The organism is Massilia sp. LXY-5 (genome assembly GCF_059801075.1).
The window spans coordinates 1-57,212 of the sequence record NZ_JBNNEH010000006.1; the positions used below are offsets into that span (position 1 = coordinate 1).

The 57,212-nt window shown below is 64.5% G+C and carries 49 protein-coding genes, 2 rRNA genes and 1 pseudogene (1 of these 52 running past the window's edge); 32 read left to right on the forward strand and 20 right to left on the reverse strand.

The features are described 5' to 3' along the window. From ACI48I_RS18475 to rrf, 3 genes are all read right to left on the reverse strand, one after another. A 16S ribosomal RNA gene (locus ACI48I_RS18475) occupies positions 1-96 on the reverse strand; the annotation flags it as partial. 434 nt (positions 97-530) lie between these two features. After that, on the reverse strand, positions 531-2,963 hold the full coding sequence (locus ACI48I_RS18480) for a penicillin acylase family protein (RefSeq protein WP_498575048.1): 2,433 nt from the start codon (positions 2,961-2,963) through the stop codon (positions 531-533). A 200-nt stretch (positions 2,964-3,163) separates the two neighbouring features. Further along, positions 3,164-3,276 (reverse strand): 5S ribosomal RNA (gene rrf, locus ACI48I_RS18485). A gap of 145 nt (positions 3,277-3,421) precedes the next feature. Here rrf and ACI48I_RS18490 point away from each other — a divergent pair. From ACI48I_RS18490 to ACI48I_RS18540, 11 genes are all read left to right on the forward strand, one after another. After that, entirely contained in the window at positions 3,422-4,918 is a 1,497-nt protein-coding gene (locus tag ACI48I_RS18490) for a B12-binding domain-containing radical SAM protein (RefSeq protein WP_498575049.1), read from the forward strand. 56 nt (positions 4,919-4,974) lie between these two features. Then, positions 4,975-6,108 carry an MlaE family ABC transporter permease gene (locus tag ACI48I_RS18495; protein ID WP_193687583.1) on the forward strand — a complete coding sequence of 378 codons (1,134 nt, stop codon included), beginning with the start codon at positions 4,975-4,977 and terminating at the stop codon, positions 6,106-6,108. Beyond that, positions 6,108-6,968: an ABC transporter ATP-binding protein gene (locus ACI48I_RS18500; RefSeq protein ID WP_193687584.1), complete on the forward strand. Its 861-nt coding sequence runs from the start codon at positions 6,108-6,110 to the stop codon at positions 6,966-6,968. Before ACI48I_RS18495 ends, ACI48I_RS18500 begins: the two co-directional genes overlap by 1 nt. Position 6,969: 1 nt before the next feature. Next, positions 6,970-7,917, forward strand: coding sequence for an MlaD family protein (locus ACI48I_RS18505; RefSeq protein WP_193687585.1), 948 nt, complete (start codon positions 6,970-6,972; stop codon positions 7,915-7,917). A gap of 8 nt (positions 7,918-7,925) precedes the next feature. Beyond that, a complete protein-coding gene (locus ACI48I_RS18510) occupies positions 7,926-8,540 on the forward strand; it encodes an ABC-type transport auxiliary lipoprotein family protein (RefSeq protein WP_498575050.1) in 615 nt (204 codons plus the stop codon). Further along, positions 8,537-9,697: a VanZ family protein gene (locus ACI48I_RS18515; protein WP_193687587.1), complete on the forward strand. Its 1,161-nt coding sequence runs from the start codon at positions 8,537-8,539 to the stop codon at positions 9,695-9,697. Before ACI48I_RS18510 ends, ACI48I_RS18515 begins: the two co-directional genes overlap by 4 nt. Before the next feature lie 47 nt (positions 9,698-9,744). Further along, positions 9,745-10,071 (forward strand): (2Fe-2S) ferredoxin domain-containing protein, encoded by a 327-nt coding sequence (locus tag ACI48I_RS18520; protein WP_193687588.1) that lies wholly within the window; start codon positions 9,745-9,747, stop codon positions 10,069-10,071. Positions 10,072-10,090: 19 nt separating this feature from the next. After that, positions 10,091-10,726 (forward strand): alpha/beta hydrolase, encoded by a 636-nt coding sequence (locus tag ACI48I_RS18525; protein ID WP_193687589.1) that lies wholly within the window; start codon positions 10,091-10,093, stop codon positions 10,724-10,726. A gap of 110 nt (positions 10,727-10,836) precedes the next feature. Then, positions 10,837-11,982 carry a D-alanyl-D-alanine carboxypeptidase family protein gene (locus ACI48I_RS18530; RefSeq protein ID WP_193687590.1) on the forward strand — a complete coding sequence of 382 codons (1,146 nt, stop codon included), beginning with the start codon at positions 10,837-10,839 and terminating at the stop codon, positions 11,980-11,982. Between the two features lie 109 nt (positions 11,983-12,091). Then, entirely contained in the window at positions 12,092-13,006 is a 915-nt protein-coding gene (locus ACI48I_RS18535; protein WP_498575051.1) for an aldo/keto reductase, read from the forward strand. A 2-nt stretch (positions 13,007-13,008) separates the two neighbouring features. Further along, complete coding sequence (locus ACI48I_RS18540) at positions 13,009-13,317, forward strand: metal-sensitive transcriptional regulator (RefSeq protein WP_193687592.1); 309 nt, start codon at positions 13,009-13,011, stop codon at positions 13,315-13,317. On the opposite strand, the gene pssA is transcribed toward ACI48I_RS18540, so the two are convergent. After that, positions 13,318-14,106 (reverse strand): CDP-diacylglycerol--serine O-phosphatidyltransferase, encoded by a 789-nt coding sequence (gene pssA, locus ACI48I_RS18545; RefSeq protein WP_193687593.1) that lies wholly within the window; start codon positions 14,104-14,106, stop codon positions 13,318-13,320. Positions 14,107-14,242: 136 nt separating this feature from the next. On the opposite strand from pssA, the gene ACI48I_RS18550 reads away from it, so the two are divergent. Next, the gene (locus ACI48I_RS18550; RefSeq protein ID WP_498575052.1) at positions 14,243-15,247 is read left to right on the forward strand and encodes a CAP domain-containing protein; all 1,005 of its coding nucleotides are present in this window, start codon (positions 14,243-14,245) and stop codon (positions 15,245-15,247) included. A 25-nt stretch (positions 15,248-15,272) separates the two neighbouring features. Further along, positions 15,273-15,878 carry an Hpt domain-containing protein gene (locus ACI48I_RS18555; protein WP_193687595.1) on the forward strand — a complete coding sequence of 202 codons (606 nt, stop codon included), beginning with the start codon at positions 15,273-15,275 and terminating at the stop codon, positions 15,876-15,878. A gap of 49 nt (positions 15,879-15,927) precedes the next feature. Here the strand turns inward: ACI48I_RS18555 and ACI48I_RS18560 are convergent, their stop codons facing one another. The 7 genes from ACI48I_RS18560 to rpmH form a co-directional block, all read right to left on the reverse strand. After that, complete coding sequence (locus ACI48I_RS18560; RefSeq protein WP_498575053.1) at positions 15,928-16,134, reverse strand: hypothetical protein; 207 nt, start codon at positions 16,132-16,134, stop codon at positions 15,928-15,930. A gap of 343 nt (positions 16,135-16,477) precedes the next feature. Continuing rightward, the gene (locus ACI48I_RS18565) at positions 16,478-17,080 is read right to left on the reverse strand and encodes a DUF1439 domain-containing protein (protein ID WP_193687597.1); all 603 of its coding nucleotides are present in this window, start codon (positions 17,078-17,080) and stop codon (positions 16,478-16,480) included. Between the two features lie 179 nt (positions 17,081-17,259). Next, positions 17,260-18,639, reverse strand: coding sequence for a tRNA uridine-5-carboxymethylaminomethyl(34) synthesis GTPase MnmE (gene mnmE / locus ACI48I_RS18570; protein ID WP_193687598.1), 1,380 nt, complete (start codon positions 18,637-18,639; stop codon positions 17,260-17,262). 69 nt (positions 18,640-18,708) lie between these two features. Continuing rightward, positions 18,709-20,400 carry a membrane protein insertase YidC gene (yidC, locus tag ACI48I_RS18575; protein ID WP_498575054.1) on the reverse strand — a complete coding sequence of 564 codons (1,692 nt, stop codon included), beginning with the start codon at positions 20,398-20,400 and terminating at the stop codon, positions 18,709-18,711. An 11-nt stretch (positions 20,401-20,411) separates the two neighbouring features. Then, a complete protein-coding gene (gene yidD / locus ACI48I_RS18580) occupies positions 20,412-20,672 on the reverse strand; it encodes a membrane protein insertion efficiency factor YidD (protein ID WP_193687600.1) in 261 nt (86 codons plus the stop codon). Continuing rightward, positions 20,669-21,079 (reverse strand): ribonuclease P protein component, encoded by a 411-nt coding sequence (rnpA, locus tag ACI48I_RS18585; RefSeq protein WP_193687601.1) that lies wholly within the window; start codon positions 21,077-21,079, stop codon positions 20,669-20,671. The genes yidD and rnpA overlap by 4 nt, the downstream gene beginning before the upstream one ends. 30 nt (positions 21,080-21,109) lie before the next feature. Further along, positions 21,110-21,244, reverse strand: coding sequence for a 50S ribosomal protein L34 (rpmH, locus tag ACI48I_RS18590; RefSeq protein ID WP_040378179.1), 135 nt, complete (start codon positions 21,242-21,244; stop codon positions 21,110-21,112). A 345-nt stretch (positions 21,245-21,589) separates the two neighbouring features. Between rpmH and dnaA the strand changes: the two genes are divergently transcribed. From dnaA to ACI48I_RS18620, 6 genes are all read left to right on the forward strand, one after another. After that, positions 21,590-22,978, forward strand: coding sequence for a chromosomal replication initiator protein DnaA (gene dnaA / locus ACI48I_RS18595; RefSeq protein ID WP_498575055.1), 1,389 nt, complete (start codon positions 21,590-21,592; stop codon positions 22,976-22,978). Between the two features lie 97 nt (positions 22,979-23,075). Next, positions 23,076-24,182, forward strand: a complete 1,107-nt coding sequence (gene dnaN, locus ACI48I_RS18600) for a DNA polymerase III subunit beta (RefSeq protein ID WP_193687603.1) — start codon at positions 23,076-23,078, stop codon at positions 24,180-24,182. Between the two features lie 82 nt (positions 24,183-24,264). Continuing rightward, positions 24,265-26,766 (forward strand): DNA topoisomerase (ATP-hydrolyzing) subunit B, encoded by a 2,502-nt coding sequence (gyrB, locus tag ACI48I_RS18605; protein ID WP_193687604.1) that lies wholly within the window; start codon positions 24,265-24,267, stop codon positions 26,764-26,766. A gap of 173 nt (positions 26,767-26,939) precedes the next feature. Then, the gene (locus ACI48I_RS18610; protein WP_498575056.1) at positions 26,940-28,235 is read left to right on the forward strand and encodes an HlyD family secretion protein; all 1,296 of its coding nucleotides are present in this window, start codon (positions 26,940-26,942) and stop codon (positions 28,233-28,235) included. Between the two features lie 48 nt (positions 28,236-28,283). Then, entirely contained in the window at positions 28,284-30,425 is a 2,142-nt protein-coding gene (locus ACI48I_RS18615; protein WP_498575057.1) for a peptidase domain-containing ABC transporter, read from the forward strand. Between the two features lie 193 nt (positions 30,426-30,618). Continuing rightward, entirely contained in the window at positions 30,619-31,317 is a 699-nt protein-coding gene (locus tag ACI48I_RS18620) for an HNH endonuclease (RefSeq protein ID WP_498575058.1), read from the forward strand. A gap of 6 nt (positions 31,318-31,323) precedes the next feature. On the opposite strand, the gene ACI48I_RS18625 is transcribed toward ACI48I_RS18620, so the two are convergent. Beyond that, entirely contained in the window at positions 31,324-32,475 is a 1,152-nt protein-coding gene (locus tag ACI48I_RS18625) for an acyltransferase family protein (RefSeq protein ID WP_193687607.1), read from the reverse strand. A gap of 142 nt (positions 32,476-32,617) precedes the next feature. After that, positions 32,618-34,246 carry an ATP-binding domain-containing protein gene (locus ACI48I_RS18630; protein ID WP_498575059.1) on the reverse strand — a complete coding sequence of 543 codons (1,629 nt, stop codon included), beginning with the start codon at positions 34,244-34,246 and terminating at the stop codon, positions 32,618-32,620. Positions 34,247-34,383: 137 nt separating this feature from the next. On the opposite strand from ACI48I_RS18630, the gene ACI48I_RS18635 reads away from it, so the two are divergent. The 8 genes from ACI48I_RS18635 (at position 34,384) to ACI48I_RS18670 (ending at position 44,652) form a co-directional block, all read left to right on the forward strand. Continuing rightward, complete coding sequence (locus ACI48I_RS18635) at positions 34,384-36,840, forward strand: hybrid sensor histidine kinase/response regulator (protein WP_498575060.1); 2,457 nt, start codon at positions 34,384-34,386, stop codon at positions 36,838-36,840. Positions 36,841-36,943: 103 nt separating this feature from the next. Next, the gene (locus ACI48I_RS18640) at positions 36,944-38,818 is read left to right on the forward strand and encodes an AI-2E family transporter (protein WP_193687610.1); all 1,875 of its coding nucleotides are present in this window, start codon (positions 36,944-36,946) and stop codon (positions 38,816-38,818) included. Positions 38,819-38,858: 40 nt separating this feature from the next. Next, the gene (locus ACI48I_RS18645; protein ID WP_498575061.1) at positions 38,859-39,488 is read left to right on the forward strand and encodes an HAD hydrolase-like protein; all 630 of its coding nucleotides are present in this window, start codon (positions 38,859-38,861) and stop codon (positions 39,486-39,488) included. Positions 39,489-39,601: 113 nt separating this feature from the next. After that, entirely contained in the window at positions 39,602-40,069 is a 468-nt protein-coding gene (locus tag ACI48I_RS18650) for a MarR family winged helix-turn-helix transcriptional regulator (RefSeq protein ID WP_193687612.1), read from the forward strand. Continuing rightward, complete coding sequence (locus ACI48I_RS18655) at positions 40,066-42,126, forward strand: FUSC family protein (RefSeq protein ID WP_498575062.1); 2,061 nt, start codon at positions 40,066-40,068, stop codon at positions 42,124-42,126. The genes ACI48I_RS18650 and ACI48I_RS18655 overlap by 4 nt, the downstream gene beginning before the upstream one ends. After that, positions 42,123-42,329: a DUF1656 domain-containing protein gene (locus tag ACI48I_RS18660; RefSeq protein WP_193687614.1), complete on the forward strand. Its 207-nt coding sequence runs from the start codon at positions 42,123-42,125 to the stop codon at positions 42,327-42,329. The genes ACI48I_RS18655 and ACI48I_RS18660 overlap by 4 nt, the downstream gene beginning before the upstream one ends. A gap of 8 nt (positions 42,330-42,337) precedes the next feature. Continuing rightward, entirely contained in the window at positions 42,338-43,222 is an 885-nt protein-coding gene (locus ACI48I_RS18665) for an efflux RND transporter periplasmic adaptor subunit (RefSeq protein WP_193687615.1), read from the forward strand. Then, on the forward strand, positions 43,222-44,652 hold the full coding sequence (locus tag ACI48I_RS18670; protein ID WP_498575063.1) for an efflux transporter outer membrane subunit: 1,431 nt from the start codon (positions 43,222-43,224) through the stop codon (positions 44,650-44,652). The genes ACI48I_RS18665 and ACI48I_RS18670 overlap by 1 nt, the downstream gene beginning before the upstream one ends. Positions 44,653-44,827: 175 nt before the next feature. On the opposite strand, the gene ACI48I_RS18675 is transcribed toward ACI48I_RS18670, so the two are convergent. The 3 genes from ACI48I_RS18675 to ACI48I_RS18685 are packed head-to-tail and all read right to left on the reverse strand — an operon-like array spanning position 44,828 to position 48,624. Then, positions 44,828-47,032 carry a xanthine dehydrogenase family protein molybdopterin-binding subunit gene (locus ACI48I_RS18675; RefSeq protein ID WP_498575064.1) on the reverse strand — a complete coding sequence of 735 codons (2,205 nt, stop codon included), beginning with the start codon at positions 47,030-47,032 and terminating at the stop codon, positions 44,828-44,830. Continuing rightward, positions 47,029-48,015 carry an FAD binding domain-containing protein gene (locus ACI48I_RS18680; protein WP_498575065.1) on the reverse strand — a complete coding sequence of 329 codons (987 nt, stop codon included), beginning with the start codon at positions 48,013-48,015 and terminating at the stop codon, positions 47,029-47,031. The genes ACI48I_RS18675 and ACI48I_RS18680 overlap by 4 nt, the downstream gene beginning before the upstream one ends. A 9-nt stretch (positions 48,016-48,024) precedes the next feature. Then, entirely contained in the window at positions 48,025-48,624 is a 600-nt protein-coding gene (locus ACI48I_RS18685) for a (2Fe-2S)-binding protein (protein ID WP_193687619.1), read from the reverse strand. Positions 48,625-48,768: 144 nt separating this feature from the next. Here ACI48I_RS18685 and ACI48I_RS18690 point away from each other — a divergent pair, with 144 nt between their 5' ends. Then, positions 48,769-49,191, forward strand: coding sequence for a hypothetical protein (locus tag ACI48I_RS18690; protein ID WP_227496617.1), 423 nt, complete (start codon positions 48,769-48,771; stop codon positions 49,189-49,191). Between the two features lie 106 nt (positions 49,192-49,297). On the opposite strand, the gene ACI48I_RS18695 is transcribed toward ACI48I_RS18690, so the two are convergent. The 3 genes and pseudogenes from ACI48I_RS18695 to folE form a co-directional block, all read right to left on the reverse strand. Then, positions 49,298-49,906 (reverse strand): phosphatase PAP2 family protein, encoded by a 609-nt coding sequence (locus ACI48I_RS18695; protein WP_498575066.1) that lies wholly within the window; start codon positions 49,904-49,906, stop codon positions 49,298-49,300. A gap of 250 nt (positions 49,907-50,156) precedes the next feature. Beyond that, positions 50,157-50,432: pseudogene (locus ACI48I_RS18700) on the reverse strand (transposase); the annotation flags it as partial. 61 nt (positions 50,433-50,493) lie between these two features. After that, positions 50,494-51,060: a GTP cyclohydrolase I FolE gene (folE, locus tag ACI48I_RS18705; protein ID WP_193687622.1), complete on the reverse strand. Its 567-nt coding sequence runs from the start codon at positions 51,058-51,060 to the stop codon at positions 50,494-50,496. Between the two features lie 145 nt (positions 51,061-51,205). Here folE and ACI48I_RS18710 point away from each other — a divergent pair, with 145 nt between their 5' ends. Next, positions 51,206-52,114: a hypothetical protein gene (locus ACI48I_RS18710; RefSeq protein ID WP_498575067.1), complete on the forward strand. Its 909-nt coding sequence runs from the start codon at positions 51,206-51,208 to the stop codon at positions 52,112-52,114. Here the strand turns inward: ACI48I_RS18710 and nudC are convergent. Next, positions 52,111-52,929, reverse strand: a complete 819-nt coding sequence (gene nudC / locus ACI48I_RS18715; RefSeq protein ID WP_498575068.1) for an NAD(+) diphosphatase — start codon at positions 52,927-52,929, stop codon at positions 52,111-52,113. The two genes, ACI48I_RS18710 and nudC, sit on opposite strands and share 4 nt — an antisense overlap. Before the next feature lie 268 nt (positions 52,930-53,197). Between nudC and ACI48I_RS18720 the strand changes: the two genes are divergently transcribed. The 3 genes from ACI48I_RS18720 to ACI48I_RS18730 all read left to right on the forward strand — a co-directional run. After that, the gene (locus ACI48I_RS18720) at positions 53,198-54,874 is read left to right on the forward strand and encodes a carbamoyltransferase family protein (RefSeq protein ID WP_498575069.1); all 1,677 of its coding nucleotides are present in this window, start codon (positions 53,198-53,200) and stop codon (positions 54,872-54,874) included. Further along, on the forward strand, positions 54,871-56,229 hold the full coding sequence (locus ACI48I_RS18725) for a N,N-dimethylformamidase beta subunit family domain-containing protein (protein ID WP_498575070.1): 1,359 nt from the start codon (positions 54,871-54,873) through the stop codon (positions 56,227-56,229). The genes ACI48I_RS18720 and ACI48I_RS18725 overlap by 4 nt, the downstream gene beginning before the upstream one ends. A gap of 62 nt (positions 56,230-56,291) precedes the next feature. After that, positions 56,292-57,212, forward strand: partial view of a glycosyltransferase family 9 protein gene (locus ACI48I_RS18730; protein WP_498575071.1) — the 5' portion only. Its footprint extends 132 nt past the window's final position; the window shows 921 of its 1,053 coding nt (coding positions 1-921); it begins with the start codon at positions 56,292-56,294; the stop codon falls past the right edge of the window.

Sequence of the window (57,212 nt, forward strand, 5' to 3'; positions counted from 1 at the left end):
CTCGCCACCAGGGTTGCCCCCGTGCTGCCGTTCGACTTGCATGTGTAAAGCATGCCGCCAGCGTTCAATCTGAGCCAGGATCAAACTCTTCAGTTCAATCTCTGTTTGTTGGCATTTCTGCCACCGCTATTGCTAGCGGGTCGCTCACTCAAAATACTGACCGTCATCTCATTGCTGAGACAACGTATTTCTTTTTTGTGAACATTTGATAATTTAAGTAATCAGCTGAACTAGTCAGCCGGCACCTTCATCAAACGCCCACACTTATCGACTGTTAATTGTTAAAGAACTTATTCGGTACTGCCTTGCTGTGTTCTGCGAATCGTTTTGTTCGTCAGCAGCAGAGGAAGAAGAGTATGAAGCAATTTCTGTTTCTCGTCAACTTCTTTTTTGCTACACCGCAGTACTTCGCGGCGCCTGTTGTCAACACAACTACTTGATTTCGTTGTCGTTTTCAGCAGGAGGCGGATTATAGCGAACCCCGACCGCAGTCCGCAAGTGCTTTCTTGCGGCCGGGGGTTTTGCCAACACTACTCCGTCAGCGTCAGCGTCTGGTAGCCCGGATCGGCCTTGATCTTCTCTTCGCTGAACGGCAGCAGCGGCCATTCCTTGCGCGAGTACACACCGGTCTGGTCGACGTAATACGGCGACTTCGGATTGGTCGACTGGCCATAGGTCAGCATCGCCTGGGCAACTGGGCCCTGGTCGTCGAAGCTCACCGTCTGAATATAGCTCTCGCCCCAGTACACGCCGTTATAGCCCGTCTCGGTCAGGGCGCCCCGCATGGTCAGTGAGTTGTACGAGCCGTCGATGTTGCCGATACCGCCGTGCAGGGGGATGCGGACGCCGTTGCGGGTCTCGGTCTGGTAATCGCCCAGCTTGCCGTCGAGGGGAATCCCGAGCGACTGCAGTTTCAGCGCGGCAGTTTTCAGGCACGCGAGCATCGCCGGCACCGCCGCCGGCGCCACGCCGCTCGGCGTGTTCACCGGATCGGCCGGATTGAAGGCCACCGCCCACTTGTTCGGGATCGTCACGGCGCTGTTCCAGAACTCGCGGAACAGCACGGCGCCGCGGCTGTCGACATTCACCCGGCGGTCCCAGCCGACCAGTGCGGTGCACGCTTGCACCAGCACCGGATCGGTGTTGCCCGTACAGGCGGTGAGCAGTTCCGGCAGCACGAGCTCGGCCGCATGAAGGCGATTCCCGAAGGCCAGCGCCTGCAGGTCGACCAGGCCGATCTTTTTCGTCTGCGCTAGTGCATCGAACTGGATAAAACCGATGCGGGTGCGCAGGCTCTGCTCGACGCCGACGCGGCCATACAAGGGCGAGTAGCCGAACGGTGCCGGCCCGGTGAGCAGGGCCTTCGGATTGTTCAGCCAATAGCTGTCGTTCGAATTGCCGACGTAATCGGTGCGAATCGTCCACGGTCCGTTGACGGGAGAATAGATACCGGCCGGGGCGTTGGCGTCCGTACCCCAGGCGCAGCTGCTGCGCGAACCGTCGAACAGCAGCGCCGCCTGCAGCAGCAAACACCCGTTGCCGAATTTTTGGGCACCCATGTGCGGCACGACGCTGGCGTCGGCGAACAGGACGCTGCCGTCGCGGTCAGCCGCCAGCGTATTCACCCAGGGCAGCCCGACCGTCTTGTCGAGCGAGCTCTTGATTGCCTGCACGTTGCTGGCCCGGCCAATCCCTAACCATTGCTCGAGCATGCGGGTATTGTTGCGGTTCGGGTCGGCCAGCACATAGGCGTTGCTGGCCGTCCAGGTCATGCCCGCCTCCGGCTTGACGATCACGGCACCCTGCTGGCTGAACCAGAAGGTCTTGCTGCGCTTCGACAGGGTCCCGTCCGCCTGCAGCAGGTCGACCGACACCGTCTTCGCGCTCATTTTTACGGGCGCGCCGTCATATAGATAAGTGGTGCCGCTGGCGTCCGCCGGATCGAGCGCCAGGCGGAAGGTGGTGAAGTGAAGCGCAGTGGTGACCGTGTGGCTCCAGGCGATGTCGCGGTTAAAACCGATCACGATCGCCGGTATGCCGCCGATGATCACGCCCATTGCATCATAATTTCCGGGCACGGTGAGGTGGGCCTGGTAGAAACGGTCGGCCGTCGTCCACGGATAATGCGGGTTGCCGAGCAACAGGCCGCGGCCATTGGCGGACAGGTCCTTGCCGACGGCCAGGGCATTGCTGCCGAATCCCTGCCGGTTGAGTTTATCCAGGCGCGCCAGCAGGAAGGCCGGATCGAACTTGCGCGCTTTCGTGGAAGCGGCCAGGGTCACGCCTGGCGCACGTCCGGCGGCGACAAATTCCTTGGCAAACACCTGGCCAGTCGCGTGCAAGGCTTTTTCGGCCATGACGAGGTACATGTCGTCGACCGTGATAGGGCGCACCCACCTGGCGTTGTTGCAGGCCGCCGGATACTGGCCGGCGAAGCTTTTCACATAGCGGTTGTAGCCCTCGACATAGCCTTCGACGAGCTCGCGCGGCTCGGCGGAGCCGGCGGCATAATTGGCGCGCAATTGCTCGATGTCGAGGTAGCCCTTGAAGAAGAAATCGCTGTCTTCGTTCTTGAGGTCCATGAAGCCGCTGGCGGCGCCGTATTCGTCGCCGGTCTCCGAGCGCCGCGGCGCGCGCGCTTCTCCGCCGAAGAACTGGGAACGCTCGCCGCGCACCGTCACCACCGAGTCGGCGAACATGCACAGGTTGTCCTGGGCATAGGCATAGGCCAGGCCATAGCCCAGGCTGCGGAAGTCCCTGGCTTTTACATGCGGCACCCCGTAGGTGGTACGGACGACATCGACATTGATGCGCGAGGCGGTGGCCACCGGCGGCGGCGGCGTCGACTGCGGGGTATCGGAATCGTTGCTGCTGCAGCCAGCCAGCGCCAGGGCGAGCACTGCGGCGACGCCGGCATCACGGAAAGGAGAGAGGGGCTGCGATTGCACTTGCTGACGTTTCATGTGGACGCTTTCTGCGGACATCTCCGCGTGGCGAAATGAAAGACAAATGGATGTCCCGTGCTTGGCATAGGCCTGTTGACAGGGAGAACCAGTTTAGCGACAGCAAATGCTTTGTACCCTAGCGAAGTTGATGGGGTCAAAAATGCGACACAAAAGAAAAAGCCCACCGGCTTGCGCGGGTGGGCTTCTCTATATAACTAGCCTGACGATAACCTACTTTCACACTGGTTGCAGCACTATCATCGGCGCAAAGTCGTTTCACGGTCCTGTTCGGGATGGGAAGGGGTGGGACCGACTTGCTATGGTCATCAGGCATAACTTGCTGGGAGGCTGTTCCACAACTGGGCAACAGATCCCTGAATTCCGAGGCGTATTCTAACAGGCAACTTCAAGCAGCGCCAGCACGGATTGCGGCGCCAGCGCGTAAAATGGCCCCTTTGCCCGGAACGCTTGCCGCCATGACCATCCTGTTGTCGACCCTGAACGCCCGCTACGCCCACGCTTCGCTGGGCCTGCGCTACCTGCTGGCGAACATGGGCGCGCTCGGCCCGGACACGCGGATCCAGGAATTCGTCATCGGCGCCAAGACAACCGAGGTGGTCGAGCGCCTGCTGGCCCAGCACCCGCGCATCATCGGCTTCGGCGTCTATATCTGGAACGTCGAAGAGACGACGCGCGTCGTGGCGATGCTGAAACGCGTGGCGCCCGAGGTGACGATCGTGCTGGGCGGTCCGGAAGTGTCATACGAGACGAACGAGCAGCAGATCGTGAAACTGGCCGACTACGTCGTCACCGGCTGGGGAGACGTCACCTTTCCCCAGGTGTGCGCCCAGATCCTGCATGGCCCGCAGCCCCTGATGAAAGTGCACGCGGGCGTGCAGCCGCCCATGGCGGAGATCGCCCTGCCCTACTCTCTATATAGTGACGAGGACATCGCGCACCGTACTTTATATGTGGAAGCCTCGCGCGGCTGCCCTTTCAAATGCGAGTTCTGCCTGTCGTCGCTGGATAAAACGGCCTGGCCTTTCCCTTTGGAGTCCTTCCTCGCGCAGATGGAGGATTTGTATAGCCGCGGCGCCCGCCTCTTCAAATTCGTCGACCGCACGTTTAACTTGAACGTCAAGACCAGCATGAAGATCATGCAGTTCTTCCTCGACAAGATCGACGCCAGCCCGGACGACCCGGTCTACGCCCACTTCGAGCTGGTGCCCGACCACCTGCCGGAAGCGCTGAAGGAGATGATCGCGCGCTTCCCGGCGGGCGCCCTGCAATTCGAGATCGGCATCCAGAGCTTCAATCCCGAAGTGCAAGCCCTGGTCAGCCGGCGCCAGGACAATATCAAGGCGGCGGAGAATATCCGCTGGCTGTGCGCGCACTCGCAGGCCCACCTGCACGTCGACCTGATCGCCGGCCTGCCGGGCGAAGACATCGCCAGCTTCGCGCGCGGCTTCGATCAACTGGTGAGCCTGGGCGCGCACGAGATCCAGTTCGGCATTTTAAAAAGGCTGCGCGGGACGCCGATCATCCGGCATACGGAAGCTTTTAACATGGTGTACGACCCGTATCCGCCCTATACGGTGCTGGCCACCAGCCTGATCGATTTCCCGACCATGCAACGCCTGGTGCGCTTCGCGCGCTACTGGGACCTGGTCGCCAATTCCGGCCGCTTTGCACATACCGTGCGCGAATTGCTGGGCGTGCGTCCGTTCGAGAATTTCATGGCATTTTCGGACTGGATTTATACGAAAACCGACGCCACCCACCGCATCGCCCTCGACCGGCTGGCGAAACTGGTGGCCGAATGGCTGCAGGTGACCGGCATGGAACGCGAACGGGCACTTGCGCTGGTGGCGAGCGATTACGCGGGCAGCATTGATGGCGCCGCCAAGAAAGACAAAGCAGCGAACGCGGCAGTAGCTGCCCCGGCGAGACAGGTACGCCACCTCGCTGCCTGAGCACGCTAGACCCCGCGCGAATGGCAGAGACAGCGAAATCCTTTTACACTGCAACAATGCAGATTGAAAATACGCCAACATTAACCATCGAACACTCCGCCGGCGGCGCGGCGCAATCTGTCATGGCAAGCGGCATCTGGCAGGTCCATGTCCTGAGCCAGAAGGGCCTGCTCAAGGGGATCAACCGGACCTTGACGAGCCTGAGGAAGAAGGCGGAGCTAGCCTGGGACCTGACCGGCGTGGACAGCATCGACCACATCGGCGCCCAGCTGTTCTGGAACGCCTGGGGCAAGAAACGCCCGCCGCGCCTGACGCTCGACCCGCGCCAGGAAGAACTGTTCGCCCGCCTCGAGAAGGCAAGCAGCCTCAACCTGCCGCGCGCCAAGGCCAGTCCGCTGAACTGGATCATCGTGCTCGGCGCCGGCCTGCTCAGCTTTTTCGAGCACCTGCATGGCTTCATCGAACTGATCGGCCGCCTGGTCCAGGACCTGGGCCGTTTTATTCGCCGTCCCGCCATGGGGCCCTGGCGCGAAATCTCGGCCAACATCTACCACTCCGGCTTCCAGGCGCTCGGCATCACCGCCCTGGTCGGGTTCCTGATCGGCGTGGTGCTGTCCTTCTTGTCGGCGCAGCAGTTGCGCCAGTTCGGCGGCGACATCTACCTGGTCGACATCCTCGGCATGAGCGTGATCCGTGAACTGGGGCCGCTGCTAGCGGCGATCCTGGTTGCGGGCCGGTCCGGTTCCTCGATCACGGCGCAACTGGGCGTCATGAAGGTGACCGAGGAACTCGACGCCATGCTGGTGATGGGCATCTCACACGGGTTCCGCCTGATCATGCCGAAAGTGGTGGCATTGGCGATCTCGATGCCGCTGCTCGTGGTCTGGACCGACGCCATGGCCCTGCTCGGCGGCGCGGCCTCGGCCAAGATCGAACTGGGCCTGTCCTTCCGCTACTTCCTGCACAAGCTGCCGGACGCGGTGCCGCTGGTGAACTACATGATCGGCCTGTTAAAAGGGATGACCTTCGGGATGCTGATCGCGCTGGTGTCCTGCCACTTCGGCCTGCGCATCAAGCCGAACACCGATAGCCTGGGCCGCGGCACGACCACCTCGGTCGTCACCGCGATCACGGTGGTGATCCTGGCCGACGCGGTGTTTGCCATCATCTTCAGCGGCGTGGGGTTCTGATGGCGGAGAACAAGCCACGCCCGCCGCAACAGCTCAACCGCAAGCCCGAGGAAGACGTCGGGCCGCCGGTGGTCGAGATCCGCAACCTGTGGACCAAGTTCGGCAGGACGGTGGTGCACCAGGACCTGAGCCTGGAAATCTATTCGGGCGAGATCCTGTCGATCGTCGGCGGCTCGGGGACCGGCAAGACGGTGCTGCTGCGCCAGATGCTGGGGCTGGAGCGGCCATCGCGCGGTTGCGTGCGCGTGTTCGGCGAAGACATCAGCGAGGCGGGACCGGAGCAGCTGCAGCGCATGCGCAACCACTGGGGCATGCTGTTCCAGCAGGGTGCGCTGTATTCGGCGCTGACCGTGTTCGACAACATCGCCCTGCCGATGCGCGAATTGCGCGCCCTGCCCGAGGACGTGATCCGCGACGCCGTGCTGCTGAAAATGGATATGGTGGGCCTGGGTGCGGAACATGCCAATAAAATGCCGGCCGATTTATCGGGCGGAATGACCAAGCGCGCGGCCCTGGCACGCGCGCTGGCGCTGGAACCGAGACTGCTGTTCCTGGACGAACCGACCGCGGGCCTCGATCCCGATGCGTCGGATGCATTCGTCACGCTGATCCTGGCGCTGCACCGGGAACTGAAACTGACCGTGGTGATGGTCACCCACGACCTCGATACGCTGTTTGCGCTCTCGTCGCGCATTGCGGTCCTGGCCGATAAGCACGTGCTGGCGGTAGGACCGTCGTGCGACGTGGTGCGGGTGGACCATCCGTTCATCAAACATTTCTTCCTCGGCGGACGCGGCCGGCGGGCACTCGAAGTGCTCGACGAGCGCAATGAGGCGGCCCAGGAAGGACCCAAGGAGTGACATGGAAAACCGATCGTATGCATTGATGACGGGCGTCTTCACGATCGCCCTGCTGGTGGCCACCGTGCTGGCGGGCCTCTGGCTGAACCGCGACAAGACCGAATTGTCGCCCTATGAAATCGTCACCACCCAGTCGATCCCGGGCCTGAACCCGCAGGCGACGGTGCGCTACCGCGGCCTGGAAGTCGGGCGCGTCGACGAGATCGTGTTCGATCCGAAGGTCACCGGCCAGATATTGATCCGCCTCTCCGTCGAGGAAGGCTCGCCGGTGACCACCACCACCTTCGCCTCGCTCGGCTACCAGGGCGTGACCGGCATCGCCTTCATCCAGCTCGACGACGACCGCACCGGTTCGCCGCTGCTGAAAACCGACCCGAAGCACGTGGGCCGGATTCCGCTGCGTCCGGGCCTGCTCGACCAGCTGGAGAAGCGTGGCCTGGCCATCCTCGACCGCACCGAGCAGATCACGGCGCGCCTGAATACCCTGATGAGCGACGAGAACCAGAAGACCATCATCGGCGCCTTCGACAACATCGGCAAGGCCGCCGCCGCCTATGGCGCGATTCCGGAAAAACTCGGTCCGACCATCGACCGCCTGCCGGCGCTGGCGCAAAAGCTCGACAAGAGTGTCGACGCCGTCGGCGCCTTCGCCACCAGCGCCAGGGCGACCGCCGACAACTACGACCGCCTGGCGACCGGCCTGCAGGCGCCGGACGGCCCGCTGAACCGCCTGAACGGCGCGATCGGCTCGCTGCAGGGCGTGACGGGCGACCTGGAAGCGGAAACCCTGCCCCATCTCACCCGCATGACCGACGAAGCGCGCACGGCGCTGCGTTCGGTGCGCCGCACCGCCGACTCGCTGTCGGACCGTCCGCAAGGCCTTCTGTTCGGTAATCCGAACGTCCAACCCGGCCCCGGCGAGCCGGGCTTCGTCGCCCCGACCAAATGAGGATCCCCTTGAACACGAACCTGCACCGCCTTCTCGGCGCCGCCGTCCTCGCCTGTGCTGTCGCCGGCTGCGCCTCCAACAAGAACAAGGCCGACAATACCCAGTTCGACTTCGGCCCGCTCGGTGCGCCGACCGCGCCCGCCGCCCAGGCCCCGCTGGCCGCCATCGTCGTGATGGACGCCACCGGCTCGCCGACCTTCGAGAACGAGCGCATGGTCTACCGCCTGAACTACAACGACCCGCTGCAGGCGCGCACCTATGCCAACAGCCGCTGGAGCGCCAATCCGCTGCTGCTGGTGACCCAGCGCATCAAGTCGCGCCTGGCCCAGGCTGGAGTCAAAGTGCTGTCGGCGACCGATTCGGCCACCGACGTGCCGATCCTGCGCCTCGAGGTCGACGAGTTTTCGCATGCCTTTGCCAGCACGGTCGCCAGCGAAGGCCGGCTGGTGCTGCGTGCTTCGCTGTTCAGCGGCCACGCGCTGCTGGACCAGAAAACCTTCCTGCGCGCCACGCCGGCGCCCAGTGCCGATGCCGCCGGCGGCGCGCAAGCCCTGACCGCCAGCACGGACGCCGCGGCCGCCGACATGATCGGCTGGCTCGCGCTCGACCACCGTAAACGATGACGGAACCGGAAGCGCACGGGGACCGCAACGGCGCTGCAGGGGACAACGAGGCGCCGCGCCGCGGCTCGCCCGTCGTGCGCGCGTCCCTGCTGGCCTATCTGCTGCTGATCGTCTACGCCAGCTGGTACCCGTTTACCGGCTGGCGCAGCAACGGCCTGCCGCTGCTGTCCTTCATGAACCTGGTCAAGCAGCGCTACTGGACCGGCTTCGACGTGATGGTGAACGTCGTCGGCTATGTCCCGCTCGGCATCCTGCTGGCGCTGGCCATGTATCCGCTGGTGCGCGGCGTGTGGGCGGCGCTGCTGGCGGCCATCCTCGGCTTTTTAGTATCCGGCACGATGGAGGCGGTACAGAATTTCCTGCCGAGCCGGGTGCCTTCGAACCTCGATTTGCTGACCAATGCGGCCGGCGCCTTTATCGGCGCCTGCATCGGCCCGCTGCTGGCGCGCGGCCTGCTCGACCAGGGACGGCTGTACCGCATCCGCAAGCGCTGGTTTGCGCCGCATGCCAGCCAGGGCCTGGTCCTGCTCGCCCTGTGGCCGCTGGCCCAGATCTATCCGCAAAGCTTTTTGTTCGGCCATGGCCAGGTATTGCCGATCATCTCAGGCTGGCTCTCGACCTGGTTCGAGGAAGACATCGACCTGATTGCCATGCTGCGCCCGGGACCGGCGATGAGCGTCGAACAATTCTGGCTGTCGGAGACGATCATTACCGCCTGCGGCATGACCGGCGCCGCCCTCACCCTGCTCTGCCTGCTGCGCCGGGGCGCGCCGCGCTATACCCTGATGCTGCTGATGCTGGCCGCGGCGCTGGTGATGAAAACCCTGGCCAGTTCGCTGCTGTTCCGGCCCGATAACGCTTTTGTGTGGGTCACGCCCGGCGCCGAGGGCGGCTTCCTGATCGGCCTGATCATGCTGGCGGGCCTGGCCTTCGCGCCCCAGCTGGCGCAGAGAAGGCTGGCGGTGGTGACCCTGGTACTGAGTTTAATCGTGGTGAACACGATTCCCGCGAACCCGTATTTCACGCTGACGCTGCAGGGCTGGGTGCAAGGGAAATTCCTTAACTTTAATGGGGCGGCGCAGTTTTTATCGCTGTTGTGGCCGTTTTTTGCCTTGTGGTTCCTGCTGCTGCCGTCCCATAAACTCAATCGCAATTAAGAACGCGTATCATGGCGGTTGATCAGGTCAAGGATAGCGAGAACGGCATGAGCGATAACAAACCCTATTACGAACACCATGTGTTCTTCTGCATGAACGTGCGCGAAGGCGAGAATTGCCGCCAGAGCTGCGGCAAGGCCGGCGCCGAAGTCGCGCAAAAACACGCCAAGAAGCGCATCAAGGCGCTCGGCCTGAACGAGCCGGGCAAGGTGCGCATCAACCAGGCCGGCTGCCTCGAGCGCTGCGAAGAAGGCCCGGTCGTCGTCATTTACCCGCAAGGCACCTGGTACACCTATGTCGACACCAGCGACATCGACGACATCATCGATACCCACATCCTCGGCGGTGAAATCGTCGAACGCCTGAAAATCTGAATCCCGAACAATCCGCACCATGAACAAGTTTTCGAAACGTTTTACGCTCGACGGCCCGGCCGGCAAGATGGAATGCATGCTGGACCTGCCGGAGGGAGACCCGCGCGGCATCGCCCTGGTGGCGCACCCGCATCCGCTGTACGGCGGCACGATGGAAAATAAAGTGACGCAAACGCTGGCGCGCACCTTCGTGACGCTCGGCTATGCGACGGCACGTTTTAATTTCCGCGGCGTCGGCCAGTCGGAGGGCGAGCATGACCGCGGCCACGGCGAAGTCGACGACATGGCCTTCATGCTGGACTACATGAAGGAACAATACCCGGGCCTGCCGGTGGCCTTGTCCGGGTTCTCCTTCGGGACCTTCGTCCAGGCCCAGCTGCACGCGCGCCTGGTCAACGAGGGACAACCGGATGCGATCGAGCGCATGGTGCTGGTCGGCACCGCCGCCGGCAAATGGCCGCTGCCGAGCGTGCCGGAAGATACGATCCTCATTCATGGCGAGCTGGACGACACCATCACCCTGCAGATGGTCTTCGACTGGGCGCGGCCCCAGGAAATCCCGGTGATCGTGATCCCGGGGGCGGATCACTTCTTCCACAAGCGTCTCAACCCCATCAAAAATCTTGTCGTGCAGATGTGGCGGCGTGACAATTGAGCGCGTCAGTGGCCTATAATTAGGCACTTCATTGATCCATGCCGCTGGGCAATGCTCTTATGGCACCCCTGCGGCATCCGCACCACCCCTACTGACCTACTTTAGCTCCCATGAAAAAACTGATTGCGGCCGTTGCCGCCAGCCTGCTGATGATGTCGGCGGGCGCGCAAACCGTGCCAGCCCCGCAGATCGCGGCCAAGTCGTGGCTGCTGCTCGACGCCACCAGCGGCCAGGTCATCGCGGCCCAGGACCCGGGCCTGCGCATCGAACCGGCTTCGCTCACCAAGGTCATGACGGCCTATGTCGTCTTCGAGGCGATCCGCGACAAGAAGATCGCCCTGAACACGATGGTTAACGTCTCGCCGCGCGCCTGGAAAGTCGATTCGAGCAGCTCGAAGATGTTCATCGATCCGGCCACCCCGGTCAGCGTCAGCGACCTGCTGCACGGCCTGATGATCCAGTCGGGCAACGATGCAGCCGTCGCCCTGGCCGAAGCCGTCGCCGGCGACGAAGGCACCTTCGTCGTGCTGATGAACCGCGACGCCCAGCGCATGGGCATGAAGAACACCAAATTCGCCAATCCGCACGGCTTGCCGAGCCCGGACAACTACTCGACCGCGCAGGACCTCGCCACGCTGGCCGCCAACGTGATCCGCGACTTCCCCGAGTTCTATAAAATCGACTCGATCAAACAGTTCACCTATAACAAGATCACCCAGCAGAACCGCAACCGCCTGCTGTGGCTGGACCCGACGGTGGACGGCATGAAGACCGGCCACACCGAATCCTCGGGCTACAGCATGATCGCTTCGGCCCACCGCCCGAACGGCAACAGCGGCGAGCGGCGCCTGATTTCGGTCGTCTCCGGCACCAGTTCGGATGGCGTGCGTACCCAGGAAAGCCAGAAGCTGCTGAACTGGGGCTTCCAGAACTTCGATACCGTCAAACTGTATTCGAAGGGCCAGGCCATCGCCACGCCGGAAGTGTGGAAGGGTGCGCAGTCGAACGTGAAGATCGGTTTTACGAACGACGTGCTGGTCACGGTACCGAAGGGCGTCGCCGGCAAACTGAAGCCTGTGCTCGAGCGCAAGGATCCGCTGGTCGCCCCGCTGCCTCGTAATGGCCGCGTCGGCACGCTGAAAATGATGGTCGACAACAAGCCGCTGCTGGTGCTCCCGGTGGTCGCGCTGGAAGAAGTACAGGAAGCGAGCATTTTCGGCCGCGCCTGGGATTCGCTGCGCTTGATGATCAAGTAAGCGGCTTTTACTCTGCACCAATGCCCGCCCGGCTCGCGCCCGGCGGGCATTGTTGTTTGTCGGCGGCGGCTATAATGGTCCGTTACTTTTCAAGCAAGAAAGCCGCGCCATGACCACTCCCCTCGCCTGTCCCCGCACCACCACCCGCAAGGATGGCCCCGAACTGTCGCGCGTCATCGCCGGCATGTGGCGCCTGGGGGAATGGGATATGTCCGTCCAGCAGAGGATTGCCTTCATCGAGGAGTGTATTGCGCTCGGCGTGACCAGCTTCGACCACGCCGACATTTACGGCAACTACGGCGTAGAAGGCCTGTTCGGCGCAGCCTTGCGCGCGCAGCCCTCGCTGCGCGGCCGCATGGAAATCGTCAGCAAGTGCGGCATCAAGCTGGTCTCGCCGGCCCGTCCCGCGCACACGATCCAGCATTACGACACCAGCCTGGAGCACATCGTCGCTTCCTGCGAGGAATCGCTGCGCCAGCTGGGCACGGAGTATCTCGACCTGCTGCTGATTCACCGACCGGATCCGCTGATGCACTTCGACGAAGTCGCCGAAGCGTTTACGCGCCTGCAACGCGCGGGCAAGGTGCGCCACGTCGGCGTCTCCAATTTCACGCGCCACCAGTTCGAATCGCTGAACCGGCGCGTGCCGCTGGCAACGAACCAGGTGGAATTTTCGCCTTTGTTCACGGCGCCGATGTTCGACGAAACCTTCGACGGCCTGCAAGACCTCGGCATCGCTCCGATGATCTGGTCGCCGCTGGGCGGCGGGCGCCTGTTCAGCGCGACCGATGCGCAGACCGCCAACCTGCGCGCGGTGATCCAGGAAGTGGCGGATCGCCTTGGCCAGTCCTTCGCCAGCGTCGTCTTCGCCTGGATCATGGCGCTGCCGAGCCGGCCGCTGCCGCTGACCGGCAGCGGCAAGATCGCCTCGGTTGCGGCGGCCGTCGCCGCCACCGGCTTCACGCTCGAACGCAGCGACTGGTTCGCGATCCTGCGCGCGGCGCGCGGGCACGAGGTGGCTTGATCATGGCCGAGCCGCTCAAGATCGTCGAAGGCAGGGCGCTGACGGCGCAGCAGAAGAAGGATTTATTGAACCGGCTGGCGCGCATCGAGGGCCAGCTGCGCGGCGTGCAGAAACTGATCGCGCTGGCGGCGGAACCGGCCGATTGCGAGGCGGTGGCCCAGCAGATGGCGGCGGCGCGCAAGGCGCTCGACCGCTCCTTCGTTCAATTGCTCACGGCCAGCGTGGTGACCCACAGTGAAGCGGCCGATGACATCGACGACGCACGCGCCGTGGCAGCCCGGCTGGCCGCCCTGCTCGACAAGTTTGCTTGATCAGATTTCTTCGTCGCCGTAAATGACGGGCGGCGCCACGCCGCGCCAGCCGCTGCGCCACGCAATGTTCAGCAGCAGCGTTACGCAAATGTAGAGCAGGAAGAACAGCACGAAAAAGCGCGTCTGCAATATGACGAGGAGCAGAACGGCAACAAGGATCACGCCTATCATCGCTTTGCTCAGGCGTTGCTTGCTGCTAGGAAAGCGTACGGTCGAGACCATCAGCGTGCCGATCGCCACCATCAGCGCCATCACCGCGAAGGCCTGGGTATTGTTGACCACGGGATCGGGCCAGGCCACTACCACTGCGGCCACGCAGGCGGCGCCGGCCGTGATCGGCATGCCGACGAAATAACGCGGATCGGTGCGCCCGACCGAGATGTTGAAACGGGCCAGGCGTAGCGCGCCGCAGGCGACAAAGATGAAACAAGCCAGGCCGCCCATGCGGACGATCGTCGGATGCGCGGCGCTCATCTGCGCGAAACCGTAGCAGTACAGCAGCAAGCCGGGCGCACAGCCGAAATTCATGACGTCGGCGATCGAATCGAGCTGGACGCCGAAGTCGGACTGGGTATTCGTGGCGCGCGCAACAAAACCGTCGAGCGCGTCGAACACGCCGGCCAGCACCAGCAGGATCGCCGCCAGGCGGAAGTCTCCCGGCGCGCCGACCTGGGCATTGTCGACCGAGATGACGATGCTGCCGAAACCGCAGGCAATCGACAGCAGGGTGACGAAACTCGGCAAGGCGAACTTGGCGCGTGCGAGGCGTGCGGGGCGGGGTTGGTTCAATTCGGGTCCGGGCAAGAGGATGATGGCCCTATTCTACAGTGCGGACGTGCCCGGTCGCGCACGGAGCCAGCCGTCGTACATATTCGATTTGCCCTAGAATGTGCGTTTTGGCTTGAAATGGATGGGGAGCATACGGATGAGCGAATTCCTTCGTGGGAGGATGATACTGGCAGGCTGCATTACCGCTCTGGCCCTGTCCGCGTGCGGCGGAGGCGGCGGTAGCAGCGCCAGCACGGTCACGCCGACGCCGACGGCGACCACGCCGACTCCCGACCAGCTTACGCCGCCACCCGCCGTTCCCGACACGCCGACCCTGGGAGGCGCTGGTGCGCCGCTCGCCACCGGCAATATCGCCAACGATGGCCGCGAATGGATCAATTACCGCCGTAGCCAGCTCGGCATGTCGGCGCTCGTCCGGAACAGCTTCATCGACCGCGCCGCCCAGAATCACTCCGATTACCAGCGCATCAACAACACCATCACGCACGACGAGGTGGCGAGCAACCAGGGCTTCACCGGCGTCGACGTCGGCGCCCGTTTGACGGCCGCCGGCTACGTGTTCAACACACGCGCCTCGCGCGCGTATGGCGAAGTCATCTCGGCCACGAGCAATGGCTCGGGGCAGTACATGGCTGAAGAACTGATCACGGCGGTCTACCACCGCTTTGTCATCTTCGAGCCGGTGTTCAAGGAAATCGGTACCGGCGCGGCCACCACGTCCCAGGGCTATAACTACTTTACCGCCAACTTCACCGCCAACGATGGTTATGGCGCCGGCCTGTCCGGCGGCCAGGTGGCGGTCTGGCCATTCAGCGGGCAGACTGCCGTACCGCGCAACTTCTTCAGCGATACCGAGTCCCCCGACCCGGTGCCCGACCGCAATGAGGTCGGCTATCCGATCAGCGTGCACGCGAACATCGACGTAACGGTCCGGGTCACGAGCTTCACGGTACGCCCGCGCGGCGGCGCCGACCTTGCCGTGCGGCTGCTGACGAGTGCGAACGATACCCATACCGGCGCCTCCTCGGCCGCCATCGTGCCGCTGGCGCCGCTGGCGGCAAGCACGACCTACGACGTCAGCTTCACCGGCACCGCCGGCAACACGCCGGTCACCCGTACCTGGTCGTTCGCTACCCGCTGACAGGATGACACCGCACAAGCCTGGCTTGTCATCTTCCTCCGACGTCGCCCCCGACGTTTCCATCGCTTCGCCGGTCCTCGATATCGAGGCCGGCGTCGAGCGCCTGATGGGCAACCGCGCCATCTACCTGCGCGCCCTCGCCCGCTTTCGGAATGATTACCGCAAGGCCGCGCCTGCAATCCGGGCCGCGCTCGATGCCGGCGACCGCCCCGGGGCGCGGCGCCTGGTCCATACGCTCAAGGGTGCGGCCGGCATGATCGAAGCAGCAGCGCTGCACGCGGCGGCGCTGGCGCTCGAAAACGCCCTGCGCGATGGCGGCAGCGGCACCGATGCACTGCTGGGCAGGGTGGATGCCGCCCTGGCCGCCGTCCTGCGCGAACTCGATGCAATGGTGTTGCTGGGAGAGGCGCCGCCGCGCACGCCGGCGCCGCCGACGGGCGACAACCTGGCCCGCCTGCGCGCTATGCTCGACATCGGCGACGGCGCCGCGGTCGAACTGGTCGCGACGGCGCGCAGCGAACTGCGTGCGCATCTGGGAGAACGGGGAATTGAAGAGCTGAGCGCGGCGGTGGCGGATTTCGATTTCGAACGCGCGTTGACGGTGCTTGACCGCGCCAGGCAGACCGGCTGAGAGCGCCCGAGAAAATTTTCAGGCGCTCAAATGAGGGCGCGCCGCCCGCTTAGCGCGTGTATTCCGCTTCTTCGTCGAAAGCGTCGGTGCAGTCCTTGCCGCAGAAGCGGCGCACGCTGTCGACCGGTTTTTCGCAGTACCAGCACGAACCCTTCGGCGGCAAGCTCAGGCGCGATGGCCTGGCTTGTACCGCGGCGGCGGGCAGCGATTCGGAAACCGTACCCTCGTTCATCACACTGTCTTGTATTGTTTCCAAGGTCCACTCCCTACCGGCAGCACGGTCTAAGTCGTCAAGCAAGATTACTGTAGTGGAACATTCGGTGCATGAGCAATCGCAATGGGGTGTTCCGATGCGGCAGCGCTGCCACAGCCGTTCCCCAGGACCAGTGTGCGCCCAACCCGGCACTCCCGCAACGCTGTCATGCGTGCTCTTTGCGCGTTGCGGCAAGCCTGCAACAGATCGCCCAACAGACGCCGCGCAGCCGCAAAAGCGATGTCAACTGCGGAAATCTTAGCAGTATTGACAACGAATCCTGGCGGCCTTCCAATCGTGCGCGGCCGTTTAATTGCGAGATTTTGTAACAGGCAAGAATTGCCGCTCAGCGCGCCGTTGACGCTTGTGCGGCCGGTTCGAGCGAGACGCGCAGGCCGGTCGAGGTGGTTGCAATGCGGGTGGGGATGTACTGGACGCCGGCATAGCGCAGCTCGTCCATGCGGAAACTGTAGACCGGAATGTCGAGAATCGCCCGCTCGAGCACGACGTTCGCCGCACGCGACAGCTGGCGCGTCACGGACTCGTCGAGCCCGCTGATGGCGAAGCGTTCCAGGCGCGGCTCGGCCAGGTAGACGCCGCTCCTTGCCTGGTCGACCACCAGGCGGCCGGAAAAGGCGAGCGTACCGCCGAGGGGATTCCTGAGGAAGGATTGGGCGACGCTGGCGTCGACCGTGAGCGCGACGCGGTCGCCCGGCAGCACGGCCAGCTGCGGGCGAGACAAACGCAGGTCGAACAGTTCCAACAAGCGGTTGTCCATCGGGAAGCGGCGGTCGAGGCTGGCCTGCAGTTTGGGCAGCGGAATATCGACTTCGCGCGGGCCGAGGAGGCTGGCGCAGGACGCCAGGGCGGCGGCCGCGGCCAGGCTCGATGCGATGAGGAAGACGCGTCGCGTAGCGCGTCGCGCGCGCAGGGGGTGTTGTTCAGCCATGCCAGCTCCTTGGGTTCTGGCTCAAGGGTAGCACGGGCTAATCGGAGGGGTGGTTTCGTAGGGTGGGCTCTTGAGCCCACGCGTTTGAACGCCAGTCATGGGCGCAATATTCGGTAGTCAGCGCCGCGTGCATGCCGGCGCTGCACCGCGTGGGCTCAAGAGCCCACCCTACAAACCTGTCATTTACCGATACAGAACCGGCTGAAAATTACCCCGAGCAGATCATCGGGCGTGAACTCGCCGGTAATGCTCGACAGCTGATCCTGCGCCAACCTCAGCTCTTCGGCAAACAGGTCCAGCGACTGGTCATCTTGCGCCGCATGCTGCGCGGCCACGTCCAGATGCTGGCGCGCCGCGCGCAGTGCGATCAGGTGGCGTTCGCGCGCCAGGTAGAGCGACTCGCCCGTCTGCTGCCAGCCCGCGATGCGCAGCAGTTCCGCGCGCAGCAGGTCGATGCCGAGTTTTTCATTGGCCGACAAATAGATATGCGTGGCATCGGCCGCACCCTCGACGGTGGCCCGGTGTCCCGACAAATCGATCTTGTTCCAGATCCGCACCACCGGCACCCCGGCCGGGAAAGCGGCGACGATGGTCTCGTCGGCTGCGCTCGGGCCGAGGTTGGCGTCCAGCAAGTGCAGGATCACGTCCGCCTTGCCGACCTCTCCCCAGGTGCGCTCGATGCCGATGCGCTCGACGACGTCGATGCCCTCGTCGATCGCGCGGATGCCGGCGGTGTCGATGATGTTCAAGGGAATACCCTCGATCTGGATCGTCTCGCTGACTTTATCGCGCGTGGTGCCGGCGATCGGCGTGACGATCGCCACTTCCGCACCGGCCAGCGCGTTCAGCAGCGAGGATTTACCGACGTTCGGCTGTCCGACCAGCACCACATTCAGCCCTTCGCGCAGCAATGCTCCCTGCGCCGCCTGGCGGAACACGTGTTCCAGGGACTCGACGATGCCGGCAAGCTGGCCGCGCGCGTTCGATTTCTCGAGGAAATCGATTTCCTCTTCCGGGAAGTCCAGCGTTGCCTCGACCAGCATGCGCAAGTTGATCGTCTGTTCGACCAGCCGGTGCACGACTTGCGAGAATGCGCCCGACAGGGACTGGGAGGCCGATTTCGCCGCCGCCTCGGTGGAAGCGTCGATCAGGTCGGCCACCGCCTCGGCCTGGGCCAGGTCGAGCTTGTCGTTGAGGTAGGCGCGGCGCGTGAATTCGCCCGGTTCGGCCAGGCGCAGGCCGTGTTCGCGGCCCGCTTCCAGCACCCGGGACAGCAGCATCTGCAGCACGACCGGGCCGCCGTGGCCCTGCAGCTCGAGTACGTCTTCACCGGTGTAGGAATGCGGCGCCTTGAAGTACAGGGCCAGGCCCTGGTCGATGACGCTGCCGTCGACGGATTTAAAAGGAATGTAGGTTGCGTGGCGTGGCGCCAGTTTCGTATCGGGGAACAGCGCTTCGATCAGCGGGCCGAGCGATTTACCGGAGGCGCGGACCACGCCGATGCCGCCGCGTCCGGGTGCGGTGGCGATCGCCGCGATGGGAGAGGTATCTAGCTTCATGCGCGAATTGTAGTGGATAAATAAAAAAGCCCGTGGAGTCCACGGGCTTTTGTTCACGACACAGTCAACTTACTTCGTGGCCGTACCGTACTTCTTGGTGATCACCCACTGCTGCGCGATCGACACCAGGTTGTTCACCACCCAGTACAGGACCAGGCCCGACGGGAAGAAGATGAACATGACCGAGAACGCCAGCGGCATGAACATCATCATCTTCGCCTGCATCGGATCGGCCGGCTGGGGATTCAGTTTCGCCGTGATGAACATCGAGATCGCGTACAGGATCGGCAGGATGAAGAAGCGGTCAGGCTGGGTCAGGTCGGTGATCCAGCCGATCCACGGCGCGCCGCGCATCTCGACCGAGGCTTGCAGCACGTAATACAGGGCCAGGAACACCGGCATCTGCACCAGGATCGGCAGGCAGCCGCCCAGCGGGTTGATCTTCTCGGCCTTGTACAGTTCCATGGTCGCCTGCTGCATCTTGACCGGGTCGGCTTTGTAGCGCTCGCGGATCGCCTGCATCTTCGGCGTGACGACACGCATCTTTGCCATGCTGCGGTAACCGGCGGCCGACAGCGGGAAGAAGGCCAGCTTGATCAGGATCGTGAAGGCAATGATCGTCCAGCCCCAGTTGCCCAGCAGCTGGTGGATCTGGTCGATGATCCAGAACAGGGGTTTCGCGATGATCGCGAACATGCCGTAGTCCTTGACCAGTTCCAGGCCCGGGGTAATTTTTTCCAGCGTCTTCTCGTCCTGCGGACCCGAGTACAGGCGCGCGGTGTTCGAGACGGTCGCGCCCGGTGCCACCGTGCCCAGCGGCTGGACGGTACCGATTGCGTACAAGTTCGTCGCCAGCTTCTTGGTGAAGATGTCGCGCGGGGCATTCTCGGCCGGAATGAAGGCCGATACGAAGAAGTGCTGCGAAATCGCCACCCAGCCGCCGTTCGCCTTGGTCGCGTGCTCGGCTTTGCCCTTTTCGATGTTCTCGAAGCTCAGCTTCTTGTATTTCTCTTCAGGGGTCCACAGGGTCGGGCCGGTGAAGCTCGGGGTGAACCAGGAGCTGCCTTCCGGCTTGTTGCCGTCGTGCTGCAGCTGCAGGTAGAGCGAAGGCTGGACCGGCGCCGCGGTCAGGTTGGTGACGTCGTGACGGACATCGACCACGTACTCGCCGCGTTTGAAGGTCAGCGTCTTGGTCAATTTGACGCCGCCCTGCTCCGCATCGAGCACGACTTGCACGGCATTCCCGCCGTCGAGGGTGCGCAGGCCGGGACGCGCCACGAATGGCGTGTTGTGGTTAGGCAGGACGCCGGCTGGGGTCGAACCGATCAGGCCGGTCTGGCCCAGGTAGACGTTGTTGCCGGTGACGTTGAACAGCACCTGGTTCTTCGTCTTGTCGAAGTGGTCAGGGAATTTCAGCAGCTCGAGGCGGCGGATGACGCCACCCTGGGTGTCGATCTCGGCCTTGATGACGTCGGTGGTGACGGTGATGCGCTCGGCCGGTGCCGGAGCGGCCGGCTGGCCAGGCACTGCGCCCGGTGCCGCAGCACCCGGCACCGCGCCCGGCTGGGCGCCCGCGGCCGGAACACCGGTGGTGCCAGTGGTGCCGGTGGCATTCGCAGCGGCAGGCGCTTGCGCGACCTTGGCCGGCGGCGTAGGCGAGAACATCGATTGCTTACCGTTCGACACCATCCAGTTATTCCACAGGACGACAAGCGAGACGGCGAAGACAATCCACAAAATGGTACGTTTATTGATTTCCATTGAGGTATTGATCAGGAGTGGTTGCAACCGCAAGCGGCTGGGTGGGAATCTTTGTGCCCGCGTGGGGGCACCGGATCGACGCCGCCCGCATTCCAGGGATGACAGCGGCCCAGGCGGCGCGCGGCCAGCCAGCTGCCGCGCAGCGCACCATGGGTCTGGAGCGCCTCGATGGCATAACTGGAACAGGACGGATAAAAGCGGCAATTCTGCCCGAGCATCGGCGACAGCACGAGTCGATAGGCTCGCACGATCCAGATGAGCAGGGTCTTCATGGCGTCGGTGGCGCAGGCGCCGGCCCAACGGGGCGGCGTGGACGCTGTGAAGCCAGCAGGCGTGACAGTTCGGCGTGCAACAAGCGTTTCAGCGCGCTGTTGGTCGCCGGACCGGCCTTGGTGTTTACCGGACGGGCCAGGCGAACGATGCAATCGACAGCCTGGATCTCGTGCGTGCGGAACAGTTCGCGCGTGACGCGCTTGATGGTATTGCGGGTGACGGCGCGCGGCGCGAAACGTTTGGCCGCGACGATGCCCAGCCGCGCATGGGGCAGCGGGCTGGGTCGCGTGTACAACACGAAATGCGCGGACTTTTGCGTGGGCCGCAAACGAAAAACGGATGAAAACTCATCCGTTTTTAAAATGCGCCGAGCGCGCGCGAAGTCGTGCGAACCTTCGCCTGTCATGGCCGACCGCAGTGGAGCAGGCGAGCTGGCTTAGACAGCCAGACGCTTGCGGCCCTTGGCGCGGCGTGCGTTCAGGACTTGGCGGCCACCACGGGTAGCCATACGTGCGCGGAAGCCGTGCGTGCGCTTGCGACGAACGACGGAAGGTTGGTAAGTACGTTTCATGGTGGTCTCGCTTAAAGCAAAATAGGATGCAAAATCGGGTCTGACGTCTTCTCGTCAGGAATCGGCGCCAATGACAGTTCGCAGTTGTTAAGCCAGCGTCACGCCACAGCTCGTCCCTGCACTTCATGGCCAAAATTGCTCGGCTGACAGGCAGGCGGACGGGGAACCCTGAATTAGACTCGATTTCGCCCCCGACTGTCAAGGCGACTGTTGTTTCACTTTTTACTGACGGTATGGATAACTCGATCTTTATCCCCAGCCAACGCGCAAAAACTTGGCCCAACCTGTGGATAACTTGCGCGTAGACGGGTAAAATAGCGTGTTACGTATCAATAAGCCGCATACATGGAAAATTTTTGGCAGACCGCCTCCGCACAACTGGAGCTCGAGCTGACGCCGCAACAATACAGCGCGTGGATCAAACCGCTCGTCGCCCTCGATTACGAGGACGGCAAGCTGCGCATTGCAGCGCCCAATCGATTCAAGCTCGACTGGGTGAAGTCGCAGTTCGCCAACCGCATCACGGCGCTGGCCTGCCAGTACTGGGAAGCCCCGGTCGAGGTGCAGTTCGTGCTCGACCCGCGCCTGAACGTGAAAAAGCCGGACGCCGTGCGCCCTGCCCCTGTGAACCAGGCGGAACCGGGCCAACTGCGCCCGTCCGCACCCGCCGAGCCGCAGCAAAATTTAAATATCGCCAACTCGCCGAAGCGCGAGCAGAGCCGCATCAACCCGGACTTGACGTTCGACAGTTTTGTTACCGGTAAGGCCAACCAGCTGGCGCGCGCCGCCGCGATCCAGGTGGCGAACAACCCGGGCGTGTCCTATAACCCGCTGTTCTTCTACGGCGGTGTCGGCCTCGGTAAGACGCACCTGATCCACGCGATCGGCAACCAGGTCATGGCCGACCAGCCGGGCGCGCGCATCCGCTACATCCACGCCGAGCAGTACGTGCGCGACGTCGTCACCGCCTATCAACGCAAAGGTTTCGACGACTTCAAGCACTATTACCACTCGCTCGACATGCTGCTGATCGACGATATCCAGTTCTTCGGCGGGAAAAGCCGCACCCAGGAAGAGTTCTTCTATGCGTTCGAGGCGCTGATCGCGGCGAAAAAGCAGATCATCATCACCTCGGACACCTATCCGAAAGAGATCACGGGCATGGACGACCGCCTGATCTCGCGCTTCGACTCCGGCCTGACGGTCGCGATCGAGCCGCCGGAACTGGAAATGCGCGTCGCGATCCTGCTGAAAAAGGCGCAATCGGAAGGCGTCACGCTTTCCGACGACGTCGCCTTCTTCGTGGCGAAACACCTGCGCTCGAACGTGCGCGAGCTGGAAGGCGCGCTGCGCAAGATCCTGGCCTACTCGCGTTTCCACGGCAAGGACATCACGATCGACATCGTGAAGGAAGCCCTGAAGGATCTGCTGTCGGTGCAGAACCGCCAGATCTCGGTGGAAAACATCCAGAAGACGGTGGCCGACTTCTTCAACATCAAGGTCGCCGACATGTACTCGAAGCGGCGCCCGGCGAACATTGCCCGCCCGCGCCAGATCGCCATGTACCTGGCCAAGGAATTGACGCAGAAGAGTCTGCCGGAAATCGGCGAACTGTTCGGCGGCCGCGACCACACCACCGTGCTGCACGCGGTGCGCAAGATCGCCGGCGACCGCCAGAAAAATGCCGAGTGCAACCACGAATTGCACGTGCTGGAGCAGACCCTCAAGGGCTGATCCGATCACACATCGCCGGGGGTGGCATTTACCCTCGGCAATTGGCAGAATAGTGCAGTAGCAACACTTTCAGTATTAACCCTTTCTGAGGACAACTATGCAATTGGTCAAAACCACCCGAGACACGCTTCTCCGGCCACTGCAGATCGTGAGCGGTATTGTCGAGCGTCGGCACACCATGCCGATTCTGGCCAATATCCTCATCCGCAAGGACGGCGAAAGCGTCTCTTTCCTGTCGACCGACACCGAAGTGCAGATCACGACGCACGCCAACATCGGTTCCGGCGATGACATCACCGGCACCACGGTCGCTGCCCGTAAACTGCTGGACATCCTGCGCGCGCTGCCGGAATCGGGCGATGTCACGATGACGCTGGCAAATAAACGCCTGGCTGTGCAGAGCGGCAAGTCGCGCTTTGCGCTGCAGACCCTGGCCGCCGAGGAATTCCCGACCGTCTCGGTTGCGGACACCTACAACGCCACCGTCACCTTGCCGCAAAAGACGCTGAAGCACCTGTTCAACATGGTGCACTTCGCGATGGCCCAGCAGGACATCCGCTACTACCTGAACGGCCTGCTGCTGGTGCTGGACGGTAACAAGGTGATTGCTGTCGCCACCGACGGCCACCGCCTCGCGTTCTGTCAGGTCGAAGCCGAGCAGGAATTCACGCGTCAGGAAGTCATCATCCCGCGCAAGACCATCATCGAACTGCAGCGCTTGCTCGAAGAAAGCGACGAAACCGTCCAGCTCGACATCGCCGCGTCGCAGGTGAAACTGACCTTCGCCGACATCGAACTGGTCTCGAAGCTGGTCGAAGGTAAATTCCCTGACTACACCCGCGTGATCCCGAAGGGCTATAAAAATGACTTCACGATCAGCCGCGACGAACTGCTGCGCTCGCTGCAGCGCGCCGCGATCATGACCAGCGACAAGTTCAAGGGCGTGCGCTGCATCATCACCCCGGGCAGCATGAAGATCAGCTCGACCAATGCCGACCAGGAAGAAGCGGTCGAAGAACTCGAGATCGACTACGGCGGCGACCAGATCGACATCGGTTTCAACGTCACGTATCTGCTCGACGTGCTGAACAACCTGAAGTGCGACCAGGTGAACATCGCCCTGGGCGACTCGAACTCGTCGGCCCTGATCTCGATTCCCGACAATGGCGATTTCAAGTACGTCGTCATGCCGATGCGTATCTAAAGGTCGCTGGCTGCCTCTTGTTTAATCAAGAGGCGGCCCGAACTGAGCAGTCTGAATACACAGTTTTTTGAGAAAGCAGTCCATGTCCGATAACACCAACGAAATGCCCCAGTCGCCGATGATGTCGGACGATTACGGCGCCGCCTCGATTCAAATTCTGGAAGGCCTGGAAGCGGTGCGCAAGCGCCCGGGCATGTACATTGGCGATACCTCGGACGGCACCGGCCTGCACCACCTCGTCTTCGAGGTGCTCGATAACTCGATCGACGAATCGCTGGCCGGCTACTGCACCGAAATCCACGTCACCATCCACGCCGACAATTCGATCTCGATCGCCGACAACGGCCGCGGCATCCCGACCGGCGTCAAGATGGACGACAAGCACGAGCCGAAGCGCTCGGCGACCGAAATCGCCCTGACCGAACTCCACGCCGGCGGCAAGTTCAACCAGAACTCCTATAAAGTGTCCGGCGGCCTGCACGGCGTCGGCGTGTCCTGCGTGAATGCGCTGTCAAAACTGCTGCGCGTGACGGTCCGCCAAAAAGGCAAAGTGCACCAGATGGAATTCGTGCGCGGCGTTCCGCAAAACCGCGAAATCGAAATCGTCGACGGCTTCGAAGTCTCCCCGATCAAGGTGATCGGCGAAACGGACAAGCGCGGCACCGAAGTGCACTTCTGGGCTGACGAAGAAATCTTCACGACGGTCGAATTCCATTACGAGATCCTGAGCAAGCGTATCCGCGAACTCTCGTTCCTGAACAACGGCGTCAACATCAGGCTGAGCGACCACCGCACCGGCAAGGAAGAAGTCTTCGCCTTCGAAGGCGGCACCCGCGGCTTCGTCGAGTACATCAACAAGGCGAAAACGGTCCTGCACCCGACCGTGTTCCAGGCCACCGGCGACCGCATGTCCGAGCATGGCACGAATATCTCGGTCGACGTCTCGATGCAGTGGAACGACGCCTACAACGAGCAGGTGCTCTGCTTCACCAACAACATCCCCCAGCGCGACGGCGGCACCCACCTGACCGGCCTGCGGGCGGCGATGACGCGCGTGATCAACAAATACATCGACGAGAACGATTTCGCGAAGAAGGCGAAAGTCGAGATCTCGGGCGACGACATGCGCGAAGGCCTGACCTGCGTGCTGTCCGTCAAAGTGCCGGAACCGAAATTCTCGTCGCAGACCAAAGATAAACTCGTGTCTTCGGAAGTGCGCGGCCCGGTCGAGGAAATCGTGGCGAAAACGCTCACCGACTTCCTGAACGAAAAGCCGAACGACGCCAAGATCATCTGCGGCAAGATCGTCGAAGCCGCCCGTGCCCGCGAAGCGGCTAGAAAAGCGCGCGACCTGACCCGCCGCAAGGGCGTGATGGACGGCCTGGGCCTGTCGTCGAAACTGGCCGACTGCCAGGAACGCGACCCGGCGCTGGCCGAGCTGTACATCGTCGAGGGTGACTCGGCAGGCGGCTCCGCCAAGCAGGGCCGCGACCGCAAGTTCCAGGCGATTTTGCCGCTGCGCGGCAAGGTGCTGAACGTGGAAAAGGCGCGCTTCGAAAAGATGCTGTCGTCGGAGCAGATCACGACCCTGATCGCGACCCTCGGCACCTCGATCGGCCCGGACGAGTTCAACGTGGATAAACTGCGCTACCACCGCATCATCATCATGACCGATGCGGACGTCGACGGCGCCCACATCCGGACCCTGCTGCTGACGCTGTTCTACCGCCAGATGCCGCAGCTGGTCGAACGCGGCCACATCTATATTGCCCAGCCGCCGCTGTACAAGGTGAAGTCCGGCCGCGACGAGCGCTATTTAAAAGACGACGTCGAGGAAGCGAGCTACATGATGATGGTGGCGCTGAACGGCGCCTCGCTGCTGCCGCGCGAAGGCGCCGAGCCGATCACGGGCGAAGCGCTGGCCGAGCTGGTACGCCAGTACAACCTGGCCAACGCCATCATGATGCGCCTGACGCGCGTGATCGACCGTGCCGCGCTGACCGCCATCATGAGCGGCGTGACACTGGACATGATGACGCTGGAAGCCGCCGAGGCATCCGCCAAGGTGATGGAAGCGGCGATCAACGACCCGGCCGTGCGCGTGGTCGTGCGTTCGGACGAGCTCAGCGAAAAGCACTCCCTGCGCATCGAGCGCATGCGCCACGGTAACGTCTACGTGACCTCGATCGACGCCGACTTCGTGCTCAGCAACGACTATGCCGTGCTGGCCAACGCCGCCGCGACCTTCCAGGGCCTGATGGGCGAAGGCGCCATCATGCGCCGCGGCGAAGGCGAGAAAATGAAGGAATTCGCCGTGCGCGAATTCCACGAAGCGATGATCTGGCTGCGCGAAGAAGCCGAACGTGGCGTGTCGAAGCAACGCTATAAAGGTCTGGGCGAGATGAATCCGGAACAGCTGTGGGAAACCACGATGGACCCGACCGTGCGCCGCTTGCTGAAGGTGCAGATCGAAGACGCGATTGCCGCGGACCAGATTTTTACTACGCTGATGGGCGACGAGGTCGAGCCGCGAAGGAACTTTATCGAGTCGAATGCGCTGCAGGCGGGGAATATCGACGTCTGATGTGATCCACGTGTTGTGAATGAACGGCCATGGCGACATGGCCGTTTTTTTACGCCCAAAAATTGCATAAGCCCTGCGCATGCACTGGTCGAAAGTATTGCAGAAGGTCAATAAAGTAAGGAAGGGCATAGGCTACCGTTCAGTGTTCGTTTCTACATCACTGGCCGACACCGATGAATGCTCCCGACAAGCAGCAAGCGCCGGCAAAGGCGGACGCTCAGAGCCGCCCCTTGTTCCGCGCGCAAGCCATCGAGCACGTCAGCTCCAGGCAGTACGGCACGGTCATCCTCGCCCATCCCGTCAGTCACCGCGTCCTGACGGCCGTGTTCGTCGTGATCGCCCTGTGTATCGTCGCCTTCTTCTTCCTGTTCAGTACCACGAGAAAGGCCGAGGCGAGCGGCGTGTTACTGCCGAGTGCGGGCGTGATTCGCGTTACGCCGGTCCAGGCCGGCATCGTCACCGACAAACGGATCAGGGAAGGACAGGCGGTCAAGGCCGGCCAGGTCATGTTCGTGCTGTCCGCCGAGCGCAGCAGCGCCGGCAGCGGATCGGCGGAGAAACGCGTCTCCATGCTGCTCGAAAGCCAGCTCGCCAGCCTGCGCACCGAACTGAAGCAGTCGGAAATACAGGGTAGCCAGCGCATTGCCGCCGCCAGGCAGCGGGCACGCGACCTGGCGCTGGAAGCCGAACGCGCCCTGGGCCAGATCGGCTTGCAGACCAAACGCGTCGCGCTCGCCGAGCAGTCCTTTACACGTTTTGCCGAGCTGGCGGCGACCAGCTATATCTCCGCCGCGCAATTGCAGGACAAGCAGGGCGAACTGCTCGACCAGCGCCAGCGGCTGGCCGATCTCGAACGCGTGCATGCCGCCAGCGAACGCGAACGGGACGCGGCGCAAGCGAACCTGGCCGACCTCGAACTGCAGGCGCAGCGTGAAACGAGTGCCCTGGGCCGGACCCTGTCCTCGCTCGAACAGAACCTGACGGAAAACGAAGCACGCAGGGAAATCCTCGTGCGCGCGCCCGTCGATGGCGTGGTGACGGCGATTGCGGCCGAACTCGGCCAGACGATTGCGCCCAGTACCACCCTGGCTTCGGTCCTGCCCCACGGTGCGCAACTGGAAGCCGAAATCTATGTTCCCTCGCGTTCGATCGGCTTCGTCAAGCCCGGCATGCTGGTGCTGCTGCGCTACCAGGCCTATCCCTACCAGAAATTCGGCCAGCACCGTGCGCGCGTGCGCGAAGTGGCCGATACGTCCATGCTGCCCCAGGAACTGGGACTGCCACAGACGCCCTCTTCGGAACCGCTCTACCGGATCCGCCTGACCCTGGACTCGCAAACGATCACCGCCTACGGCAAGCCCTTGCCCTTGAAGTCAGGAATGGTCATCGATGCCAGCATCCATCTGGACCATCGCCGCCTGGTGGAATGGATTCTGGAACCACTGTTCAGCATTACCGGACGCGGCTGATAACCCTCTCCGGAACAACGCAACGGCAGGCCCCTTTACGAGACAGCCATGAAACTCAAGAATTCCCCGCAGTATTCGTTTTGGCGCCGCAACCGGCTTCCTCTCATCCTGCAAACCGAAGCGGCCGAATGCGGTCTGGCCTGCCTCTGCATGGTGGCCAGTCATTTCGGCCACCGGCTCGATCTGGCCAGTTTGAGGGCGCGCTTTTCGGTGTCATTGAAGGGAGCGACGCTCAAGGGCGTCATGAACATGGCGCAGGGCCTGGCGCTGCAGACCCGCCCCTTAAAACTCGATATCGACAAGCTGCCGCAGCTGAAAATGCCCTGTATCCTGCATTGGGACATGAATCATTTCGTCGTACTCAAAAGCGTATCGACCACCCACGCAATCGTTCATGATCCCGCGGTCGGCGTGCGCCGCCTGCCGCTGAGCGAGTTTTCCCGGCATTTCACCGGGGTCGCACTGGAATTGCAACCGACGACCGAATTCGTCAGGCAGGACGAGACGCAGAATTTTCCCTTGCTGTCATTGATGGGCCGGGTGACCGGTTTGCGCCGCGGCCTCATTCAATTATTGCTGCTCGGGCTGGCGCTGCAATTGTGTGCCCTGGTCGCGCCCTTCTACATGCAATGGGTGATCGACGAGGCCATCCTCGTTTCTGATCGCGACTTGTTGACGGTGCTCGGCATCGGCTTTTTACTGCTCGTGGTGCTGCAGACGGCAATCGGTGCGGTGCGCGGCTGGATCACGACCGCGCTTGCGACCGACCTGAATTTCCAGTGGTTCGGCAACGCCTTCGCCCACCTGATGAAGCTGCCGCTACCCTATTTCGAAAAACGCCATACCGGCGACATCGTCTCGCGCTTCACCTCGATCCACACCATCCAGCACAGCCTGACGACCCAGTTCGTCGAGGGGATCATCGACGGCGTCCTCGTGCTTGGCACGCTGGCGATGATGTTCACCTACAGCCCGAAACTTGCGGGGATCGCCTGTATCGCCGTGCTCCTGTATGTCCTGTTGCGCCTGGCGATTTTCGGCGCGCTGCGCGATGCCACCGCCGAGCAGATCATCCACGCCGCCAAACAGCAAACCCACTTCCTGGAATCGGTGCGCGGCATCCAGAGCATCCGCCTGTTCGGCCGCAGTGAAGAGCGGCGCGCCAGCTGGATGAATGCATTGGTCGACCAGTTCAACGCCGACCTGCGCATCGCAAAGCTCGGCATTACCTACCAAAATGCGAATGCATTCCTGTTCAACAGCGAACGTGTGCTGGTGATCTGGCTCGCCGCAACCCTGGTGCTGGACAACACGCTGTCGGTCGGCATGCTGTTCGCTTTCATCAGTTACAAGGACCAGTTCAGCAGCCGCATGACCAGCCTGGTCGACAAGGTGTTCGAACTCAAAATGCTGCGCCTGCACGGCAACCGGCTTGCCGACATCGTCATGACCGAGCCCGAGGTAAGCAGCCAGGACTTTGAAATCGACACAAGCGCAATCACTCCCTCGATCGAGTTCCGGAACGTCTCCTTCCGCTACGGCGATGGCGAAGCGTTTATCCTCAAAAACCTGAATCTGGTGATTCCCGCGGGCGAATGCATTGCCGTGACCGGCCCCTCCGGCTGCGGCAAGACGACGCTCATGAAACTGTTACTGGGTCTGCTCGATCCGGTGGAAGGCGAGATTCTGATCAACGGCATCAAACTGCAGCAACTCGGCGCAGCCAATTTCCGCAACCTGATCGGCACCGTGATGCAGGACGACGGCCTGTTCGCCGGCTCGATTGCCGACAACATCAGTTTTTTCTCGCCCACGGCCGATCTCGAACGCGTGCAGGGCTGCGCGCAACTGGCCGCCATTCATCCGGAAATCATGAGCATGCCGATGGCCTACAACACCCTCGTCGGCGACATCGGCAGCGGGCTGTCGGGCGGACAAAAGCAGCGTCTCCTGCTGGCGCGGGCGCTGTATAAACAGCCGAAGATCCTGGTACTGGATGAGGCGACCAGCCATCTGGATGTGTGGAACGAACAGGCCGTCAATGCGGCGATCAAGACGCTCGCGCTGACCCGCGTGTTAGTTGCGCACCGGCCCGAAACGATCGCCATGGCGGAGCGGGTCGTGGTGCTGCAGCAGGGGGCGATCGTGCAGGATCATCGGCAGAGCGAGATTCAGAAGATACGGGCGTGATGTATGGAGCACGCGTGATCACATTCGAGCGCAAACCGATCGATAGATTATTGAAAAGATATTGAACAAACAGTAGACTCCAAGACACCGTGTCCTGGCCTACTGTATGTCTCTTATTCCCGAAGTTTAAACAGCAAGTGCCAGCTCATGGAGCGAAAAAGAGCTGAGGAGCGCAGTAGACGCGTACTTGGTGATGCTTCGTTCGGAACTGAAGGGCGAGCCTTACAACAAGGCCGAAGTCAATCGCCAGCTGCGTGACGGACCGCTTGCAGGTCGAACGAAGGCATCGGTCGAATTCCGCATGCAGAACATCTCGGCGGCACTGTACGAACTCAAGATGCCGTATATCGCCGGCTATCTCCCTGCACGCAATATCGGCACTGCCGTGAAGGAGAAAATGGTCGCGCTGCTCCAACTGCACGACATCGCATTTTTGACCGCTTACGTGCCGACGGCGGATGCGGCTGCATTGGCGGCGCAGGTCTCGACATTGCGCAACCAGGCATACTTGAAGATACCGACAGGCTCGAAGCATCCCCAGCTAGCACTCAAGACCAGCGCCAGCTATGTGCGCGATCCCGCCGTCAAGGCCTGGGTCCTCAAGGTCGCCGACGGAATGTGCGAAGGCTGCGATCAGGCCGCACCTTTTATTGGCAACGATGGATTACCGTACCTGGAAGTGCATCACGTGATGCCTCTGGCGAGCCACGGCTCGGATACCCCGACAAATGCCGTGGCTTTGTGCCCGAATTGCCATCGCCGCTGCCATTACGCGAATGACAGCGACGAGTTCAAACTCCACTTGTACGAAAAGATTCCGCGACTGCGGCTGGAGGTGCCTGAACCGCTCGACGCGGGAACTTATGCGTCGATCGATGTGGGACGGACCTAAGAAAGCTCAGCGTGCCACGACATCCTTGCGCGTCAAGCCGTCGAAGGCCCGCACCGGCCGGGCACCGCCAGCCATGCCGGCCATTCGTCCCAGCGGCGCTTCCACCCAACGGAAAAACGCCGCTCCGCCCGCGAGGCTCGCCGCCCAGGCGATAAGCGTGCCCACTGCCTGCCACGCCACATCCACCGGCACAAACCGTGTAAATGCCGCATTCACCACCAGGCACACCGGGAAGTGCACCAAAAAAATCGAATAGGAGTTCTTGCCAAGCCAGTTCGCCAGCGACCATCCAGTGCTCGAACGAACCCGTACCCGCCCCAGCAGCATCAACACGCACGCCACGCTGAGCGCCACCGCAATCCGGCTCCTGAAATCGAGCGTCAGCGCCGCCAGCGTCGGCACGACCATCATCAGGAACAGCACCACAACAGTACGCGGCTTGCGCGCCGGATCACCGGCCCACCAGGCCAGCATGCCCAAGCCATAGCTGCCGAAGAAATACGGTGCCCACACATCCCAGTCCGCATCGCGGTTGAAGTAGAACAGCGAGGACACGACGACCACCGTCATCATCACAGGCGCGAGCCACGGCCGATGCAGTCCGCCGGACAGGCGCCCGCACAGCCACAACAGCAAGGCAGCCCCCGCATACAGCTGGAAATCGATGGCCACGTACCAGGCACCGGCGGACAAGGATTCGTAACCGAGCACGCTGTGCAGCAGCAGCACGTGCGCGGCCAGTTGCGTCACGCTTGGTGCGCTGGAAATCGATTCGTGCGTCATCCAGGCGGAGGCAATGGCCGAGGCAAGGGCGGCAAGCAAAGTGGCGACGATAAACGGCGGCGCCAGCTTTACATAGCGCCGCCACATGGTGCCAAGCGGGTTGCGTTGCGTTCCCAAGCCCTGCGGCGACAGCGATTTGGCGGCGAGAAAGCCGCCAATGACGAGGAAAATCTGCACAGCGATCCGGGCGTCCCCGGCGAGCCAGTCGAACAAGTCGGGCATGAGCGGCCGCGCACGGTCGGCCATCGGCCCGTAGAAGGCGAGATGATGCAGCACGATCAGCTGCGCCGCGACTGCTTTTAAAAGATTGATCAGGCCAAATTGTGTTTGCTGCGCTCCAGCTGCTGCGGGCACTACGCGACTCTGTACTTCCATCCACATCCCATGCCAGACAACATTACTCCCAACCTTACCGAAGCGAATGCTGCTGATCTTGCCGAAAGGGCGCCATCATAGCCGAGCATGCAGAATTGTTACCACGCGATACGTTAGCAATTGTTTCAGGATGGGAGGGTATTTACATGCGATCCAGCAGCTGCAAGGACGCCCGATCGCTCATCACCAGCACCAGTTTCAGTCTCGCCCGCGTCATCCCCACAAACAGTTTACGCAGCACGAGATCCGTCATGTCCTCGAAATCGATCTCCGTGAAAATCAGCGCCGGCGCAGACTGTCCCTTGAACCGGTACACCGACTCCGCCAGCAGTCCCCCTTCGCGAAACACCGGATTGCCGAACAGGTCGTACTCCCCCGTGAACGACCGCAGCGTATGCGCATCGCTCAGTTTATCGAGGTTCAGGATCGCCGATTTTTCTCGCCCGCGGAACGAGCAGATCGCGATGTCGTGGCGGCCGAAGCCGGCGGCCAGGCACGACGTCACCGCGCGCCGGGTCTGGGCCAGCATCGCCTCGGTGTCGCCCTCTGGGTAAGTGAGTTCCTCGATGTCGGCCCCTTTAAAAGGGCTGCCGGCTTCGACCGGGTCGCGTGCGGCGCCCATCGATTTGAGCATCTGCACGATCTGGCGCGGACTGCGGTAGTTGGTGTCGGAATGGAGTTTCACCCAGCCCGGCAGGGCCACCATCTGGCGGCCATATAAATTCTGGTCGGGGTCCTCGAGCCAGATCGCGCGGCCGTTCGGCTTGACCATGGCGAGCACGATGTCGCGCCAGGCGGTCGAGAAATCCTGGCCCTCGTCGACGATCAGCACGTCGTACTGCCAGGTCTCGGGTAATGCCACGTCGGCCAGGGCCTGCTCGATCTCGTTCCAGACCTCGGGCGAGGAATAATCCGGGGTCACGTCCTGGGCGCGCATGTAGGCGTCGCACAGCATGTGGAAGGTCGAGACGCGCCCGCCCGGCGGCACCAATCGCTCGATGTGGTCGGCCAGCGGGCGATTGAAGCAGACGTACAGGGGGCGCAGCCCGGCGTCGATTGCGGCCTGGTATTCGGCCAGCGCCAATTGCGTCTTGCCGCTGCCGGCGGTGCCGACCACACGCAGGCGGAAGGGTTCGAATTCGAGCCGGCGCGCCCAGGTGGCGAGGCCGCCGGACAGGCGCGTCACCATCTGCGTGGCCGAACCGATCATCGAGCTGGGATCGGGGCGCAAACTGAGGGTGTCGCCGAGGAAGCGCGTGACCTTGTCGAATTCGTCGGTCTTCTCCGTGATCGGCAGCGCCTCGCGGATGATCTTCGCCAGTTTGCCCTTGTTGGTGGCGTCGATGATGTGGCGCGGGTCGATGCCTGCCAGGTTCGGGTCGCGCACCGTGTAGTCGGGGCAGTACAGCAGGTAGTCGATCGACAGCTCTCCCTGATAGCGGCGCGTCAAGCCCTCGATCGTGTGCAGGATGTGGGCGCGGATTTTACGGGGCTTGCCCTGGAAGTTCTTCTGCAGTCCGTCCGCGGTCTCGTTCATGAAACCGGCAACCTGCTCGATCAGCAGCATGCGCCCGTTCGGGGCGACGACAATGAAATCGACGTCGCCGTACACCGAGTATCCCTGCTCGACATTCGTCCAGTGCACGCCGTGGTAGATGCTGTAGGGCGTGTCGGACAGGCGCTGCTCGAGCAGGGACAGGGTTTCAATCTCGCGTGCGGCATTTCCGGTGACGGACATCTCGCGCCAGCCGGCAGGATGGATTTGGGCCATGATCGACGCTTCGCAGATGATGAAGATGACAAGATTGTAAGGCTGTTCATGGGAAGCAAACACACTATTGAAAAGCGGGGCGCGCAGGCGTCACCCCTGAGCTAAAATCGAGCCCTTTCCCTTGCCCGGCGCGTACGATGAAGTCCACAGATGCAGGCTTGAATTTCGGCGGTTTGAAGCACGTCTTGTCCGATGCCGTCCGCGGCGCCCCGTACGACGTCATCCTGCAAAGCCTGCTCGACGAGGCGCGCCGCCTGATCAACGAAGACAGCTGGGCCGCGGTCTACCTGATGGACGAGCCGGCGAACCAGCTGTGCCTCGCGGCTGCGACAGGGCTACCGCCGCAGCTGACGGCGGCGCTGGCGACACTGCCGGTCGATCCTGCGGGCCCGCCCTGCGGCCGCGCCGCCCACGCGGGCCAGATCCTCATCGTCGAGGACCTGCGCGAGGAAGCCTCGATGCAGCCCTGGCTGCCCCTGGCCGAGGCCCATGGCATCCGCTCGTGCTGGTCCTTTCCCCTGCATTCCCCGGGTGGCAAGATCCTGGGCACGCTCGCCGTCTTTCATGCGAAGCAAAGTGCGCCGGACGCGCTGCTGGTCGGCGAAATCGGCTATTTCACCGACCTGCTCGCGCTGCTGACCGAGCGTCACCTGCGCGAACAGGAAAACCGGACGCGCCACCAGGACGCCGAACGCGAGCTCGCTTCCATGGCCGACGCATCCGAACGCCGCCGGCGCCTGTACGAGACCGTGCTGTCGAATACGCCCGATCTCGTCTACGTGTTCGACCTCGAGCACCGGTTCACCTATGCGAACGCCGTGCTGCTGCAGATGTGGGGCAAGACCTTCGAGGAAGCGGTTGGCAAGACCTGCTGGGAACTGGGCTACGAGCCCTGGCACGCAGCCATGCACGACCGCGAGATCGAAGAGGTGAAAGCGACCAGGGCGCCGATCCGCGGCGAGGTGCCCTTCAACGGCACCTTCGGGCGGCGCATTTATGACTACATTTTCGTGCCCATCCTCGGGCCCGACGGCGAAGTCGAGGCGGTCGCCGGCACCACGCGCGACGTTACCGAGCGCAAGCGCTTCGAGGAAGACCTGCGCGACAGCGAACTGCGTTTTCGCACCATCACCAATGCGATGCCGCAGATGGTGTGGACCGCGCTCCCCGACGGCAGCATCGATTACCACAACGAGCGCTTCTACGACTTCGTCGGCTTGCCCGCCAGCGCGGCCGGAGGCACGAGCTGGGCCGAGGACCTGCTGCATCCCGACGACAGGGAGGCCGGCCACGCGCGCTGGGTGCACAGCATCGCCAGCGGCGCACCCTACGAGGCCACCTACCGCCTGCGCCACCACAGCGGCGAGTACCGCTGGATCCTGGCGCGCGCGCTGGCGCTGCGCAGCGAGAGCGGCGAGATCGTCAAATGGCTCGGCACCGACACCGACATCCACGCAGCCAAACTGACCGAAGAAGCGCTGCAGGCGGCCAACCACCGAAAGGACGAGTTCCTGGCGATGCTGGCGCACGAGCTGCGCAACCCGCTGGCGCCGATCAGCGCCGCAGCCCAGGTGCTGCGCCTGGTGCCGAACAACGCGGATAAAGTACGGCAGTACAGCGAAGTGATCTCGCGCCAGGTCAGCCACATGACGACCCTGGTCAACGATTTACTTGACGTCTCGCGCGTCACGCGCGGCATGGTGCAGCTGGAGAAGGCGCCGGTCGACGTGAAAGCCGTCGTTACCAGCGCCGCCGAACAGGCGCACCCGCTGGTCGAAGCCGGCAGGCATACGCTGGCGCTGCAGCTGGGATCGGCCCCGGCGAGCGTGCTGGGCGACCGCGCGCGCCTGATCCAGGTGACGGCCAACCTGCTGGCGAATGCGGCCAAGTACACGCCGGCCGGCGGCCACATCACGCTGGCGCTGGAGGTGAATAATGGCGTGGTGCGCATCGCGGTGACCGACAACGGCAACGGCATCGAGCCGGCGCTGCTGCCGCACATCTTCGACCTGTTCGTGCAGGGCAAGCGCACGCCGGACCGGGCCCAGGGCGGTCTCGGCCTGGGGCTGGCGCTGGTCAAGAACATCGTCGCCATGCACGGCGGCCAGGTCGGCGTGCGCAGCGCCGGCCCCGGCCAGGGCAGCACGTTTACGGTGGAACTGCCGGCGGCCGGCCAGCTGCCGCGTCCCACGGCCGAGGCGGCGCCGGCCTTCACCGCATCGGACCGTGCGCTGCGCATCATGCTGGTCGACGACAACGTCGACGCCGCCGCGACCCTGTCGGTGCTGCTGGACGCGGCCGGGCACCGGGTGCAGACCATCAACGACCCGCGCGACGCGGTCGGGGCGGCGCTGGCTTCTCCGCCGGACGTGTTCATCCTCGACATCGGCATGCCGCTGATCGACGGCCACGAACTGGCGCGCCGGCTGCGTGCCGAGCCGGCGCTGGCGGGCGCGCTGTATGTGGCGCTGACCGGCTACGGCCAGTCGAGCGACCGCGAGTCTTCGCGCCAGGCCGGCTTCGACCGCCACTTCGTGAAACCGGTCGAGGCGGCGCGCCTGCTGGCGGCGCTCGAGGGGCAAGGCGCTTCCTGAAGGCCGGACGAACTGCCGGGTTGCCATTGGTGCTAGACTGCTGGCGCTGGTGAATGCTAAGCCGGCGTCCATCCACGACCATCCACGCACAGCACTGCCCCCGATGCGCGAATCAAGCCTGTTCAACAATCTCACCGCCAGTTCGGTCGTCACCGTCGCCTGCATCCTGGGCCTGCTGTATTTCGGGCGCGACGTGCTCGAGCCGCTGGCGCTGGCGACCGTATTGAGCCTGGTGCTGGCGCCGCTGATCCGGTCGATGCGCCGCGTCGGCCTGCCGCGCCTGCCGGCGACGCTGGTCTCGGTGCTGCTGGCGGGGACCTGCGTGATCGGCATCGGCACCATCCTCGCCTTTCAGCTGGTGGCGGTCACGCGCGACCTGCCCGAATACCGGGCCGCGATCCGTTCCAAAATCGAACGCGTGCGCGAGCTGACGGAACGCCCGTTCGCGCGCCTGGAAGCCGAACTCAGTGCGGTGGCGCCGCAGTCTCCCGTGGCGCCGCCGCCGCCGGTCACGGTGCGGCGCGGAACGCTCACCACCAGCGCGAACCAGCCGCTGCCGGTCGAGATCCGCGCGCCGCGCGCCACCACCCGCGACACCCTGGCGCGCCTGTTTTCCCTGGCTTGGGGGCCGATCGGCGAAGCGGGCCTGGTGCTGGTGCTGCTGGTGTTTATCCTGCTCGAACACGAATCCCTGCGCGACCGCGTGATCCGCCTGGCCGGCCAGGCCGAGATCAGCCGCACGGTGCGCGCCCTGTCCGATGCGACGCGCGGCGTTTCGCGCTTTTTCCTGTCGCAGTTCGTCGTCAATCTCACCTTCGGCGCCCTGATCGGCGGCCTGCTGTGGGCCTTCGGCGTGCCGCATGCGGCGCTGTGGGGCGCCTTGTCAGGCCTGCTGCGCTTCGTGCCCTACCTCGGCATCATGGTGGCGGGCGTGCTGATCGCCGTGTTCGTCGCCGCCATCGACCCGGGCTGGACGATGGCGCTGTCCTGCCTGGCGATCTTCGTCGCGCTCGAGCTGTTCGTGGCGAACGTGGTCGAGCCCAAGGTGTACGGACACAGCTCGGGCCTGTCGCCGCTGGCCGTGATCGTCTCGGCCCTGTTCTGGGGCGCGATGTGGGGACCGGTGGGGCTGCTGCTGTCCACACCCCTCACGCTCTGCCTGGTGGTGGCCGGGCGCCACGTGCGCGCGCTGGAACCGGTGACGATCCTGCTGGGCGACGTGCCGGACGTGAACGTGGCCCAGCGTTTTTACCAGCGCGTGCTGGCCGGCGAGACCTACAACATCATCCTCGATGCGCGCAGCTATCTCGACCGCCACAGCTTCGCGCGCTATTGCGACCAGATCCTGCTGCCCGGGATCGCGCTGGCCGCCGCGGAACAGCGTGCCGGCCAGCTCGAGACCGCGCAGGCGGCGCATCTGCGCACCACCATCGCCGACGTCGCCGCGACGCTGACGCCGGTGTCGAAGGAAGTGCCGCGCAACCGCCGGCGCAAGGGCCGCGTCTCCCTGCTCGACGCCAACGTCGGCGCCCACCTGCGCAAGATGCGCGAGGAACGCCTCGGCCGCTGGCAGGGTTCGCTCGACGTGCCTTCGCACTCGATCGTGCTCTGCGCCGGCCTCGGCACCGAGCGCGACGACCTGCTGACGGAGCTGCTGGTACGCGCCCTGCGCGAACTCGACGTCGATGCGCGCAGCGTGGTCATCGGCGCCGACCAGGACAATCCGGGACCGGACAAGGCCGACCTGATCTCGACCGTGTTCCTGATCTACCCGGTCGAATCCATGCTGGAGCAGTGGCAGCGCGTGGCCGACGAATTGCGCGCCGGCCTGCCGAACGCCTTGCTGGTGACGATCCGCCTGCCTTTTGGCGAGACGGCTGCGAACCAGACGGTGGTGCAGGAGCACGTCGACATGGTGCTGCGTTCGTTCGAGGAAAGCCTGGCCTTCGTGGTGCCGGAGCGCGTGGGCCAGGCCTGAACGCCCGTCGATAACCCAGCCTGTGTATCATGTAGGCGCCATGCGCTACCGCCTCGCCATTTTCGATTTCGACGGCACCCTTGCCGATTCGTTTCCGTTCTTCCTCAGCGTTTTCAACCGGATCGCTGACGAGCACGGCTTTCGCCGCATCGACCATGCCCACGTCGAGCGCCTGCGCCACTATGGCACGCGCGAGATGATGCGCGAGGTCGGCATGCCGGCCTGGAAGCTGCCGCTGGCCGCCGCCAGCTTCAAGACCCTGATGCGCGAAAATGCGGGACAGGTGCGCCTGTTTCCGCAGGTCGATCATGTCCTGCGCGCGCTCGCGCGCGACAACGTCAAACTGACCATCGTCTCCTCGAACGCCGAGGACAACGTGCGGCAGGTGCTGGGGCCGGAACTGTCTCCCCTGATCAGCCAGTACGAATGCGGCATGTCGATCTTCGGGAAGACCGCACGCATCCGCAAGGTGTTAAAGCGCGCCGCCATGGCGCCCGACGCGGCCCTGTACATCGGCGACCAAACCACCGATGCCGACGCCGCGCGCCGCGCCGGCGTCGCCTTTGCAGCCGTGCACTGGGGCTACGCCCCGATCGAGGCGCTGCGCAAGGTCGCGCCCGAACACGAGTTCGACTTGCCCGCTTCGCTGGCGGCAATTCCCACGCTGTAACCGACACAAGCGCGGCGCCGACGCCGCTCATCGGCTGACAAGCCGCATGCCCCTTCCTGCAAGAATTTACTTCGCATGCTAAACTTTCATAATCAAATTAAATCCCGCATCCTATGGACGCCTTCGACCAGACCCTGATCCAGCTCACCGCCGCCATGACGCAGGCTTCGCGCGCCTACAAATCGATGGCGGACAAAGTGGCGTCGCAGTACAGCCTGTCGCAGGCGACCGCGCTCCCGGTGCTGATCCTGGGACGCCTGGGCCAGGACGGCGTACGCCCCGGCATGCTGGCCGACGCCCTCGGCCTGGAGCCGTCGTCCCTGGTGCGCGTGATCGACCTGCTGATCGACAGCGGCCTGGTCGAACGTCATGACGACCCGCAAGACCGCCGCGCGCGCATCCTGCAATTGACCGAAGACGGCAAGACCCGCGCCGCCCAGATGGAAGAAGCGCTGATCCCCTTCCGCCGCAGCGTCTTCGCCGGTGTCGACCCGGCGGACATCGACACCTGTCTGCGCGTGCTGACCAGCATTCAATGCCGCATCGGCAAAGCGGAATCGACCGGCGACAAGCAGGGATGAAGTTGCCCTCGAAAAACGAGGCCCTGTTCTCGCTTAAAAGTTTCGCGGCAGCGATGCTCGCGCTTTATCTCGCGATGCGCATCGGACTGCCGCGTCCGTTCTGGGCGCTGATGACGGCGTATATCGTCGCAGCGCCCTTCGCCGGCCCCACCCGCTCGAAGGCCGTGTTCCGCTTCGGCGGCACGCTGCTGGGCGCGCTGGCTACCGTGATCCTGGTGCCGCTGTTCGCCAATTCCCCGGAACTGCTGTCGCTGGTGCTGGCGCTGTGGGTCGGCGGCTGCCTGTACATTTCCCTGCTGGACCGCACGCCGCGTTCCTATGTGCTGATGCTGGCCGGCTATACCGCCGGATTGATCGCCTTCCCGGCCGTGAACGACCCCGGCACCATCTTCGACATCGCCCTGGCCCGGGTCGAGGAAATTTTGCTCGGCATTAGTTGCGCAACCGTCGTGCACTCGCTGTTCTTCCCGCAGGGCTTCGGCCCGGTGCTGCTGGCGCGCCTCGACCACGCCTTGCGCGACGCCCAGGCCTGGATCGCCGATGCGCTGGCCCCGGTCACGCAGGCCGCCAACATCTCGCTCGACCGCCGCAAGCTGGCCGGCGACATCACGGAACTGCGCATGATGGCCGTGCACCTGCCGTTCGACACTTCGCACCTGCGCTGGACCGCGAACGCGATCCACGCGCTGCAGGAACGCCTGGCCGCCATGGTGCCGCTGCTGTCCTCGATCGAAGACCGCTTGAAGGCCCTGCGCGGGCTGGGCGTCTCCGATGCACGCTGGCGCGCGGTGCTGGCCGAGATCACGGCCTGGACTGGCAGCCGGCGCGATGCCGCACCGCCCGGCACGCCGGCCGCCCTGCGCACCGCGATCGACGCCCTGACGCCCGCCGCCGAGCGCCATGCCGACTGGGGCGACCTGCTGCAGATTAACCTGGCCGCCCGCCTGCGCGCGCTGGTCGACGTCTGCGTCGACGCCCACGCGCTGCGCCGCCATATCGGGGCCGGCACGGCCGGCATGCTGCCGGAAGCGGCTTTCGATCTGCCCAACGTGAAGCCGCAGGCGCTGCACCTGGACCACGGCATGGCCCTGGTGTCGGCGGCCGCCGCCGTCATCGCCACCCTGGCCGGCTGCGCCTTCTGGATCCTGACCGGCTGGCCCTCGGGCGCCGCGGTGCCGATGATGGCGGCGGTGATGTCCTGCTTCTTCGCGACCCAGGACGACCCGGTGCCATTTATTAAGGGCTTCCTGGTCTGGACCATTTATTCGGTGCCCCTGTCCGCCTTTTATCTGCTGGCGGTGCTGCCTGCAATTCACAGCTTCGAAATGCTGGTGCTGGCCTGCGCCCCCGCCTTCCTGGTGCTCGGCGTGCTGATCGCGCGCCCGGCGACCTTCGGCAAGGCGATGCCCTTCATGTTCGGCATCGCCGGCACGCTGGCCCTGCAGGACACGAACACGGCCGACGCCGCCTCGTTTATTAATTCGACGCTGGCCCAATTGGCCGGACTGGCGCTGGCCGTGCTGGTGATCGGCGTGTTCCGCAGCGTCGGCGCCGGCTGGACCGCGCGCCGCCTGCTGCGTGCGGGCTGGGGAGAATTGGCAAAGATAGGAGACGGCCGCCAGGCGCCCTCGCTGGCGGAATTTTCCGCGCGCATGGTCGATCGCATCGCCCTGCTGACGCCGCGACTGGCGCTGGCCGGCCCCCAGCAGGATTTACAGGCGAGCGACGCCCTGGTCGACCTGCGCATCGGCCTGAACATGACGCAACTGCTGTCCGTACGCAGCGAGCTCGGCCGCAGCCAGGCGGCGCTGTGGGCCCTGTTCGAACATTTATCTCAACATTTCGCGGCACGCCCCGCCAGCGCCCCGGTGGAGGACGCGCGCCTGCTGGTGTCGATCGACAACGCCCTGCGCTCGGTCAGCGCGGCCCAGGTCTCCACTGCGCGCGGCGATGCGCTGGCCTCGCTGGCCGGCATCCGGCGCGACCTGTTCCCGTCGGCAGCACCCTACCAACCTTCACCCGCAGTACTCCCGCTTTTCGACAAGGAGATCCGATGATCGGCGAAGTCAGCCTCTACGGCATGTATTTCCCGCCGCTGCTATTGCTGGCCTTGCTTGCCTACGTGGTCTCGCGCCTGTGCAACAAGCTGCTGGCGCGCACCGGCTTTTATAAGCACGTGTGGCACCCGGCGCTGTTCGATTTTTCGCTGTTCGTGATCGTGCTCGGCAGCCTTGTTTTTATTGGATCCAACTGGTTTTAAATAAAAAGATGAAATTCTCTCCTCAAGCATTCACGCGGGTCGGCATCACCGTCCTCGCCGCCGCCGGCGCCATCTATGCGGGCTGGCAGTTGTGGCGCCACTATGAAATCGAACCCTGGACCCGCGACGGCCGCATCAAGGCCTATGTCGTGCAGGTCGCGCCCGACGTCACGGGACAGGTGACCAGGGTCTACGTCCACGACAACCAGCAGGTAAAAGCCGGCGACCTGCTGTTCGAAGTCGACCGCGCCCGCTTCGAGCTGGCCCTGCGCCAGGCGGAAGCCGCCGAGGACGCGGCCAAAGTCGCCGTCAGCCAAGCCGAGCGCGAGGCACGCCGCAACGTCCAGCTGGGAGATCTGGTGGCGCAGGAAGCACGCGAACAAGGCGTATCTCGCGTCGAACAGGCACGCGCGGCGCTGGCGCAAGCTGTCGTCAACCGTGATACGGCGCGCCTGAACCTGGACCGCACGCGCGTGGTGTCGGTGGTCAGCGGCTCGGTGACGAACCTGGACCTGCGCGCCGGCGCGTACGTGAGCGCCAGCCATCCGGTGATGGCGCTGGTCGACCGCGGCTCGTTCTACGTCGAGGGCTATTTCGAGGAAACGAAACTGGCGGCGATCCACCTGGGCGATCCGGTCGCCGTCTCGCTGATGGGCGCGAAGCAGCAACTGACCGGCCATGTCGAAAGTTTTGCCGAGGGTATCTCCGACCGCGACCGCACGACCGGCACCAACATGCTGCCGAACATTAATCCGACGTTTAACTGGGTGCGGCTGGCCCAGCGCATTCCGGTGCGCGTGGCGCTCGATCCGGTGCCGAACAATGTGCGCCTGGTGGCGGGACAGACGGCGACGGTGCAGGTGTTGCCGGCGCCACCGAAAAAGGTGTCGTGATGCGCGCGCGCACTCTTACCTCGGCCGCGCTGCCGCTGTTGCTGGCGGCCTGCGGCACGGTAGTCGGCCCGAATTACAAGCTGCCTGAGCAGGCCGTCATCAAACGGCCCGATGCCGCTGCACCGTTCATCGGTGCCTCGGAAAAACCATTCAGCCAGCAGCCGCTGCCCGGGCAGTGGTGGCGCCTGTACCGTGACAGCACGCTCGACGCCCTGATCGACCAGGCGTTTACAGCCAACACCGACCTGCGCGTGGCGGCCGCCAACCTGGCGCGCGCCCAGGCCGTGGTGACGGAGGCCGAACAGCTCGGCCGGCCCGGCGTCGACGTCTCGGCTGCTCCCGCTTATGGTCGCGCCTCGGGCGCCGCCATGGGCGTACCGCACGCGCTGCCCGACCACGCCAGCTACGACGCCGGCCTGCGCGTGTCGTATCAACTCGATTTATTTGGAAAAATCGCACGCGCGGTGGAGGCGGCGAATGCCGATGCGGACAGCGCGCAGGCGGCCAGCGACCTGGCGCGCGTGACGGTGGCGGCGGAAACGACGCGCGCCTATGCCGAGGCCTGCTCAAACGGCCAGCAGATCGCGATCGCGCGCCAGTCGGTGGCCTTGCAGGACAGATTCGTCCGTTCCACCGCCCAGCGCGTAAAACTCGGACGCGGCACGGCGCTCGACAACAGCCGCGCGCTCGGCCAGCTGGAACAATTGCGCGCCGCCGTACCGCCGCTCGAGGCCGGGCGCCGCGCCGCCCTGTACCGGCTGGCCGTGCTGACGGGAGAAACGCCGGCACACTTCCCGCAGGCGGTGGCGGGGTGCGAGAAGGTGCCGCAGCTGGCTACTGCCATTCCGGTGGGCGATGGCGCCGCCCTGCTGCGCCGCCGTCCCGACATCCGCCAGGCCGAACGCCTGCTTGCGGCCAGCACGGCGCGCATCGGCGTGGCGACCGCCGAGCTGTATCCGCAGATCAGCCTGGGCCTGTCGGCCGGCAGTACGGGCGCCCTGTCCGGCTTCGGCGACGCCAATACCTGGCGCTACAGCCTGGGTCCGCTGATCTCGTGGTCGCTGCCGTCGACCGGCACGGCACGCATGCACATCGCCCAGGCCGAGGCCGGCACGGCTGCCTCGCTGGCGCGCTTCGACGGCGTCGTGCTGAACGCGCTGCGCGAGACGGAAACGGCGCTGAGCAACTATGCGCGCGAACTCGACCGTCACGCCGCGTTGAAAGCGGCGCGCGACCAGAGCGCGCTGGCATCCAGTCAGGCTTCTAAACTGTATCGGTTCGGCCGCACCGACTTTCTGACCACGCTCGATGCCGAGCGTACGCTGGCCTCGAACGAGGCGGCAGTGGCGGCGTCCAGCGCGAAGCTGGCGAGCGACCAGGTGACGCTGTTTCTGGCGCTGGGGGGTGGTTGGGAAGGAGCAGCCAAGTAACTCGACGTGGCGCACTTGCATGACGCGCTATTTGCTTGTTGCTGCTGCACCGCGTGGAGTCGGGACTCCACCCTACGAAACGAGCTGACCGTAGGGTGGAGTCCTGACTCCACGCGGTACACCTGTTGATCATCCGCACACTCAGGCCAAGCACGCGGCCTCACGCTCTTACGCTCTACAACAATTTATCCAGCGTAATCGGCAAGCTGCGAATCCGCTTGCCGGTCGCATGGAACACGGCATTCGCCACCGCCGCGGCCACGCCGGTGATGCCGATCTCTCCGATCCCTTTCGCGCCGAGCGGGTTGACGTGGGGATCGTCTTCTTCCACCACCTCGACCTCGATGCGGCCGATGTCGGCATTCACCGGCACATGGTATTCGGCCAGGTTGCCGTTCACGGCACGCCCGTTGCGCGCATCAAATACCGTTTCCTCGAACAGGGCCATGCCGAGGCCGCCGACAATACCGCCCATCAGCTGGCTGTGGCCGGTCTTCGCGTTCATCAGCTTGCCGACGCCATACACGCCGACCACGCGCGGCACCCGCACTTCTCCCAGCAGTTCGTCGACATGCACTTCGACGAATACTGCACCGAAGGCATGCATCGAATAGTGCTTGCTGGCGTCCCCCGGATCGGCGCCGGCCTCCACCTCGACCGGACCGGCCGCCTGGCGCGCCACGATCGCCGCCATCGTTTCCCGCTTCGACGGATCGGCGCGCAGGAACAGCTCGCCATCGCGGGCATCGACCTCGTCCGCCAGCGCGCCGAACAGGGGAGAACGTTCGTCCCCCAGCGCAATCCCGACCAGTTTCAGACGCAGCGCATGGCCTGCCGCCTGCACCGCCGGCCCGACGCTGGCCACCGTCGTCGAGCCGCCGGACACCGGCGCTTCCGGCAGCTGCGAATTGCCCAGCTCGAAACTGACGCGCTCGACCGGCACGCCCAGCGCATCGGCGGCGATCTGCGTCATGACGGTATAGGTGCCGGTGCCGAGGTCTTGCGTACTGGAGCGGAACACGGCCTTGCCGTCGGGATGCAGCGTGGCCGAGGCCTTGCCCTTGGAGCGATTGGTCGGATAAGTTGCCGTCGCCATGCCCCAGCCGACCAGCTTGTCGCCTGCGCGCATCGAGCGCGGTTGCGGATTGCGCCCGCTCCAGCCGAAGCGCTCGGCACCGATGTCATAGCACTGGCGTAGCGATTTGCTGGAGAAGGGCAAATCCTTGCCGGGATCGCGCTCCGTGTAATTTTGCAGGCGCAGTTGCAGCGGGTCGATGCCGAGTTCGTAGGCCAGCTCGTCCATGGAGGATTCCAGCGCGAACGAGCCCGAGGCCTCGCCCGGCGCGCGCATGAAGGTCGGCGTGCCGAGATGCATGCGCGCCAGGCGGTGCGTCGTTTCCTGGTTCGGACTCGCATACATCATGCGCGTCATCAGGCCGCAGGGTTCGATCCAGTCCTCAATCATCGAGGTGTAGGCAATCGTGTCGTGGGCGCTCGCGGTCAGGCGTCCATCGGACATTGCGGCCAGGCGCATGCGCTGGTCGGTGACGGGGCGCTGGCCCACCGGCCCAAACATGTGTGTGCGGTCGAGCACGAGCTTGACGGGACGATCCACCATCTTCGCCGCCATCGCGGCCAGCACCACGTGCGACCAGACCGAGCCCTTGCAGCCGAAGCCGCCGCCGACATACGGACACAGCACGGTCACGTTGTCCGGCGCGATGCCGAGGGTACTTGCCACCGTGCGCTGCACGCCCTTCATGTACTGGGTCGAGTCGTACAGGGTCAGGTGATCGCCGTCCCAGGCGGCGATCGTCGCATGCGGCTCGATCGGGTTGTGGTGCTCGACCGGCGTCCGGTAGCTGAGGTCGATGCTGGTGCTGCCCGATAACATGCCTGCTTGCAGGTTGCCGCGCCGGGTGTCGGTGTCCTGCGTAAGCACTTTTTCCGGCGGGTGAACATGCTGTTTCGCTTCTTCGAAATCGAGCCGCGCCGGTGATGTTTCGTACTCAATGCGCAGACGGCTGGCTGCCTCGCGTGCCGCCTCGAAGGTCTCGGCCACCACGACGGCGACCGGCTGGTTGTTGTAGTGGACCTCGGCATCCTGCAGCAGCGAGAGCACCCGCCCGATCGGCGGAGCTAGTTTGCCGGCTTTCGTTTCGCGCGGCAGTTGCAAGACGTTCTCGTGGGTCATGACCAGCAGCACGCCGGGCACCTCGGTGTCGAGGGCGATGCGCTTGATGCGTCCGCTCGGGATGGTGCTGGTCACAAGATAAGCGTGGGCCAGGCCGGCGACAGGGTGCTCGGCGGAATAACGCGCGCTGCCGCTGACCTTGGCCCAGCCGTCGGTGCGGTTGATGGGTGCGCCGATGATCGTCATGCGAGTCCTCCCGCCGTGCGCAGCGCCCGCAGGACCGCGCGCTGCGCCAGCTCGACCTTGAATGCATTATGTTGAAACGGCCGGGCGCCGGCCACGGCTGCTGCTGCGGCGCGTGTCAGGCCGTCCTCGTCCAATGCCCGGCCGCGCAGCGCCGCTTCCGCCTCGACGGCGCGCCAGGGTTTATGGGCGACGCCGCCCAGCACCAGGCGCAGGTCGCGCACGACGCCGTCCCGCAGGTCGAGGGCGGCCGCCACCGACACCAGGGCAAAGGCATAACTGGCGCGGTCGCGCACTTTCAGGTAGTGCGAACGCGCGGCGAAGGGAGCAGGCGGCAGGTCGACCGCCGTGATCAATTCGCCCGGTGCGATCACGGTGTCGAACTGCGGCTGGTCTTCCGGGAGCCGATGGAAATCGGCGACCGGCACGCTGCGTTCGCCGCCGGGGCCGGCCAGGCGCACGCTGGCGTCCAGCGCCACCAGCGCGACCGCCATGTCGGACGGATGGGTGGCGATGCAGGCCGGGCTGGCGCCGAGGATGGCGTGGATGCGGTTGAAACCGTCGATCGCCGCGCAGCCGCTGCCCGGTTCGCGCTTGTTGCACTGTTTAAAGGCCGGATCGGTGAAGTAATAGCAGCGCGTGCGCTGCAGCAGGTTGCCGCCGACGGTCGCCATGTTGCGCAACTGGGCGGAGGCGCCGTTCAGGATCGCTTCCGACAGCACGCGGTAGGGTCCGCGCACCAGCGGGTGATTTGCGGCTGCCGTGTTGCTGGCCATCGCGCCGATACGCACACCCCCGTCGGGCAATGGTTCAATCGCGTTCAGCGCGATCCGGCTGACGTCGACCAGGCGCGTCGGCCGCTCGACCCCGCTTTTGTACAAATCCAGCAGGTTCGTCCCGCCGCCGATGAATTTGCTGCCGGACATACTGCCCAGTTCGATGGCATGGGCGACGTCGCGCGCCCGTTCGTAGGAAATCGAATGCACGCTGCCTCCTTAGTTACCGTTAACGTCGGCGGCGGCGGTCTGGATCGCCGCCACGATGTTCTGGTAGGCACCGCAACGGCACAGGTTGCCGCTCATGCGCTCGCGGATCTCGTCGACGTCCAGGCTGGCCGGCCGTTCGCCGCGCGTCACGCTGCTCGCTTGCCCTTCGGCGATTTCGCGCAGCAGGGCGACGGTCGAGCAGATCTGACCGGGCGTGCAATAGCCGCATTGAAAGCCGTCGTGCTCCATGAAGGCGGCCTGCACCGGATGCGGCGCGCCGTCCTGGGCGAGGCCTTCCACGGTCGTGATCTCGCGGCCGTCGTGCATCACAGCCAGGGTCAGGCAGGAATTGATGCGCTGGCCGTCGACCAGCACGGTGCAGGCGCCGCATTGGCCGCGGTCGCAGCCCTTTTTGGTGCCGGTCAGGGCGAGCCGCTCGCGCAGGGCGTCGAGCAGGCTGACGCGCGGTTCGATCATCATCTGGTGTTCGGTGCCGTTGATGCGCAGCGTCAGCGGCTGGGCCGGCACGTATGGGGGCGCCACCTGCTGCGCCACGAGGTTCGGGTCGTCGTTCGGCATGTTCTCGCTCGTCTGGATAGGATCAGCCATCGGGATGTCGTGTTCATCATGGCCGAATTCAAAAAAACGGGGAGTCCGGGAGAGCGCTGCTGCGGCACAGTTGCACGGCGAGAAAGCCGCGTTCTATACTGCCCACGGCGCGGCAACTGTCGCGCCGCAACCTGGACTCCATGCATGCGTAAAACTCATTTGTTCCCTGCCCTGCTCGCTCCCCTGCTGCTCGCCGGCTGTGTCGACGACTCGGCCACCTATTACATCGACGGCAACCAGCACGCGCTGACCGTGCGCGCGATGCAGGAATACTTCTGGAACAAGGACATCACGCTCGACCTGCTCGCCTCGCGCATGCCCGATTGCCAGCGCCGCATTTCGCTGGGCAAGCTACCGATGCCGGACGTGGAGATCGAACTGTTTGCATCCGGCGCGAACGTCTATACCCTGCGCGCGGGCGAGCAGGTCTGGCGCGTCGAAACCGAAGGATGCAGCGAACTGGAAGCGCCGGAACAGGTGACGGGGGAACCGCTCGGCCTGTTCCACCTCGACGAGAACAGGAAGCTGGTGTTCGAGAAGGCGGAGCCGGAAGCCCCGAAAAAGTGATTTACCGGGAGCGCCTGACAAAATTCTCAGGGCAAGGCGCAGCGGCGAAGACAGTACGCTAGTACGGCGAGACGCTGCAACGCCGCCATGAGGATTTTGTCAGGTGCTACGGGCGCAGCCAGCCGCGCGCTATCGGGGCAGCCAGTACCCTGCGATAGACCGTCTGCATCATCGCTACCAGCGCGGCCGCAAGGGCCTGTCCGGCGCGGGTGTCGGCAAGGAGGGCGGCGAAGGCCGACGCCACGAAGGCGGCAATCATGTCCAGCGGCCAGTGCACACCGAGGAAGACGCGCGCCCAGGCCACGACCACGCCCAGCGCCAGCAGGGCCAGGCCGAAACGGCGCACTTCGCGCAGCTGGCTCAGCATCAATGCCAGGGCCACCGAGAACATGCTGGTCGCGTGGTCGCTCGGGAAGGAACTGTCCGGTGCATGGTGCAGGAAGCTGTGTCCGATTCCGGCCATGAAGGGCCGCGGATGGAACCACATCAGGCCGATGAGTTTGCTGATCGTCAGCGCAATCACCGCCGCCAGCAGGGCGCGCACGGCCGCTTCGCGCTGGCCCGGCGCGCCATTGGTCCACATCAGCACCAGGCCAACAGGCACGACCATGATCACCCATTCGGCGGCGAAGATCGCCCCGTGCAGGCGCCAGCCCGACAGGCCGGGTGCGGCATTGAACAGGGCAAACAGGGACTGGTTGAGATAGTCGAACATGGCGCTGGGATGAAAGAAAAACAATGTCCCCAGCTTAGCTCAGCCATTCGAGGCGCACGATTCAAAATCGCAACAGATTGTGACAAGACGCCCGCGCAGGGGACGCAGGTTTAATAAAGATCAGTTCTCTCGCTCGTTGCGACGGAACTTTTTAGCTAAACCGTGGCACAAACGCGTCGGCGATCCGGTGTGAACATCGATGTCAGCGCGGCCGCAGCAGGCGGTGCAATTGCGCCAGTTCCGTCTCCCGACCCAGCTTGTCGAGCGTCTGTTCGAGCAGCGTGCGTTCGCCGTCGCGCAGCATGGTCCACTGCGTGAAATATTCGTGCACGGTGCGCCAGGGCGGGAAGTCGCGCGGCAAGCTACGCCAGGCGGCCCCTGTATGCAGGAAATACAGCACCGCGCAGTAGACGTCGTAGAGATCGTGCTTGCGCGGACGCGTCTTGCGGCGCGCCGCCTCGAGCATGTCGCGCACGAGATCAAACTGCTCACGCCCAATATCGCTGGGGAATGCGGGCCTGGCCATGTCGTTCTCCCCAAATTAGCTTTGAGGGGAAAGTTTTGGAACAGGTTCCCGACAGCCGTCCTTAGTCGCGGGCCAGGGCGAGGAATTCTGTCCGCAGTGCCAGGTTCGGCTGCAACTCTCCGAGCATGCAGGACGTGATCGTTTCCTCGCCCTGGGTACGGATGCCGCGGCTTTCCATGCACATGTGACGGCATTTCACGACGACGCCGACTGCCTTCGGTTCCAGCACTTCCATCAGCGCATTCGCGATCTGCATCGTCATGCGTTCCTGCACCTGCAGGCGTTTGCTGAAGATGTCGACCAGGCGGGTCAGCTTCGACAGGCCGACGATTTTTCCATTCGGCAGATACCCGACGGTCGCCTTGCCGAAGAAGGGGGCAAGATGGTGCTCGCAATGGCTGTAGACGGGAATGCCGCGTACCACGATCAGCTCGTTGTACTGCTCGGCGCCATCCTCGAAGGCCTTCAATACGGACACCGGATCCTGGTCGTAGCCCGAGGTCCAGTGCTTCCAGGCTTTGGCGACGCGCGCAGGCGTTTCATGGAGGCCCGGACGGTTCGGATCTTCACCGAGGCTGGTCAGCAAACGGCGCCAGTCGTGTTCGGTGAATGCTTCTTTGTCAGACATGGGAGAACCCTAAAAATACGATTGCCGCCAGTATATAGAAAATGGGCGGAGGCGGCCGGGGCCTGCCGGTTTATTGAGCAAACCAGACTCATCCGCTATTGGGATGCGCTAGCGTGAACCGATACTTCACCCATGGAGGCGGCCTATGTTCGGGAGTTCTGTACTGGAACTGGCAATCGGTTTGACGTTTTGTTACGGCACGGTGGCGCTGATCGTGGCCACCGTGCAGGAAGCGCTGGCGGCCGCGTTCCGGCTGCGCGCCAACACCCTGCTCGCGGGCATCAAGAGCATGCTCAACGACCCGCGCTTCACCATGCTGGCGCAGATGGTTTATGCGCACCCGCTGGTCAACCCGCACAGCGACGGCAAGGCGCTTGACGAGCGCACGATGGCGGCCCGGCCATCCTACATTGAACCGGGCTATTTCGCGATCGCGCTGATCGACAGCATCCAGCAGGTGCCCGGCAATTTCGCGCGCCTGGGTGCCGATATCGACGCCGTGTCCGACCCGCAAGTGCGGCGCGCCCTGCAGGGTCTGTATGCGCGCGCCGGCGGCGACCTCGAGCGTTTCCAGCTGCTGGTGGCGGGCTGGTTCGACAATGCGATGCAGCGCCTGTCGGGCAACTATAAACGGCGCCAGCTGCTGATCTCGTTCCTGATCTCGCTGCTGCTGGCGATCCTGTTCAACATCGACAGCATCGCCCTGTTCCGCACCCTCTGGCAGCAGCCGCAGCTGGCTGCCCACATCACCGCGGCCCCGGCCGCGCTCGACGCCGAAACCCTGCGCCAGCTGTGGGCGCTGCCAATCGGCTGGCAGAGTTTCCCGCCCCTGCTGGACGCCGCATTCGCCCTGCAGGCGGCAGGCTGGCTAGTGACGGCCTCGACCACGCTGTTCGGCGCGCCGTTCTGGTTCGACCTGCTGCAGCGCGCGGTGCAATTGCGCAGCACGGGGACGCGTCCGGACGACAGCGTGCGGGTGCAGGTGGCGACCAGCGCCAGGGCGCCGGCGGCGGTCGAGGTGCGCACCACGCCAGCCCTGCTGAACGAGGTCTAGCAGCCCGGCGGCCGGTGCGCGTCCACCAGCACACTCGAAACCGAGATGTGCGGCACGCGCTCCGGCCATTCATCATTCGGGCCGAACCAGCGTGCCTCGGCGATTTCCGTCGGATCGACCCGGATCTCGCCGCCCGCATAATCGGCGGTAAAAGCAATCATCAGCGAGTGCGGGAAGGGCCAGGACTGGCTGGCGAAATAGCGTAAATTCGTCACCTGCAGTCCGACTTCCTCGTACACCTCGCGGTGCACCGCTTCCTCGATCGACTCTCCCGCTTCCAGGAAACCGGCCAGCGGCGTAAACCGTTTGGCGGGCGAGGCCACGTGCATCGCCATCAGCACGCTGTCTCCCTTGCGGATCAACACCATCATCGCCGGCGAAATGCGCGGATAGGCAAGGTGCCCGCAATTGCCGCATTTAAAACTGCGTTCGTGCGCCACGCGCGTCATCGGATGGGCGCAGGCGCCGCAGAAGCGGTGGGTGCGTGCCCATTCCGCGATCTGCGCCGCGCGCCCGGCCAGGCCCAGCATCGCCTCGTCGAAATCGGCGAACAGCGAGCGCAGGCTGCGCCAGGCATATCCCTCCGGTACCTCTTCCCGTTCTATCCACCCTGCCTGGCAATAGCGCTCGCCCAACAATCCAAGCGGCTGGATGTGGGCGGGATCGACGCCGAGCCGCTCGAGCAGCGCTGCATCGGGCAAGGCGAGGTCGTGCTCGCGCAGCAGGAGGCGTCCGCCGTGGAACAGGAAAGTCAGTGGATCCGGATGGCTCTGCGGCGCCATCAGCGGGGTGAAGGTCGGGGGCGTGTGCAGCATCGTCGGGTCGCGGGTCGGGTCGCAATAAAGTAGTGGCCCATCATACTCCGACCGGCGCCGCCGCGTCCGCCGCATGCATCCCGACGTCCGACCTACTGCTGACCTTGCCATATTTCCTGAGACCGCAATATGGCCTTCAAGTTTCCGTTTTCTGCTGCTGGTCCGACCTGCATCAGCCGCGTACGGAAACCCGAACTAAGCACTCCTCATCCTGCTCAAAGATGGACGAATCGGCCCCCGCCGCTGCGCCAAGGACCAGGAGAAGACGATGAACGATGCGCCCGTCGTGCTCGGCATTAACCGCACCCAGGATGCCAGCATCTGCCTGATGCACGGTTCGCAGCTGGTCTGGGCGATCCAGAAGGAAAGGCTGACCCGTTACAAGCACCACTGGGGCAAGCCGGGCGATGTGCTGCACCATTACCGGCCGGCCTTGCCGGGGCTCGAGCGACCGATCGAGGTGCTGGTCGAATGCTTTTCGTCGGATGCCGAGATCGATTCCCTGCCCGCCTACGAAGAAGAGCTGGCCTCCGCACTGACCCTCGCGCCCGGCTGCCGGCGCCTGCGCATCTCGCACCATCTCGCCCACCTGTACAGCGTATTCCACCCGTCGCCGTTTCGCGAAGCGGCGGTGATGGTGGTCGACGGCCAGGGCAGTCCGGCGAGCGAATTCACCGAACACTGGAGCGGCGCGGCCGGGGTGCCCGGCGACTGGCGCGAAGTCTCCTCGTTTTATGCGGCGGACCGCGAACGCATCGCCTGCATCGGCAAGCAGCTGTGGGACCGCGACGACAGCCGCCTCGTCGGCCTCGGCATGTTTTATTTTTTACTGACCCAGGCGCTGTTTCCCGGCGAAGGCAACGAGGGCAAAGTGATGGGGCTGGCGCCGCACGGCGATGCGCTTTCACTCAAACTGCCGCCGCTGGAAGTCGACGGCTACCGGGTCACGATTCCCGCGCCCTGGCGCACGCTGCTGGCCGAACGCGCGCGTTTTCGCTACGGCGCGCCGGGCGTCAAATTTTCCGATTGCGCCAACCTGGCCGCGGCCGGCCAGCGCGCCTTCGAGGACGCCCTGCTGGCGCTGGCGCGCTGGCTGCACGCGCAAACGGGCCTGACTAAGCTGTGCTTTGCCGGCGGCACCGCCCTGAACTGCTCGGCCAACGAACGGCTGCTGCGCGAAACGCCTTTTGGAAATGTGTTCATCCCGCCGGCCCCGAGCGACGCCGGCACGGCACTCGGCTGCGCCGTGTACGGGCTGACCGAACTGGCGGGCCTGCCCTGCGACTATCGCTGGCGCGACGACTACCTCGGCCCGCCGCCGCGGCAGGAAGAGATCGAGGCCGCGCTGGCCGACGTGCCCGACCTGCTGGTCGAACGCCTGCCCGGCTGCGACGCCCTGTGCGCGCGCATGCTCGACCTGCTGTGCGCGCAGAAGGTCGTGGCCCTGTTCCAGGGACGCAGCGAATTCGGCCCGCGCGCGCTCGGACACCGCAGCATCCTGGGCGACCCGCGCCGCGGTTCCATTCGCGACTGGATCAACGCCCGCGTGAAACAGCGCGAATGGTTCCGGCCGCTCGCACCGGTCGTGCTGGAAGAGCATGCGGACGCGTATTTCGACCTGGCCGGCCCGTCTCCCTTCATGCAGTTCGCCGCACCGGTGCGCCCCGAGCGTGCCAGTACGGTGCCTGCCATCACGCACGTGGACGGCACCGCGCGCCTGCAAACGGTTCCTTCGGAGGACCCGCTGCTGCGCACCCTGCTGTCCGGGTTTTACGCGCGCACCGGGGTGCCGGTCCTGCTCAATACCTCCTTCAACGGCAGGGACGAGCCGATCGTCGAAACACCGGGCCAGGCGCTGGCCTCGTTCCGGCGCATGCCGCTGCACGCGCTGGCGATGCCGCCCTACCTGGTGCGCAAGCGCATCGAACCGGAGCTGCCCGAATGATCCGCGCCTATCCCGCCCGCGCCAGCGTCCTGCCCGGCGAGCGCCTCGTGCTGCACGTGGCGACCGACAGCCGGCGCTTTCGCGTGCACTTCTATCGCTGGGGCGACGGCTTCGAAGCGCTGCACAGCTCGTCCTGGCAAGCCGGAGAAAGAGCGCATGAGAGAAGCGCCGGCGACGACTGGGGCTGGCCGGCCTACGAATTCCCGGTGCCGGCCCACTGGCCCTCGGCGGTCTACATCGCCCACTTCGAGGAAGCCGACCGTCAGCTGCCGCTCTCTCTTGCCCTCGAATCGGCGGCGGCGCTGTTCGTCGTGCGCGGCCGGCGCCATGGCGGCATGCTGTATAAACTGCCGCTGGCCACCTACCACGCCTACAACTTCAGCGGCAACGGCTGTTACTACGCCAATCCGCCGCGCTCGCTCGACCCGCCCGGCGCCCGCGTGTCCCTGCGGCGGCCCGGCGGCGGCATCGGCGGACCCACCTGGGGCGCGCCCGACCACTACGACGCCAGCTCGCAGCGCCAGACCTTCGCCCACTGGGACGCGCGCTTCATCCGCTGGCTCACGCGCCGCGGCTATACCCCGGAGTTCTGCACCGACCTCGACCTCCATGCGGACCCGCAACTGGCGCTGCGCTACCGGCTGCTGGTTGCGGCCGGGCACGACGAATATTGGACCGAGGCCACGCGCGACGCGGTCGAGGATTTTATTGCCGCCGGCGGCAACGTGGCCTGGTTCGCCGCCAACCTGTGCTGGTGGCGCGTGCACCTGGTCGACGGCGACCGGGCCCTGGTCTGCCACCAGGGCGGGCCGCGCGGCGCCTACGACCACTGGTGGCCCGCCAGCGGCGCCGGCCGGCCCGAGGACTGGCTCGGCGGCGTCAGCTATCGCCACGGCGGCGGGTGGTGGGACGGCGCACGCGAGACGACCGGCTTCATCGTCCAGCGGCCGGAACACTGGGTCTTCGCCGGCACCGGCCTGGCGCGCGGCGAAGCCTTTGGCGCCGATACCTGGCCGCCCCTGGCCGGCTACGAATGCGACGGCGCACCGCTCGACAGCTTCGATCGCGCCAGCGGCAAGGCCACGCTCTCGGCCTGGGCCGACGACGGCGGCACGCCCGCCGGCTACCAGTTGCTGGCCGCCTGCCCGCTCGACCGCCGCTGGCAGGAATTGCCGCCGCGCGAACGCCATGCGGCCGGCGAAGGCATCCATGCGGCGACGCTCGGCCTGTACCAGCGCGGCGGCACCGTGTTCTCGGCCGGCACCACCGACTGGGCGCAAGTGCTGGCCGACGGGCGCGATGGCAAGGTCGAGCGCATCACCCGCAACGTCCTCGACCGCCTGCTGCTGCGTTGATCTTGTACGGCCGGCGCCGCCCTCCCTCATCTCTATCCTGTTTTTCACCAACGGAGGAAACAGTGTCCCGGCGTCCGCTCCTTCACCAACTCGAGATCGCATCCGTCGTCGTGTTTCGCGCGCTGCACCTGGGCGACATGCTGTGCGCCGTGCCGGCCCTGCGCGCATTGCGCGCCGCGCTGCCGAAGGCCCACATCACCCTCGTCGGCCTGCCCTGGGCGCGCCAGTTCGCGCGCCGCTTCCACCACTACATCGACGACTTCGTGCCCTTCCCCGGCCATCCGCTGCTGCCCGAGCAGGAGGCAAGCCACGAAGAGCTGACCGCCTTCTATGCAGGCCTGTGCGCACGCCGCTTCTCGCTGGCGCTGCAATTGCACGGCAACGGCGCCGTCACCAACGACATCGTGGCCGGCTTCAGTGCCGGGGCGATGGCCGGCTACTGCGCGGGCGAGGGCGTCGCGACCGAGCATACGGTCCTGTTCCCGTATCCGGGAGTCGGGGCCGAGCCGGACCGCCTGCTGAGCCTGCTCGAGCGCCTCGGCGCCTGCGCGGCCGGAGACTACCTCGAATTCCCGGTGGCGCAGGAAGACCGGCAGGAGCTCGAGGCCAGCGGCATTGCCGCCGGCCTCGTCTCCGGCAATTACATCTGCGTGCACCCGGGCGCGCGCAAGCGCGACAAATGCTGGCCGCCGCAACGGTTCGCGGAAGTGGCCGATCGCCTCGCGGCCGAGTTCGGCGTCGGCGTCGTGCTGACCGGATCGGGCGAGGAGGCCGAGCTGGCCGCCGAAGTCGCCCGTCACATGCAGGCGCGCGCCATCAACGCCGCCGCACCGATTTCGATCGGCGCCATGGCGGCCCTGATGAAAAATGCCCGCCTGCTGGTCTGCAACGACACGGGTGTGTCGCACATCGCCGCCGGCCTGCGCCTGAAAAGCGTGGTCATCTTCAGCAAGGCCGACATCGCACGCTGGGCACCGCTCGAC

Bases quoted from the DNA above. Each gene is read 5' to 3' on its own strand.
- ACI48I_RS18480 (WP_498575048.1), bottom strand. From the start codon at position 2,963: ATGAAACGTCAGCAAGTGCAATCGCAGCCCCTCTCTCCTTTCCGTGAT.
- ACI48I_RS18540 (WP_193687592.1), top strand. From the start codon at position 13,009: ATGGCCGAGCCGCTCAAGATCGTCGAAGGCAGGGCGCTGACGGCGCAG.
- ACI48I_RS18520 (WP_193687588.1), top strand. From the start codon at position 9,745: ATGAGCGATAACAAACCCTATTACGAACACCATGTGTTCTTCTGCATG.
- folE (WP_193687622.1), bottom strand. From the start codon at position 51,060: ATGTCTGACAAAGAAGCATTCACCGAACACGACTGGCGCCGTTTGCTG.
- nudC (WP_498575068.1), bottom strand. From the start codon at position 52,929: ATGCTGCACACGCCCCCGACCTTCACCCCGCTGATGGCGCCGCAGAGC.
- ACI48I_RS18650 (WP_193687612.1), top strand. From the start codon at position 39,602: ATGGACGCCTTCGACCAGACCCTGATCCAGCTCACCGCCGCCATGACG.
- ACI48I_RS18685 (WP_193687619.1), bottom strand. From the start codon at position 48,624: ATGGCTGATCCTATCCAGACGAGCGAGAACATGCCGAACGACGACCCG.
- ACI48I_RS18500 (WP_193687584.1), top strand. From the start codon at position 6,108: ATGGCGGAGAACAAGCCACGCCCGCCGCAACAGCTCAACCGCAAGCCC.
- ACI48I_RS18620 (WP_498575058.1), top strand. From the start codon at position 30,619: ATGCTTCGTTCGGAACTGAAGGGCGAGCCTTACAACAAGGCCGAAGTC.
- ACI48I_RS18625 (WP_193687607.1), bottom strand. From the start codon at position 32,475: ATGGAAGTACAGAGTCGCGTAGTGCCCGCAGCAGCTGGAGCGCAGCAA.
- ACI48I_RS18630 (WP_498575059.1), bottom strand. From the start codon at position 34,246: ATGGCCCAAATCCATCCTGCCGGCTGGCGCGAGATGTCCGTCACCGGA.
- ACI48I_RS18720 (WP_498575069.1), top strand. From the start codon at position 53,198: ATGAACGATGCGCCCGTCGTGCTCGGCATTAACCGCACCCAGGATGCC.
- ACI48I_RS18615 (WP_498575057.1), top strand. From the start codon at position 28,284: ATGAAACTCAAGAATTCCCCGCAGTATTCGTTTTGGCGCCGCAACCGG.
- dnaA (WP_498575055.1), top strand. From the start codon at position 21,590: ATGGAAAATTTTTGGCAGACCGCCTCCGCACAACTGGAGCTCGAGCTG.
- ACI48I_RS18725 (WP_498575070.1), top strand. From the start codon at position 54,871: ATGATCCGCGCCTATCCCGCCCGCGCCAGCGTCCTGCCCGGCGAGCGC.
- rpmH (WP_040378179.1), bottom strand. From the start codon at position 21,244: ATGAAACGTACTTACCAACCTTCCGTCGTTCGTCGCAAGCGCACGCAC.
- ACI48I_RS18535 (WP_498575051.1), top strand. From the start codon at position 12,092: ATGACCACTCCCCTCGCCTGTCCCCGCACCACCACCCGCAAGGATGGC.
- ACI48I_RS18505 (WP_193687585.1), top strand. From the start codon at position 6,970: ATGGAAAACCGATCGTATGCATTGATGACGGGCGTCTTCACGATCGCC.
- ACI48I_RS18660 (WP_193687614.1), top strand. From the start codon at position 42,123: ATGATCGGCGAAGTCAGCCTCTACGGCATGTATTTCCCGCCGCTGCTA.
- ACI48I_RS18645 (WP_498575061.1), top strand. From the start codon at position 38,859: ATGCGCTACCGCCTCGCCATTTTCGATTTCGACGGCACCCTTGCCGAT.
- ACI48I_RS18495 (WP_193687583.1), top strand. From the start codon at position 4,975: ATGCAGATTGAAAATACGCCAACATTAACCATCGAACACTCCGCCGGC.
- ACI48I_RS18530 (WP_193687590.1), top strand. From the start codon at position 10,837: ATGAAAAAACTGATTGCGGCCGTTGCCGCCAGCCTGCTGATGATGTCG.
- mnmE (WP_193687598.1), bottom strand. From the start codon at position 18,639: ATGAAGCTAGATACCTCTCCCATCGCGGCGATCGCCACCGCACCCGGA.
- ACI48I_RS18670 (WP_498575063.1), top strand. From the start codon at position 43,222: ATGCGCGCGCGCACTCTTACCTCGGCCGCGCTGCCGCTGTTGCTGGCG.
- ACI48I_RS18525 (WP_193687589.1), top strand. From the start codon at position 10,091: ATGAACAAGTTTTCGAAACGTTTTACGCTCGACGGCCCGGCCGGCAAG.
- yidC (WP_498575054.1), bottom strand. From the start codon at position 20,400: ATGGAAATCAATAAACGTACCATTTTGTGGATTGTCTTCGCCGTCTCG.
- ACI48I_RS18565 (WP_193687597.1), bottom strand. From the start codon at position 17,080: ATGGCTGAACAACACCCCCTGCGCGCGCGACGCGCTACGCGACGCGTC.
- ACI48I_RS18635 (WP_498575060.1), top strand. From the start codon at position 34,384: ATGAAGTCCACAGATGCAGGCTTGAATTTCGGCGGTTTGAAGCACGTC.
- ACI48I_RS18490 (WP_498575049.1), top strand. From the start codon at position 3,422: ATGACCATCCTGTTGTCGACCCTGAACGCCCGCTACGCCCACGCTTCG.
- ACI48I_RS18690 (WP_227496617.1), top strand. From the start codon at position 48,769: ATGCGTAAAACTCATTTGTTCCCTGCCCTGCTCGCTCCCCTGCTGCTC.
- yidD (WP_193687600.1), bottom strand. From the start codon at position 20,672: ATGAAGACCCTGCTCATCTGGATCGTGCGAGCCTATCGACTCGTGCTG.
- ACI48I_RS18665 (WP_193687615.1), top strand. From the start codon at position 42,338: ATGAAATTCTCTCCTCAAGCATTCACGCGGGTCGGCATCACCGTCCTC.
- ACI48I_RS18610 (WP_498575056.1), top strand. From the start codon at position 26,940: ATGAATGCTCCCGACAAGCAGCAAGCGCCGGCAAAGGCGGACGCTCAG.
- ACI48I_RS18675 (WP_498575064.1), bottom strand. From the start codon at position 47,032: ATGACGATCATCGGCGCACCCATCAACCGCACCGACGGCTGGGCCAAG.
- ACI48I_RS18695 (WP_498575066.1), bottom strand. From the start codon at position 49,906: ATGTTCGACTATCTCAACCAGTCCCTGTTTGCCCTGTTCAATGCCGCA.
- ACI48I_RS18710 (WP_498575067.1), top strand. From the start codon at position 51,206: ATGTTCGGGAGTTCTGTACTGGAACTGGCAATCGGTTTGACGTTTTGT.
- gyrB (WP_193687604.1), top strand. From the start codon at position 24,265: ATGTCCGATAACACCAACGAAATGCCCCAGTCGCCGATGATGTCGGAC.
- rnpA (WP_193687601.1), bottom strand. From the start codon at position 21,079: ATGACAGGCGAAGGTTCGCACGACTTCGCGCGCGCTCGGCGCATTTTA.
- ACI48I_RS18655 (WP_498575062.1), top strand. From the start codon at position 40,066: ATGAAGTTGCCCTCGAAAAACGAGGCCCTGTTCTCGCTTAAAAGTTTC.
- ACI48I_RS18550 (WP_498575052.1), top strand. From the start codon at position 14,243: ATGAGCGAATTCCTTCGTGGGAGGATGATACTGGCAGGCTGCATTACC.
- ACI48I_RS18515 (WP_193687587.1), top strand. From the start codon at position 8,537: ATGACGGAACCGGAAGCGCACGGGGACCGCAACGGCGCTGCAGGGGAC.
- dnaN (WP_193687603.1), top strand. From the start codon at position 23,076: ATGCAATTGGTCAAAACCACCCGAGACACGCTTCTCCGGCCACTGCAG.
- ACI48I_RS18640 (WP_193687610.1), top strand. From the start codon at position 36,944: ATGCGCGAATCAAGCCTGTTCAACAATCTCACCGCCAGTTCGGTCGTC.